The sequence below is a fragment of the Desulfatitalea alkaliphila genome, assembly GCF_022968795.1.
GTDB classification, from domain to species: domain Bacteria; phylum Desulfobacterota; class Desulfobacteria; order Desulfobacterales; family Desulfosarcinaceae; genus Desulfatitalea; species Desulfatitalea alkaliphila.
Genome location: NZ_JALJRB010000034.1, coordinates 1 through 47,831, shown reverse-complemented (window position 1 = coordinate 47,831; position 47,831 = coordinate 1). Strand labels below are relative to the sequence as shown.

The 47,831-nt window shown below is 63.0% G+C and carries 25 protein-coding genes; 20 read left to right on the top strand and 5 right to left on the bottom strand.

Annotated features, from left to right (window positions below; translation table 11 throughout):
• The first annotated feature begins 106 nt into the window (after positions 1-106).
• Positions 107-757, top strand: coding sequence for a TetR/AcrR family transcriptional regulator (locus MRX98_RS19785; protein ID WP_246914231.1), 651 nt, complete (start codon positions 107-109; stop codon positions 755-757).
• A gap of 18 nt (positions 758-775) precedes the next feature.
• Positions 776-2,590: an acyl-CoA dehydrogenase family protein gene (locus MRX98_RS19780; protein WP_246914229.1), complete on the top strand. Its 1,815-nt coding sequence runs from the start codon at positions 776-778 to the stop codon at positions 2,588-2,590.
• 130 nt (positions 2,591-2,720) lie between these two features.
• On the opposite strand, the gene MRX98_RS19775 is transcribed toward MRX98_RS19780, so the two are convergent.
• A complete protein-coding gene (locus MRX98_RS19775; RefSeq protein WP_246914227.1) occupies positions 2,721-4,424 on the bottom strand; it encodes a long-chain-fatty-acid--CoA ligase in 1,704 nt (567 codons plus the stop codon).
• A gap of 384 nt (positions 4,425-4,808) precedes the next feature.
• Here MRX98_RS19775 and MRX98_RS19770 point away from each other — a divergent pair, with 384 nt between their 5' ends.
• The 8 genes from MRX98_RS19770 (at position 4,809) to MRX98_RS19735 (ending at position 21,269) form a co-directional block, all read left to right on the top strand.
• A complete protein-coding gene (locus tag MRX98_RS19770; protein WP_246914225.1) occupies positions 4,809-6,857 on the top strand; it encodes a (Fe-S)-binding protein in 2,049 nt (682 codons plus the stop codon).
• 93 nt (positions 6,858-6,950) lie between these two features.
• Complete coding sequence (locus tag MRX98_RS19765; RefSeq protein WP_246914223.1) at positions 6,951-7,739, top strand: electron transfer flavoprotein subunit beta/FixA family protein; 789 nt, start codon at positions 6,951-6,953, stop codon at positions 7,737-7,739.
• Positions 7,739-8,704 (top strand): electron transfer flavoprotein subunit alpha/FixB family protein, encoded by a 966-nt coding sequence (locus tag MRX98_RS19760; protein WP_246914221.1) that lies wholly within the window; start codon positions 7,739-7,741, stop codon positions 8,702-8,704. Before MRX98_RS19765 ends, MRX98_RS19760 begins: the two co-directional genes overlap by 1 nt.
• Positions 8,705-8,878: 174 nt before the next feature.
• Positions 8,879-13,102, top strand: coding sequence for a translocation/assembly module TamB domain-containing protein (locus MRX98_RS19755; RefSeq protein ID WP_246914214.1), 4,224 nt, complete (start codon positions 8,879-8,881; stop codon positions 13,100-13,102).
• Complete coding sequence (locus MRX98_RS19750) at positions 13,102-15,945, top strand: BamA/OMP85 family outer membrane protein (protein ID WP_246914212.1); 2,844 nt, start codon at positions 13,102-13,104, stop codon at positions 15,943-15,945. Before MRX98_RS19755 ends, MRX98_RS19750 begins: the two co-directional genes overlap by 1 nt.
• A gap of 182 nt (positions 15,946-16,127) precedes the next feature.
• Positions 16,128-16,274 carry a hypothetical protein gene (locus tag MRX98_RS19745; protein WP_246914210.1) on the top strand — a complete coding sequence of 49 codons (147 nt, stop codon included), beginning with the start codon at positions 16,128-16,130 and terminating at the stop codon, positions 16,272-16,274.
• A gap of 197 nt (positions 16,275-16,471) precedes the next feature.
• Positions 16,472-18,481: a methyl-accepting chemotaxis protein gene (locus MRX98_RS19740; RefSeq protein WP_246914208.1), complete on the top strand. Its 2,010-nt coding sequence runs from the start codon at positions 16,472-16,474 to the stop codon at positions 18,479-18,481.
• A gap of 733 nt (positions 18,482-19,214) precedes the next feature.
• Entirely contained in the window at positions 19,215-21,269 is a 2,055-nt protein-coding gene (locus tag MRX98_RS19735) for a methyl-accepting chemotaxis protein (protein WP_246914206.1), read from the top strand.
• 251 nt (positions 21,270-21,520) lie between these two features.
• Here the strand turns inward: MRX98_RS19735 and MRX98_RS19730 are convergent, their stop codons facing one another.
• The 3 genes from MRX98_RS19730 to MRX98_RS19720 are packed head-to-tail and all read right to left on the bottom strand — an operon-like array spanning position 21,521 to position 25,616.
• Positions 21,521-22,996, bottom strand: a complete 1,476-nt coding sequence (locus tag MRX98_RS19730) for a leucyl aminopeptidase (protein WP_246914204.1) — start codon at positions 22,994-22,996, stop codon at positions 21,521-21,523.
• A 41-nt stretch (positions 22,997-23,037) separates the two neighbouring features.
• Positions 23,038-23,409: a diacylglycerol kinase gene (locus tag MRX98_RS19725; RefSeq protein ID WP_246914202.1), complete on the bottom strand. Its 372-nt coding sequence runs from the start codon at positions 23,407-23,409 to the stop codon at positions 23,038-23,040.
• Positions 23,406-25,616: a DEAD/DEAH box helicase gene (locus MRX98_RS19720; protein ID WP_246914200.1), complete on the bottom strand. Its 2,211-nt coding sequence runs from the start codon at positions 25,614-25,616 to the stop codon at positions 23,406-23,408. Before MRX98_RS19720 ends, MRX98_RS19725 begins: the two co-directional genes overlap by 4 nt.
• Positions 25,617-25,941: 325 nt before the next feature.
• Here MRX98_RS19720 and MRX98_RS19715 point away from each other — a divergent pair, with 325 nt between their 5' ends.
• Positions 25,942-27,069, top strand: coding sequence for an alpha/beta hydrolase family protein (locus MRX98_RS19715; RefSeq protein WP_246914233.1), 1,128 nt, complete (start codon positions 25,942-25,944; stop codon positions 27,067-27,069).
• 132 nt (positions 27,070-27,201) lie between these two features.
• Here the strand turns inward: MRX98_RS19715 and MRX98_RS19710 are convergent, their stop codons facing one another.
• The gene (locus MRX98_RS19710; RefSeq protein ID WP_246914198.1) at positions 27,202-27,957 is read right to left on the bottom strand and encodes an ATP-binding protein; all 756 of its coding nucleotides are present in this window, start codon (positions 27,955-27,957) and stop codon (positions 27,202-27,204) included.
• Positions 27,958-28,418: 461 nt separating this feature from the next.
• Here MRX98_RS19710 and MRX98_RS19705 point away from each other — a divergent pair, with 461 nt between their 5' ends.
• The 9 genes from MRX98_RS19705 to MRX98_RS22105 form a co-directional block, all read left to right on the top strand.
• Positions 28,419-30,422 carry a U32 family peptidase gene (locus MRX98_RS19705; RefSeq protein ID WP_246914196.1) on the top strand — a complete coding sequence of 668 codons (2,004 nt, stop codon included), beginning with the start codon at positions 28,419-28,421 and terminating at the stop codon, positions 30,420-30,422.
• 304 nt (positions 30,423-30,726) lie between these two features.
• Positions 30,727-31,356, top strand: a complete 630-nt coding sequence (locus MRX98_RS19700; RefSeq protein ID WP_246914194.1) for an MBL fold metallo-hydrolase — start codon at positions 30,727-30,729, stop codon at positions 31,354-31,356.
• 373 nt (positions 31,357-31,729) lie between these two features.
• A complete protein-coding gene (locus MRX98_RS19695; RefSeq protein ID WP_246914192.1) occupies positions 31,730-33,337 on the top strand; it encodes a fumarate hydratase in 1,608 nt (535 codons plus the stop codon).
• Positions 33,338-33,386: 49 nt separating this feature from the next.
• On the top strand, positions 33,387-35,540 hold the full coding sequence (locus MRX98_RS19690; RefSeq protein ID WP_246914190.1) for an acetate--CoA ligase family protein: 2,154 nt from the start codon (positions 33,387-33,389) through the stop codon (positions 35,538-35,540).
• Between the two features lie 540 nt (positions 35,541-36,080).
• Complete coding sequence (locus tag MRX98_RS19685; protein WP_246914188.1) at positions 36,081-37,970, top strand: GNAT family N-acetyltransferase; 1,890 nt, start codon at positions 36,081-36,083, stop codon at positions 37,968-37,970.
• Between the two features lie 196 nt (positions 37,971-38,166).
• Complete coding sequence (gene nifJ, locus MRX98_RS19680) at positions 38,167-41,817, top strand: pyruvate:ferredoxin (flavodoxin) oxidoreductase (protein WP_246914187.1); 3,651 nt, start codon at positions 38,167-38,169, stop codon at positions 41,815-41,817.
• Positions 41,818-41,896: 79 nt separating this feature from the next.
• Positions 41,897-42,583, top strand: coding sequence for a YkgJ family cysteine cluster protein (locus MRX98_RS19675; RefSeq protein ID WP_246914185.1), 687 nt, complete (start codon positions 41,897-41,899; stop codon positions 42,581-42,583).
• Positions 42,584-42,773: 190 nt separating this feature from the next.
• Positions 42,774-44,027, top strand: a complete 1,254-nt coding sequence (locus MRX98_RS19670) for a metallophosphoesterase family protein (RefSeq protein ID WP_281432447.1) — start codon at positions 42,774-42,776, stop codon at positions 44,025-44,027.
• Positions 44,024-47,831 (top strand): ATP-binding protein (locus tag MRX98_RS22105; RefSeq protein ID WP_343217778.1); only part of this gene is annotated, 3,808 nt, incomplete at its 3' end. The genes MRX98_RS19670 and MRX98_RS22105, both read left to right, overlap by 4 nt.

The following is a 47,831-nucleotide window of genomic DNA, read 5'->3' as shown; positions in this document are numbered from 1 at the left end:
CTCAACAAACCCAACAAACTCAATAAACCCAACAAACCCCTTGACGGCGCAAAACCGCTCTGATAAATGAGTGAGCATTCATTCATTATTGAAAAAGGTGACTTCCTTGTCCGTCAAGCGCAATACCGACAAATACGATCAAATTCTCGCCGCCGCTGTAAAGGTGTTTGCCGACAGGGGTTTCGCCCAATCCACCATCGCCCAGATCGCCCAGGAAGCCGGTGTGGCGGACGGCACCATCTATCTCTATTTCAAAAACAAAGACGACATCCTGGTCCAGTTTTACGAACGGATGACCGAACATGTCTCCGAGTGTTTCTACAAGGCGGTGGCCGAAGGGACCACCTCCATCGATAAGCTTTATAACCTGGTGCGGGCGCACCTGGAGGTGTTTCAGAGCCAGGCCAGCGGCGCCATCGTCTACCAGAGCGAGACCCATTTGCAGTGGCGCCTGGTGCAGGAGCCCACGCGCCAGATGTCCCGGATGTATCGCGAATTGATCTCCAAGCTGGTGGCCATGGGGCAACAGGAGGGGACCATCCGCTCCGATCTGTATGTGGGATTGGTCAAACGACTCATCAACGGTGCGGTGGAGGAGGTGATCAACACCTGGATCCACACCGGCATGGACCACGATCTGCCATCCATGGCCGAGCCGTTGGTGGATCTATTTATAAAAGGCATCGGTACGCAAGCGGGTGCCACGGCGGTCGACCATCTGGCGCCGCAGGACAATCAAAAAATCATGGTTCAATAAACAAAAGGAGAGCGTTCAATGGCCCAACAAATCGCGGATCGCAAAGATGTGGATTTTGTGCTTTTCGATCAACTCAATGTCGACAGCCTGAGCAAGTTCGATCAGTTCGGGGAGTTCAATCGCAAAACCATCGAAATGATTGTTTCCGAGGCCCGCACCTTGGCCATCAAAGAGATGCTGCCCACTATGAAGGACGGGGACGAAACCGGCTGCAAATTCGAAAACGGTACGGTCACCGCGCCCGAAAGCTTCAAGCGGGTTTGGAACCTGTTCAAAGAGGGGGAGTGGGTCAGCACCCACGTGTCCCCCGAATGGGGCGGTCAGGGCATGCCCCACTGCGTCAGCATCGCCGCCGGTGACTATTTCATGGGGGCCAACTTTTCTTTCATGATGTATCCAGGCTTGACCAACGGTGCCGCGTCCTTGATTGAGAACTTCGGCACCGACAAGCTAAAGAAGCTGTTTCTGCATAAGATGAACTCGGGCGAGTGGACCGGCACCATGCTGCTCACCGAGCCCGAGGCCGGTTCCGACGTCGGTCGGCTGACCTCCACGGCGGTCAAGAACGACGACGGCACTTACTCCATCAGCGGTAACAAAATATTCATCTCCTCCGGCGAGCACGACCTGTCCGACAACATCATCCATCCGGTACTGGCGCGCATCGAAGGTGCGCCGGCCGGCACCAAGGGCATCTCCCTGTTCCTGGTGCCCAAGATCTGGGTCAACGACGACGGCAGCATGGGCGAGCCCAACGATGTGGTGTGCACCGGCATCGAGGAGAAAATGGGGATTCACGGCAACGCCACCGCCTCGCTTACCCTGGGCGGCAAGGGCAAGTGCCGCGGCTACCTGCTGGGCGAAGAGAACAAGGGCATGCGCGCCATGTTCCTGATGATGAACGGCGCCCGTTTGCACACCGGCGCCCAGGGCTTCGCCTGCGCCAGCGCCTCCTACCTCAACGCCGTCAACTACGCCCGCGAGCGCATTCAAGGCCGTCACCTGAACGATTCGGCCAAGCACGACGCACCGGCCGTGCCAATCATCCAGCACCCCGACGTGCGCCGCATGCTGCTGACCATGAAATCCTACGTGGAAGGCATGCGCAGCCTGCTGTACTGGGTGTCCATGCTCATCGACAAGTCCCACCTGGGCAGCGACGAAGAAAAAGCCAAGGCCCAGGCGCTGGTGGACTATCTGACCCCCATCTGCAAGGGCTACGTCACCGATCGGGCCTCCGAGATGTGCAACCTGGGCATGCAGGTGTACGGCGGCTACGGTTACATCAAGGAGTATCCCCAGGAGCAGTATGTGCGCGACTGCCGCATCACCCAGATCTACGAAGGGACCAACGGCATTCAAGCCATGGATCTGCTGGCCCGCAAGACCGTCATGGACGGCGGCAAGGCCATGATGATTCTGGCCGGCGAAATGCAGGCCACCATCGAAAAAGCCAAAGCCATCGAGGCCCTCAAGCCGCTGGCCGAAAAACTGGAACCCATGCTCAAGAAGCTGGGCGACGTGGCCATGTTCCTGGGCAAAAACATGATGGAAGGCAAGGTGTTGAACGCCTTTGCCCATGCCTACGGCTTCATGGACATTGTGGGCGACACCGTCATGGCCTGGCTGCTGCTGTGGCGCGCCGAAACGGCCGCTCGCCTGCAGGCCGAGGGCAAACGTAAAAAAGATGAGAAATTCTTCGAAGGCCAGATCAAGTCGGCCGACTTTTTCATCAGCACCATTCTGCCGCTGACCAAGGGCAGAATTCAGGTGATCATGGACAACTGCTCCGCCGCGGTGGATATCGACGAAGAGTGCTTCGGCGGTAAATAGGACCGCAGCGGTTCAGCGCGACAAATAGAAACCGGGAACCCGCCGGCGGGTTCCCGGTTTTTGCGTCCTCGGATGCGGGGCGGTTTTACTCGGGGCGCACCGGACAGCCGGCGCACCCCGTTCGTGACATCTACTTTTTGTCGCCCCTTTGCTTCATCTCCTCCGCCCGCAGATCCTTCTTGAGCACCTTGCCCACGTTGGTCTTGGGCAGTTCCTTGCGGAACTCGATCTCCGTGGGCCATTTGTATTTGGCCAGCTTGTCGTGGCAGTAGGCGATCATCTCTTCCTCGGTGGCCGTTTCCCCTTCCCGCAGCACGATGAACACCTTGACCGTCTCGCCGCGGCTGGCATGGGGCACGCCGATGGCGCTGGCTTCCACCACCTTGGGGTGTTCGAAGTACACCTCTTCGATATCCCGCGGGTAAATGTTGTACCCGCCCGATATGACCAGATCCTTCTTGCGGTCGATGATGTAGAAGTAACCGTCCTCGTCCATGGTGGCGATGTCGCCGGTGTGCAGCCAGCCGTCGGTGATGGTTTCGGCCGTCGCCTCGGGACGGTTCAGATAGCCGCGCATCACCTGGGGGCCCTTGATCAACAGCTCGCCCGATTCGCCCACCGGCACCTCGGTTTGGCCGTCATTGACATCCACGATGCGGCAGAGGGTGTCGCAGATGGGCAGGCCGATGCTGCCCACTTTGCGCAGACTGCCTTCGCCGCAGGGGTTGATGTGGGTCATGGGCGAGGTCTCGGTCAGCCCGTAGCCCTCCACGATGATGCCGCCGGTGCGCTTCTCGAAATCCTTGATCACCTCCACCGGCAGCGGGGCACTTCCGGAGAACATGTTCTCGATGGAGCTCATGTCGATGCTTTCGATGCCCGGCTCCTGCAAAATGCCGATGTACATGGTGGGCACCAGGGCGGCGAAGGTGATCTTGTACTTTTTGAGGGTCTGCACCAACTGGGGCGGCTGCGGCTTGGGCACCAGCACCAGGGTCCAGCCGAAAAAGAGGCCGATGTTCATCACGCTGGTCAGCCCGAAAACATGGAAGAAGGGCAGGGCGCCGATGCCGACGTTGTTGCTGTCGATGTGGGGGAACCATGCCGCTCCCTGCTGCACCTGGCGGCTCAGGTTGCCGTGGGTCAGAACGGCCCCCTTGCTCACGCCGGTGGTGCCGCCGGTGTATTGATAGATGGCCACGTCATCGAAGGAGAGCTCGACCTTGGGCGGTTCGGGCGGGGTTTGGGCGATCAGGTCTTTCCAGCGGAACAGTTCGTCCGCCGGCTGCACATCGGCCTTCAACCCCTTTTTCTTGCCCACCAGGGGAAAGAGCAGGCTCTTGGGAAAGGGCAGGTAGTCGCCGATGCTGGTGTAGACGATCTGCTTGATCTTGGTTTTGGGGCGCAGGGCTACCATGCGGGCAGCCAGCAGATCGATGGTGATCAGTACCTTGGACCCGGAGTCGTTGAACTGGTGCTCCAACTCGCGGTCCGAGTAGAGGGGGTTGTTCATCACGGCGATGGCCCCGATGCGGTGAATGGCGTAAAAGGCGGCCACGCAGGGGATCATGTTGGGTAGCAGAATGGCCACGGCGTCCCCTTTGCGAACACCGAAGCGGTGCAGGCAGGTGGCGAAGCGATCGACCATGTCCTTGAGTTCTGTATAATTGATCTTGTAGCCCTCGAAGATCAAGGCGGTTTTGTCGGGAAACCGGCTGACGCTGCGGTCCAGAAAGTCGGGCAGGCATTTGTCCTCGAAGTCGACGAATTCGGGAACCCCTTTCTGGTAGTGCTTGAGCCAAGGTTTGTCTTCGTAGCGAACTGCCTGGGTCATACCGGCCTCCTTTGCATTGCTTGAAATAGTGTTTGCCGTCATTTTGGATCTGTGATATAGATCCTGCTTCTTAGGCCTGCAAGCAGTTAATTATGTTGGCTTTTTATATCCACCGACCCTGCTTGCGGGCATCGTGGGCAACTGTTTTCGCTTGACTCGGTTCGCTTCGTTTATTATGCACCATAGGTATGAATGAGCACTCATTCAGTTTTACGGTCAAGTTTCAGCGCCATTTTCGTCACGATTTCAGATCGTATCGTGGAAGTGCTGGATGTGGCGCCGGGCAATGTACCCTTTGGCTGAAAGAACGATAATCGAGTGATTGAGAATCAGCATTCTGAATTAAGTTCAATAATATAAACCAAGGGAGAAATAAAGAGAAAAATGGAAACAGCGTTGACACCACCATCCGGTTTAGGGATTCTGGCCATTTTGTTGTCGCTTGTTATCGTGGGTTTGGGAGTGGGTGCTTTCACCTACATCCTGGCCAAACGGATCCGGCCCCTGTTCAAGGCGGCCCCCGACTTTCGCAAGGACCGCATTTTCACCCGAATCAGCAACACCTTCAACCTGCCCCACCACCGCATGCCGCGCTATTTTCTGGCCGGCGCCATTCACATCACCATCCTGATCGGCTTTATCGTGCTGTCGCTGCGCTGGATCAGCATGGTGGTCATGGGGTTTTCCGCCGATCCCTATCTGCCCTGGCATTTCGCCATCGTGGGGGATGTGTATGATGTGATTCGCAATATCGTGGCGACGGCGGTGCTGGTGGCCTGCATCGTGGCCATCGTGCGGCGTGCCTATTTCCGGCCCGAGCGTTACGAGGTGCCCGAAAGATTCGGCAAGAGCCACACCCCCGAGGCGATTTTCGGGGTTGCCCTGATCGCCGCCCTGATGGTGCTGGACATGATGTTCGAGGGCAGCATGGTGGCGGCCGAGCGCCAGCAGGACATGGCCGCCAAGTTTCTGCTGCCCGGCACCGGCGTCTGGTTCGCCTCCCTGTTTTTCGGCGCGGCCTCCCAGGGCACCCTGCAAGTGGTCCACGGGGTCTCCTTTTACCTGCACATGGTGGTCTTTTTCGGTTTTCTGGTCTACCTGCCCTTCGGCCGTTTGTTCCATCTGGTGATGTCCCTGCCGACCCTCATGGCCATGAAGCTAGACAAGGGCACCGTCAAACCGGTGCGCTGGGGCGTGGACGACGACAAGCTGGACAGCCTGGAATCCTTCGGCGTGAAAAAGTTCGAGGATTTCACCTGGAAGCACATGCTCGACTTTTACGCCTGCGCCGATTGCGGGCGCTGCTCGGACAACTGCCCGGCCAATGCCGTGGGACGTCCCCTGTCGCCCCGCTTCATAACCATCAAATGCCGTGAATACGCCAAGGCCGCCTATCCGCTGCAAGGCGCCATCAAAGAGAGCGTGCCCTTGATCGGCAATGTGCTCGAAGAGGACGAGATCTGGTCCTGCACCACTTGCGGGGCCTGCGAGGAGGAGTGCCCGCTGCTGATCGAGTACATCGACAAGATGGTGGACCTGCGCCGCGGCATGGTGGACGAGGGCATGGTGCCCCAGTCCCTGCAGAAGCCGCTCAGCGCCATCGAAAAGCGCGGCAACCCCTGGGGCAAGATGGAAAAGAAGCGCGCCGAGTGGACCAAGGCCATCGCCGAGGAAGTGCCGGTCAAAGAGGTCAACGGCAAGGAAGAGGCCGAAACGCTCTTTTTCGTGGACAGCATCACCTCCTTCGACGACCGCATGCAGCTGATCGGCCAGGCCACCGCCAAGCTGCTGCACACCGCCGGCGAGGATTTCGGCATCCTGGGCAAGGACGAGAAGGACAGCGGTAACGAAGTGCGCCGCTTCGGCGAAGAGATGCTTTTCCAGGACCTCAAGGATCACAACACCGAAATGATCAAAGGCTCCGGGGCCCAGCGGATCGTCACCGCCGACCCCCATGCCTTCAACGCCTTGAAGCACGATTACAAAGATCTGCCGCCGGTGGAACACATCAGCCAGTACCTGGCCCGCCGGATCCGCGAGGGCAAATACAATTTCAAGGCGCTGCAGAACGGCCACAAGGTTTACACCTATCACGATCCGTGCTATCTCGGCCGTCACAACAACCTGTATGATGAACCGCGGGCCGTCATCGATGCCCTGCCGGGTGTCAAGCGGGTGGACATGGAGCGTTGTCGCGATCGCTCCTTCTGCTGCGGCGGCGGCGGGTTGATGCTGTTCTATGAACCGGAAGAAGAACAACGCATGGGCGTGCTGCGGGTCAAAATGGCCCAGGAAGCCGGTGCCAACGTCATCGTCACGGCGTGCCCCTTCTGCCTGGTCAACATGGAAGACGCCATCAAGGTGGCCGGCCTGGAAGGGCAGATGGAAGCCATCGATCTGGCCGAGCTGGTGGCCCAGCATCTGGATGAGTGACAAGGTCCGGCGGCCGCAGGGCAGCCGTCATGAACCGAACATATCGAGTGATTGGACGAAAAGTAACCACATTGCCATCAGGGAGGAGTAAACATGGAGATTCTGGTATGCGTGAAAAGGGTTCCGGATACCGCCGAGAACGAGATCGAGATCAAGAGCGACGGAACCGACATCAAGCGGGATGACCTGGTCTATTCGGTCAACGAATGGGACAACTACGCCGTTGAAGAGGCCATTCAGATCCGCGACAAGGTCGGCGGATCGGTCACCGTGATCACCGTCGGCGACGAAGAGGGCGAAGAGGTGCTGCGGCGCCAGATGGCCATGGGGGCCGATAACGGCATCCTGCTGTCCGACAGCGCCTTCGAAGGCTCCGACGGCCGCGGCATCGCCACCATTCTCAAGGCCGCCGTGGAAAAAGGCAAATACGATCTGATCATGACCGGCGCCCAGGCCGACGACGGCGCGGCCCAGGTGGGCGGTATGCTGGCGGCCATGCTGGACTTGCCCTATGCATCCCTGGTGAACAAGGTGGAAGTGGACAACGGCAAGCTGAAGGTCGGCCGCGAGATCGAAGGCGGCAACCAGGAGATGAACGAAATCGAGCTGCCCTGCGTGCTGTCCATCCAGACCGGTATCAACGAACCGCGCTACGTGGGTATTCGCGGTATCCGCAAAGTGGCCTCGGTGGAGATTCCCACCCTCGCGGCCGGCGATCTGGGCATCGATGCGGCCACGGTGGGCGCCGGTGCGGCCCGGGTGAAACGGGTGGATTACTTCACGCCGGAAATGGGTGAGGGCGCCGAGATTCTCGAAGGCAGCATGGAAGAAAAGATCGATAAACTGATTGAACTCTTGAAGGCCAAAGGAGGGTTGAAATAATGGCTCAGATGTTTGCCTATATCGCTCATAAGTGTGGCGAAATCGACGACACCGCCGCGGAACTGGCAGTGGCGGCCAAAAAAATCGACGCTTCCGCCGAAGTGACGGCCATCGTGGTCGGCGACGGCGCTGAGCTGGATACCGTGTGCCAGGCAGCGGCCAAGCTGTATCCCCAGGTGTGGAAATTCGCCCATGCCGATCTGGCCTATCCCAACGCCGAAATGGTGCGCAAGTTGCTGGTCAATGTGCTGGCCGCCGATGCCATCGTGCTCTTTCCCCATGACACCTTCGCCATGGACCTGGCCCCCGGCCTGGCGGTCAAGCTGGATTCGGCCTATGTGCCCGACATCGTCGGCGTGGACGGCATGGACGGCGGCGCCATCAAGTTGGTGCGCCAGGAGTATGCCGGCATGGCCCACGCCCATATCGCCTGCGATGCCGCCAATGGCGCCCTGCTGACCATGCGTCCGGGTTCTTTTCAGCCGGAAGCCGGCGCCGATGCGGGCGGCACCGTCACCGACAAATCCGGTGACATCGGCGACGTGAGCGCCAAACGCCGCTTCCTGGAAATCAAGGTGGCCGAGGTCGGCGATGTGGACATCACCAAGGCCGACGTCCTGGTCTCCGTCGGTCGCGGCATCGAAGAGCAAGACAACCTCGAAGTCGCCGAGGAACTGGCCAAGGCCATGGGCGCCGTGGTCAGCTGCTCCCGCCCCATCGTGGACGCCAAGTGGCTGGAAAAATCCCGCCAAGTGGGCACCTCCGGCGTCACCGTCAAACCCAAAGTGTACCTGGCCATGGGCATCAGCGGCTCCTTCCAGCACATGGGCGGCATCAAGGGCTCGCCCTTCATCGTGGCCGTCAACAAAAACCCCAAGGCCCCCATTTTCCAGATGGCCGACGTGGGCATCGTCGAGGACATCCTCGAGTTCATGCCCGCCCTGACGGAAAAACTGGAAGGCTAAGCACCACAACCATAGCCAATCCAAAGCAAGACACCAACGGCCGACCATGGCACCCGCCATGCTCGGCCGTTGTTTTCCCAATCCAACCCAACAAACCCAACAAACCCGATCCCATCGGCTCGCTTCGCGATCCTCTTGCGCAGCACCCTCGATTTGCCGTATGATCGCTCACTCATGAGCCCGCTGATCAAACGTATTGCGATTGTCTTTCTTTGTCTCGGCCTGCTGCTGGCGGTTGCCGCGGCGGCCAGCATCGCCTATCTCAACAGCGGCGCCTTTCGCAAAATGGCCATCGGGCGTATCGATACGGCCATCCCCGGACGCATCGAGTGGACCCATCACCGCTTCGCCCCCTTTGCCGGTGAATTTGTCATCGGCGGGTTGCGGCTGCTGGATGCCTCCGGCGAAACCCTGGCCGGGGTGGAGCGCATCGCCGTCTCGTTGCAGTGGCGCTCCCTGCTTGGCCGCACGGTGCACATTTCCCGGGTGCGGATCGATGCGCCCGTGGTCTTCGCTCGTCTGGATGGAAACGACCGGCTCAACCTGGTCGCAGCACTGACACCGCTCGGCGAACCGACCGCACCCGATGCGGCCGAGACGCCGGCCAAGGGTCTGCCCTTCGGGCTGCGTCTGGATGACTTTCAACTGCAGGACGGCCGGGTCACCTTCGAGCGGCCTGCCACGGCGTGGTCCGGTACCGCCGACGCCATTGCCGTCAACGCCGCCGGCAACCTGGCCCACCCTTCCGGCCGGCTGGAAGTGCACCTGGGCACGGCCCGTTTCATAACCGCCGAGGCCGATCATCAGATTCGGGAGATCACATTGGCCGCCGCCTACGATGGTCGATCGGCCGATCCCATTACCGTTTCCCTGCACACACCCGGCTCGCGCATCGGTGTCAGCGGGCGCGTGAGCGTCGACCAGGAGCCCCTGGACATGGATTTGGCGGCGCTGATCGATCTGGACCTGGCCGAGGTGCAGGCTTGGCTGCCCCCATCCCATGCCTTGTCGGGTCGCCTCGAAGGCACCTTGAGCGCGGTCGGCACGCTGGACGACCCGCTGGTGGACGGGGCGCTCACATGGCACCAGGGCGGCGTGCAGGGGCTGGATCTGGAGCGATTGGATCTGGTCATAGGGATGGCGCAGCGGCAGGTGACACTGTCCCGCCTGGCCCTGCGGGCCCCCTGGGTGACGGCGGACCTGACCGGCAGCGCCGATCTGCGATCCGTGTTTCCCCAAGGGTTGACCCAACCGGCCGCGGGTATGGCGGGTCTGGACTATGCCTTCACCTTGGCCGTGCAACATTTGGCGCCGGCCTTGATCGATGCCCTGGACTTGCCCCTGGAGGGCACCTGGCAGCTTCAGGCCCAACTGGCCGGCAGCGGCATTCCCGGGCCGGACGGCGGTAGCGGTGCCGGCGAAGTGGGACTGCAAGGCGCCGACCTGGTTCTGGCGGAGGGCGGTCGGCCCGCACCGGCGACCCTCTCCCTGGCGGCCGCATGGGATGCCCGGCAGTTGACCCTTTCCCGCCTGCAAGCGACCCTTGATCAGGTCACTCTGGAGACCGGCGGCGACGGCCGCCTTGAATGGGAAGGGCTGCAATTGGCACTGGACGGCCACCTGTACGCGCCGCGGTTGGCGGCCATCGGCGAACTGCTGGGCGGCGACCTGCCCGCCGCGGGCACCGCCGCCTTGGCGTTTCGTCTCCGGGGAGATGTCCGGCGGCCCAAGGTGCACGCCGTGCTGCTGGCGCGGGCGTTGGCCTGGCAGGAGTGGACCATCGGCCAACTGCTGCTGGAAGCCGATCTGGATGATGACGGTGTGGTGCATCTGCCCCGCCTGGCCCTGGAAAACCAGGGCAGTTTCCTGGAGGGCAGCGGCCGGGTGGCCTTGCTGACCCCCGACGGCGGCCTGCGATCCGACCCGTCCCTCTCCCTCACCCTGGCCTTCGATCCTCTGGATACGGCCCATTTTAACGCCGGACTGCCGGCCGACCTGCGCCTGTACGGCAAGTTGCAGGCGGACGGGCCCCTGGCCGATCCACGAGCGACATTGACCATCGCCCCAAGCGCGGTGCAATGGCAGGATTTGGCGGGTCAATTGGAGGGCACCCTGCGGTGGGCCGCGGGCGTCTTGTCCATCCCCGAGTTGGAGTTGTTGTCCGAACGCTCCCGGGTGCAGTTGACCGGCACTGCCCATCTACAGGAGACGGCCGACGGTCGATGGACCGACGATCCCCGGATAGAGGCCCGCTTGACCGCCGATCCGCTGGAACTGGCCGATTTCCTGGAGGGGATGCAGGGCGAGCTGCGCCTGCAGGCGGAACTGGACGGCGCTCTCTCCGGGCTGCAAGGCCGTTTCGAACTGACGGGCAACGATCTGGACACCGGATTCCAAAAGGTGCCGGCGCTGCATTTGACCGGGCGCCTGACACCGGGTCGGGTGGATGCGGATGCCTTGACCATCACCCTGGCCCCTGACCAGACGGTGCGGGCCGAAGGGTGGTACGGCTTCGACGGTCGGTTCGCGGCCCGGGTGGATGCGGCCGGCATTGAGTTGGCCCACATCGATGCATTGGGGCCGCAAGCTGCCTTGCAGGGTCGTCTCGAACTGGCCTTGACCACTGAAGGCAGTCTGTCCGATCCCCGTGCCCGGGGCAATCTGTGGCTGCGGGATCCCGTTATCGGCGAGCAGCGCCGGGATGATTTCGAGCTGCGACTGCAACTGGCCGATCGGCAATTGACACTGAACGGCGATCTGAACTTTCAATTGACCGCGGACGTCCGGCTGGACAGCGGCGATTTCAACCTGAGCGCCCGCTTCGAGCAAACCGATCTGGCGCCATATCTGGCCTTGCTTGGCGAGGATCTGCCCTGGTCCGGCAACCTTTCCGGCCACATCCAGGCCGCCGGCAACCAGCGCGCCCCCGCCGACGCGGAAATCGCGGTGGAATTGACCGATACCCGGCTGCGCTACCACGATGTCGATCTGATCGCCGTCGACCGGCTGTCGGCCCGACTGGTAGACGGGGTGCTGGACCTGCCCCCCACGCGCCTGGGCTTTTTGAATGAAGGGTATCTGACCGTGGCCGCGGGCGGCCCCCTAAAACGGGATGTGTCCATGACCGTCGAGGGCATGCTGCCCCTGGCCGTGGTCGAACCCTTTACCGACGCCATCGCCGAAGCCCGGGGCGAAATCCGCATCGATGCCCGTATGCGCGGCCCCGTCGATGATCTGCAGTGGGAGGCCGAACTGCTGCTGGCGCAGATCGGTTTTCTGCTGCCCGATCTGGGGCAGTCGATTCGAACCCTCAACGGGCGCCTGAGCGCCACCCCCAACCGGATCACTCTGCAGGAAATGTCGGGGCAGTTGGACGACGGCCGTTTCACCCTCAATGGGCAGGTGGCCCTGGCCGATTTCAAGCCCACCGGGGGGCGCCTGGCCATCGCGCTGCAGGCCCTGCCCTTGCAAGTGCCCGACACCATGGACCTGCGCGTGGCCGGGGATCTGCTGCTCACCGGCGATGACCAGCGGGCGCGGCTGAGCGGTGACCTGGTGCTGTTAGAGGGCGCTTATTACAAGGATCTGAAACTGAACCTGCTCGCTGCCGTCACCGAGACCCAGCGGGCCGCGCCGGTGCCCACCACCGAACCGCCTCCCGAATGGATGGAGGCCATCGACCTGGACGTGCGCGTCACCCACCGCTACCCCTTCCTGGTGGACAACAACGTGGCCCGGCTCGACATCCTGCCCGATCTGCGGCTGACCGGCACGGCGGCCCGTCCGCTGCTGGACGGGCGGGCGCAGGTGGGCGAGGGCGAAGTCTACTTCCGGCGCAAGGCCTTCACCGTGACCCGCGGAGTGGTGGATTTCATCCATCCCTACCGTATCGAGCCCACCCTGGACATCGTGGCCGAGACGCAAATCCGCCAATGGCGTATCGTGCTGGCGGCCACGGGGCCGCCGGACAATCTGGCCATCGCATTGCGCTCCGAGCCGCCCGAGTCCGACAGCGACATCCTCTCCCTGATATTGCTGGGCCGCACCACCCGCGAAACGGGCGGCACCGGCGGCGGCGCCTCCACGGAACAGATGTTGGCCTCCCTCGTCGGCTCGGCCCTGGGTGAAGATATCAAGCGCACCACGGGGGTGGACATCTTCGAGGTGGAGACCGGATCGCCGGAACCGGGCGAAAGCAGTGACCGCATCCAGGTGACCGTGGGCAAACGGATCAGCAGCCGCCTGCTGGTCAAATACGCCGTGGAGACTTCCGGCGGCGAAACCGTTCAGCGGGCCGTCTCCGAGTATCGCCTGCTGGAGCACATCCTGGCGAGCGGGTTTCAAGATTCGGCCGGCATATACGGCGGCGAGTTGCTGTTCAGAATGGAGTTTCGCTAATGATCCGGTCGTGTGCCCTCCCATACAAAGGCCGCCCTGTCGCTTGCGGCCGGTGCCGCTGCCTGGCGATTCTGGCGGCCGTGGTGCTGTTGGCAAGTATTCTTGCACCGGGCGCGTTTGCGGCTGCCGAGACAACCGAGTGGGACGGTCGTCCCCTGCCCCTTGCCGCCATCGAACTCCAAGTGTCCACGGAATTCGAGGACCACCTCGATTGGCAGGGACTGGCCCGGGCTGCCATGGGTCTGGCCGAAGGGGAGATGTTGACTCCCGACCGATTGGCCGATGCCTTGGCGCCCCTGGCCGCCTTCGGCCGGACCCGGCAAACCGTTGCCGTGCGGGACGGCCAAGCCCATCTACACGTGGTATTGACGCCTTTCGGCTTGATCCACACCATCGCCATCCGGGGCAACTACCCGCTGTTCGAGCGGGACGTGCGCAACGCCATGACCATTGCAAGCGGCGACTTCTTCGATCCGGCGGCCATGCCGGACCAGGAAAAATTGGTGGCCGAGCGTTTTCGCGCCGAAGGCTACGTGGACCCGCAAGTGACCATCACCTGGCGGCAGCGGCCGGCGGACGGCCACTTCGATATCGACGTGACCATTGAAAAAGGCCCCCATCAGACGCTGGAGCAGGTTGTGCTCGAGGGCAACCGGAACGTGGGCGACGGCGCCCTGCGCCGCCGCATGGCCAGTTGGCGCCGTTCATGGCTGGCCCTGGGCCTGGCCCGCTTCAAAACTACGCGCTTCACCCAGGATTTGCGCCGCCTGACCGATTACTACCGGCGCAAAGGATTCGCAGATGTGGTCATTGAAGGCGATACCGCCATCGATCCCGCCGACCACAGTGTGCAAGGGAAACTGATCATCGCGGAAGGGCCGCGCTACGAAGTGGAATTTTCCGGAAACGACTTTTTCAGTGATCGCCGTCTGCGCAAATCGCTGGTGCTGGCCGAAACCGGCAATCGGGGCAACATCGGGTTGCGCCGCAGCAGCCATGAAATTCGGCGTCGCTATCTCAAGGCCGGTTTTGCCGATGTGAAAGTGCGCTGGCAGTCGGAGGACGCGACCGTGGCGGGCAAAGCTCTGCGGCGCATCACCTTTACTATAGAAGAGGGGGTGCGCCACATCGTGACGGCAGTGGTCATCGAAGGCAACCAAACCCTGGATGAGCAGACCCTCCGGGGCCAGATGCTGACCCGCACCCCCGGCTGGATCCGTTCCGGTGCCTATGTGGCCGAGGTGCTGGAAGAGGACCGGGTGGCCATTCGCGCCCTCTACCACAGCGAAGGGTTTCTCGACGTTCAGGCCGACACATCCGCGGTCGTCGACCCCGACAGCGGGCAGGTGACCGTCACCATGACCATCGCGGAGGGGCCCCGCACCCTGGTGGGCGACATCGCCATCGCACCGCAAAATTTGCCCATCCCCACGGAGCAGTTGCGCGAGGAGCTGGTGCTCGGTCCCGGCGATCCCTATCTACCCGTGCGGTGCCGGGACGACGAGGAGCGGCTGGCCGCCCGTATCGCGCCCCTGGGGCACCCCCATGTAAATGCCCGCGGCGTGACCACCCTTAGCGAAGACCGTACCCGGGCCGATATCCGCTATCAGGTGGATCCCGGACCGTCGGTGAAAGTGGGCGATCTGTACTTTCTGGGCAACTTTCGCACGCGGGAGAAATTCCTGCGTCGCGAAATGGGGTCGCAACCCGATGCCCCCTTCGCATTGCAGCAGGTGTGGGAAGCCCAGCGGGATCTGCGCGATTTGAACATCTTCGATTCGGTCCAGGTGCGCACCATCGGCCTCAAAGAGCGCGAGGAGACCGTCCACCTGCTGGTGCAGGCCGCCGAGCAGAAACCCTATTACGTAGAGCTGGGCGGCGGCTATCAGAGCGACAAGGGATTGTACGGGCGCACCCGGCTGGGTGATCGCAACTTTCTGGGCACCGCCAAGGAACTGCGGGCAGGGGCCGAAATCAGCGAAGTGGGTTACCGCTGGGAAGCCGCCATCAGCGAGCCGCGCCTGCTGGGCAGCCGCATCCGGGCCGATGCCGGCGTGTTCGGCGAACGCAGCGAACCGTTCAACCAGCAGTTCGGCACCCAGAGCCTGGGCGCCGGCGTCAACTTCGCCCGCGGCTGGGGACGCCACTACACAACCGCCCTGGCCCTGCGCTACGAACGGCGCGAGCAGTTCCTGCGCGGCCGCAGCCAAACCACCGATCAGGTCGATCCCGACACCCTGGCGCCGCGCGGCATCCTGGTGGCCACCCCCTCGGTGCAGTACGACAGCCGGGACTCCTTCATCCGGCCCCGCTTCGGCCACCTGGCCGGCTTCGCCGTCGATATCTCCAAGGGCCTGGACACCACCCTGGACGACTTCATCAAATACCGCATCGACGCCCGCACCTTCTATACACCCCACCCGCGGCTCACCCTGGCAGGACGGGTCTGGTTCGGCCTACTGGAACCCTACGGCGGCGACGCCGTGCCCCTGGACCAACTCTTCTTCTTGGGCGGGACCAACAGCGTGCGCGGCTTCGGCGAAAACCTGCTGCGCTTCGACAACGAAGGCAAACCCGTGGGCGGCCGCATGGCCCTGGCCGCCGGCCTGGAGGCCCGCATCGACATCGGCCGCAACTTCGAACTGGTCCCCTTCTTGGACGCCGGCCGCCTCTGGCAAACCCCCGGCGATGCCGGCAGCGACGCCCTGCGCTGGACCACCGGCCTGGGCCTCCAATACATCACCCCCATCGGCCCCATCGGCCTCTTCTACGGCCACAAACTGGACCGCCGCCCCAACGAAAGCCCCGGCGCCCTCCACCTCTCCATCGGCTACACCTTCTAGAGGGGACGCCCTTTATATTTTTATATTTCTGCCCGAAAAGAGGCAGAAATATAAAAATATAAAGGGCGTCCCCTCAGCCTCTGCTTGCCGGTCAGGCGGAGGTGATTATCTTGACCGTTAAAGAGGTTGTTCCGGTACTTCAAACACGCCTGGTCTTGGTTGTATGAAAGGAGGTGTGTGATATGGAAACTCAATCCATCAGCACTGATGAGCAACGCTGCATCAGTCGGTGTGTTTTTGATCATTGGAGCGAGGACAGCGATACCCGTTCGGAGGATCGCGATACGGCCTACGAACAGTGCCTGACCGACTGTCGGATCTGCTCCTAATACTAGAGGGGACGCCCTTAACTTATTAACTTACTGCCTGTAGTTGGGCAGTAAGTTAATAAGTTAAGGGCGTCCCCTCTCTCGATTTTCTTAAGTTCCTACCATTGTGGTCGATACTATCTTCGACGGGCGGTGCGTGCGTCTGCCGCAATCGTATAATGATTTCGAACAATCATGACTCATCAGGAGCCATACCAATGAAAACCAGGATCAACCTCAAATCGATTTCCGCCAAACTTCTAATGATCGGTATTTGCGCTGTTTTGATTCCCGTCTTTGCGGTGGGCTATTTCTCCTATACCAAGTCAACCGCCGCATTGATGGACCTGTCCAGCAACCAAGCCCGGGACGTGGCCACGGATTTGGCGCGGCTGATCAAGACCATTCTGGATACTGAGATGAACAAGGCCGCAACCATGGCGAGTCAGCGGCGTATCATCGCTTTGGCCACCTCGGTGGCGGAGCAGGGCGTGGCGCAGTCCGGGGCGCAGATAGCTGATGTACACAGCGCTTTGAAGGTGCAGTTCGCCAACATGGGGGATGCCTACCAAGGGGTGTTCATCACCGATGCCAATGGCGAAATCTACACCGGCATTATGGAGAACGGTAAGGAGTACAAGGGTGTCAACATCGGACAAGGTGATCTGTTCAAGAAGGTCAAGAGTGCCAAACGGCCTGTGATTGACGAGATGGTGCGCTCCGCCGCCACTGGTCGGATCGTCACCAGCGCTTGTGCGCCCATTACATCCGAAAGGGGCCAATTCCTCGGCGCCTTGGGCACTGTCATCAAGGCCGAATATTTTGCCGATCTGGTTTCCGCGCGCAAGATCGGTGCAACCGGATACGGCTATATGATGAACAAACAGGGGATTATCTTGGCCCATCCGGTCAGGGATCACATCCTGAAACTGGATGTGAACACCATTGCTCAAATGGCCGGTATCAATCAGCGCATGATGGCCGGTGAGACGGGGGTTGAGGAGTACCACTTCCAGGGTATCGACAAGATAGCCGGTTTCGCCCCCGTCGGCATTAACGGCTGGTCCATCGCCGCCACCCAGGACGAGCCCGAATTTCTGGCCGCCACGGTGTCGATCCGCAACGTCATCGTCATCGTGGCCCTGCTGGCGGGCATCATCACGACGGTGATCGTGCTGTTGGCCGCGCGCACCATCACCGGCCCCATCAATGCCGCCGTGGCGGGTCTGAAGGACATCGCCCAGGGCGAAGGGGACCTGACCCTGCGGCTGCAGGTCAACAGTCAGGATGAGGTGGGCGAGTTGGCCAAGTGGTTCAACACCTTCATCGAGAAGCTGCAGGGCATCATCCGGCAGATCACCGGCGGAGTACAGACCCTGGCCTCTTCGTCTACGGAGCTGTCGGCCATCGCCGAGCAGATGGCCCAGGCGGCGCAGAACACCTCGGACAAGTCCAACGTGGTGGCCACGGCCTCGGAGGAGATGAGCAGCAACATGAGCACGGTGGCGGCGGCCATGGAACAGTCGGCGACCAACACCCAGGCGGTGGCCACGGCGGCCGAGGAAATGTCGGCCACGGTCAACGAGATCGCCAAAAACAGCGAGCGGGCGCGCTCGATCTCCGACAGCGCGGCGCACCAGGCCACCGAGACCTCGGGCAAGATGGCGCAGCTGGGCGATGCGGCCCGCGCCATCGGCAACGTGGTCGAGGCCATCACCGACATCTCCGAGCAGGTCAACCTGCTGGCGCTCAACGCCACCATCGAGGCGGCCCGCGCCGGCGAGGCGGGCAAGGGGTTTGCCGTGGTGGCCAACGAGATCAAGGAGCTGGCCAAGCAGACGGCCCAAGCCACCCAGGACATCAAGGAGAAGATCGGCACGATCCAGGGCACCACGGCGTTGACGGTCAAGGACATCGAGGAGATCACGCGCATCATCCAGGAAGTGCACGACGTGGTCTCGGGCATCGCCACGGCGGTGGAAGAGCAGTCCACGGCCACCACGGAGATCGCCAACAACGTCTCCCAGGCGGCCCAGGGCATTCAGGAAGTCAACACCAACGTCAGCCAGGGCGCATCGGTGGCCGGCGAGATTTCCCGCGACATCGCCGATGTGAACACCACGGCCAACGAGATGTCCTCGAGCAGTGCGCAAGTGAATATGAGCGCGGGGGATTTGTCGAAACTGGCCGAGGAGTTGAAGGGGATGGTGGGGCAGTTCAAAATTTAGATAGGGCGTCCCCCAAACCCACGAGCGGATGGGTTATGCCACGGGTTGCGCCTTGCATCCACCGTCGGGGGTGCCACCGGCAACGGGTTGCCGGTGGCCGAAGGCCAGGAGGGTTTTTACACAAGCGGCGTCAACCGTGCATCCATCGCGCTGTTCGATAGATTCCGGGCGGTAGGGCTGAACTGCCCGGGCGGTCTTGTGCCCTGGTAGCCGAACCGGCATCAGCCGGATCGTTTGTGCATGTGACGTAAGGACTATCCGCCTTACCTGTGGCGGTAGTGATGCGCATGACCTCTTTTTGCTGCGCAACACTGGCAACGAGTTGCCAGTGCCACCCGCGGGGGTGGTTTACCCAGCCAGGTTATAGGTGGCGGATTTTATGCGGTGGGGTGGGGTTGGGGAGCCCGGGTGTGGCTTCGGCACCCCCGAGAGGGCGGCGGCAACGCCGCCCTCTGCAATTCTGGGAAGCAAAGACAAACCAACCAACGCTATCCACCCTATCAACTCAGAAAACGCAACAAACCCAACAAACCCGACTAACTAACAAGTTCAACATCCCCTACCCACTCAACCGACCAAAAAGCACGACAACGTTACCAGGTCAGCAGTCCCTAAAGTTTCGCAACCGTTCGTCGATATATAGACTGTTGGCTGTAGGCCGGTGTGCGGTGGGGTGTTGGCCCCATGTGTGCCAGGGCAGGCGGCATAGTATGGATACGAATGAGGAGCGGATATGCTGAAGCGTCTTAAAATCAGAACGAAATTGTTGCTGGCTTTCGGTAGTGTTGCGGTGATCACGTTGGTTCTGGGTTTGGTGGGTTATTTTGGTCTGTCCCACAGTGAGAAGGCCATCAACGAAATCGGACAAAACCGTCTTCCCGGCGTGGAAAGCCTGTTGACCATCAAAGAGAGCGCGGAGACCATGCGGGGGGTTCTGCGCACCTTCATGGTGCCCGGTCTGCCACCGGACATCCTGCAGGACCAATATGATGCCTTGGCGCATGCGCGTGGTCGAATTCAAAAAGCATGGGACGTTTATGCCCCCCTGCCCAAGACTGAAGAAGGGGCCCGGGTGTGGGAACAGTTCATCGGGACATGGGATGCGTGGCTGGCTTCCGCCGACGCCATGGTGGACCTGCGACGCCAAATCGATGCCAACGGCATAGCCGATCCCGCCGATCTGGCCGGTCGCCTGGAACAGTTCAACAAGGACCACTATATCCTGATCAGCCGTGTGTTGTCGCGTCTCTCCGATCCCACTGAAATTTTTGACGGCGGCGACGATCCCACCGTATGCAATACCGGCCGATTCTTTGCCGAATTTGTGACCGAGAACGAGGAGTTGGCCGAACTGGCGGAACAACTGTCGGAACCCCATCGCCGTTTTCATCAGGCCATCGGCCGTATCAATGAGCGCTTGGACGATGGCTACCTTCCCGAGGCAGGAGGCGTATATCGTTATGAGATGCGCCCGGCCATGCAGGCGGTGTTCGCCGTTTTCGGGGAGATGCAAAAGGTTATCGACGATTCGCGCAACATCATGCTGGAAGCACTGTCACAGGGGCTTGGCGAGGTGACCGACAAGCAGAACGCGGCCCTTGCGCTGCTGGATCAACTGGTGCGCATCAATAGTGCCGCCGCGGCCGAGGAGGTGGTCTCCGCCCAGCGGGGATCCGAAATCCGGCAAAGGGTTGCCCTGGCGGCCATGCTGATCGGTGTTCTGCTGGCCTTGCTGCTCGGAATCACCATTGCCCGCGTCGTATCGCGTCCCATCATGTACGCGGCCGAAGTGGCCAATCGGCTCAAGGAAGGCGATCTGACCGTGGCGATCAAGGTGGACAGTCAGGATGAAGCGGGGCAGATGCTGGCCGCAATGAAAGCCATGATCGACAGGCTGCACGCTCTGATGAAGAACATTGCCGGTGGCGTGCAAACATTGTTCACTGCGTCCCAGGATCTTTCGGCCATCGCCGAGCAGATGGCGCGCGCGGCGCAGAACACCTCGGACAAGTCCAACGTGGTGGCCACGGCCTCGGAGGAGATGAGCAGCAACATGAGCACGGTGGCGGCGGCCATGGAACAGTCGGCGACCAACACCCAGGCGGTGGCCACGGCGGCCGAGGAAATGTCGGCCACGGTCAACGAGATCGCCAAAAACAGCGAGCGGGCGCGCTCGATCTCCGACAGCGCGGCGCACCAGGCCACCGAGACCTCGGGCAAGATGGCGCAGCTGGGCGATGCGGCCCGCGCCATCGGCAACGTGGTCGAGGCCATCACCGACATCTCCGAGCAGGTCAACCTGCTGGCGCTCAACGCCACCATCGAGGCGGCCCGCGCCGGCGAGGCGGGCAAGGGGTTTGCCGTGGTGGCCAACGAGATCAAGGAGCTGGCCAAGCAGACGGCCCAAGCCACCCAGGACATCAAGGAGAAGATCGGCACGATCCAGGGCACCACGGCGTTGACGGTCAAGGACATCGAGGAGATCACGCGCATCATCCAGGAAGTGCACGACGTGGTCTCGGGCATCGCCACGGCGGTGGAAGAGCAGTCCACGGCCACCACGGAGATCGCCAACAACGTCTCCCAGGCGGCCCAGGGCATTCAGGAAGTCAACACCAACGTCAGCCAGGGCGCATCGGTGGCCGGCGAGATTTCCCGCGACATCGCCGATGTGAACACCACGGCCAACGAGATGTCCTCGAGCAGTGCGCAAGTGAATATGAGTGCGGGGGATTTGTCAAAGCTGGCCGAGGAGCTCAAGGGGATGGTGGGGCAGTTCAAAATTTAGAAGAAAAGTTTTAAGTGTCAAGTGTTAAGTTTTAAGTTAAGGAATGCTACCGGTTAGATGGTTGGGTGGGTTGGCCGGGGGTTCCTTTTTGCGGCGGATTATACAGTGGGGTGGGGTTGGGGAGCCGGGGTGTGGCTTCGGCAGCCTGGGAGGGCGGCGGCAACGCCGCCCTCTGCAATTTTGAGAAGCAAACTCAAGTAGTAAGCGCTCCCAACCCAACAAATCCAATAAACCCAATAAACCCAACAAACTCAACAAACTTCTACCAGGTGGCACAGGAGGCGGACGCCGAAGCCTGTTCCGCCGGGACCGCAGTAGTCCGTGCTTTTCTTCTGGAAGGCCGGGCCGGCGATGTCGATGTGGGCCCAGGGGGTGTCTCCGGTGAATTCGGAGAGGAAGAGGGCGGCGGTGATGGCGCCGCCGTAGCGGGAGCTGGACATGTTGTTCAGGTCGGCCAGGTCGCTTTTCATCAGTTCCTTGTAGTCTTCCGGCAGGGGCAGGCGCCAGCAGCGTTCGTGGGTGGCGCGGCCGGCCGCCAGTATGGTTTCGGCCAGGGTGTCGTCCGGACTGAAGAGGCCGGCCAATTTCTCTCCCAGGGCGACGACGCAGGCGCCGGTGAGGGTGGCCAGGTCGATGAGCATGTCCGGTTTGTGCTTTTTGATGGCGTAGGCCAGGGTGTCGGCCAGGATCAGGCGGCCTTCGGCGTCGGTGTTGCCGATCTCCACCGTTTTGCCCGCGTAGGTGGTCACGATGTCGCCGGGGCGGGTGGCGCGGCCGGACACCATGTTCTCCACCAGGGGAGTGAGGCCGATGATGCGGTGCTTGGGTTTGAGGGTGGCCATGGCGGCCATGGCGCCGGTGACGGCGGCGGCGCCGGCCATGTCGCCCTTCATGGTGTCCAGTCCGGCCGATGGTTTGATGTTGACGCCGCCGGTGTCGAAGGTGATGCCCTTGCCCACCAGGACGATGGTCTTGTCCGCCTTGGGCGGCGCGTAGGTCATCTCCACTAGGCGCGGCGGGTTGTCGCTGCCGGCGGCCACGGCCAGCAGGGTATTGAACTTCTGCCGTTTGAGCTGCTGCTCATCCAGCACCCGCACCTTGAGTTGCGCTGCGCGGGCCGTGGCGGCAAAGATTTGCGCCAGGTCCGACGGCAGTTTGTCGTTGGCCGGTGTGCTGACCCACTCCCGCGCCAGGGTGGTGCCGTGGCAGACGGCCTCGGTGCGCTGCAGCAGGGGACGGTGTTTTTTGGCCGTTGCGGGGGGCACCAGCAGTTGGAGGGTTTCCAGGGGTTGGGTCTTGGGTTTTTCCTTGTACTTGTTGAATTGGTGGTTGCCCAGGTACGCCCCTTCGGCCAATGCCTGCACCTTCGCCGCCGGCACCACGGGCAGCGCTGCGGCCAGGGGCACGGCCAGCGCGGTGCCCTGTCGCTTTGCCGCCGCCGCCTCCCGGACGGCACGGCCGGCGAAGACGCGCAGCGTTTCGGCATCGATCTTTTCCACCGGTCCGAGCCCCATGAACCAACAGCGGCGCACCTTGCCCCCCAACAGGTCGAAGAGTACCACCTGTTGCTGTTTTTCTCCCTTGAAGCCGTCTATCGCCAGCGCCTTGGCGGCCAGTTCCCGGATGCCGGGATCGTCGTGGATTTCAGCATTTTCGCAGACCGGCACGGCAAGATCGGCCGTTTTGAATTTGGCGTGACCCGGGGAGGTGGTGAGGAAATCGAGCATCAGGGAAACTCCTTTCGGCATTCATCGTTAAGGCGCAAGGGTTAGAAAAAGCGCTCCCAGGCAATCAGGCCCCACACCACGGCGGCCAGCACCAGGACCATCAACACCGCGGCCGAACCCAGGTTCTTGGCCCGGCCCGACAGCGGGTGGTGTTCCAGGCCGATGCGGTCCACCACCGCTTCGATGGCGGAGTTGATCAGTTCGACCAGGGGGACCAGCAGCAGTACGGCTGCCAGCAGGGCGCGCTGCACCGCCGTTTCGCCCAGCCAGAAGGCCACCGGCAGCAGCAGCACAACAGCCACCACCTCCTGGCGAAAGGCAGCCTCGTTGCGCCAGGCCGCCGCCAGTCCTTGCAAGGACCAGCGGGTGGCATCGATCCAATGTTGCACCATGCCGCGATGGGGCCGGCTCATGACTGCCTCGCACGGTTCAGCGCTTCGGCCAGGGGGGAGGGCGCCGGTGCCGGGGGCGTACCCGCCGCCGGACCGACCGCCTCGGCGGCGATGTCGTGGTCGGGCATCACCGGATCGCGCAAAATGCGGCCGATGGCCTCCTTGGCCGTATCGGCCACCTGGGGGAACACAGCCTTCAAGGCCACCATGTGGCGCAGGTTGTCGGCGGTGCGCAGCGCCAGCATGGCCAGATCCCCTTCGGCCATCTGGCCGGCCTGCACGCTGCGCTCCCACGGGCGGCCGCCGGCCCAGTGGTGGATGGCCAGCGCCGGTTTCAGGTGGAGGGGGCGGGCCTCGAAGCCCCGGGAGAGCATGTGCTTGGCAAAGCCGCGCAATCCCTTGACCACCTTGTCCATGGCCTGGACCAGCGCTTCGGGCGCCCCCTTCTTGTCCAGGTGCTCATCGGTCTCCTTGTCGTTGACCAGGCTGGCCATGATGGCCGCCAGCAGCACCGGATCGCTGCGCGGGAACAGATCCAGGCGCAACCCTTCGGCCACCAGCAGCGGCTGATCGATGCGCAACTGGGCGGCCCACTGGCCGTCTTCGGTCAGGCGGTGTTGGTCATCCACGAAGCCGGTGGTTTGCAGGAAGGTTACGTGGCGTTGAAAATCGGTCCACAAATGGCTGTGGGCGGCGTGCTCACCGCCCATGGCCGCGCCATGGCGCTGAAAGGTGGCCAGGGAGCGGTGCAGCAGATGTTCCACTTCCGGCGGCGAGTGGGACAGCAGCAGGTTGAGGGTCATGGAGAAGTTGATGCGGATCCGGCTGTGCACATCGGCCGCCGGCGCCTTGAACTGTTTGGCCACTTGCCGCACGTCCATGTACTTGCCGGGCACCAGCAGGGCGAAACCGATGCGGTCCTTGCCCCGGCGCCCGGCCCTGCCGGTCATTTGCTGCAGCTCCGTGGCGTCCAGGGGCATGAACTCCCGGCCGTTGAAGCGGTCGGAGTTGAGAAAGGCCACCGTGCGGGCGGGAAAATCAACCCCGGCGGCCACGGTGGAGGTGGCGAAGATGGCGTCCAAATGGCCTTCGCTCATCAGTACTTCCAGTACTTGCTTCCAGGCCGGCAGTTGACCACTGTGGTGGGCGCCCACCGCCAGGTGTTCCACCGCCCAGCGTTGGCGGTGGCGCCGGATGTGGGGAAAACGTTCGGCCAGTTCGGCCATGCGTTGCCGTAATCGCTCGGCCCGCTCCGGATCCTCGATGTTGTTTTCCAGGCACAATTGCACCGCCTGGTCGCAATCGGCCCGCGACTTGAGAAAGAAGATGGCCGGCAGCAAATGGTATTTGCGCAGAATGGCCAGCAGGGCGCCGAAGGGCGGCAGCTTGCCCGGCGGGGCCAACAGCGGCGGGCGGCGGGCGCTCAGGAAATCGCCCACCTTCTTGTACAAACGGGTCTTGCCGCTGCGTTCGTCGCCGATCAACAGCGGCAGCAGCGTGCCCGACGGGTGCAGCAGCAACGGATAGAGGGGCACCGGCCGGCGGGTCTCCTGCACCACTTCGCACGGCTTGCGGCGAATGGCCGTCAACCAGCGCGCGATCTGCGCCGCATTGCCCACCGTGGCCGACAGCAGCAGCAGCGGCACCCGCTGGGGCAGGTAGATCATGGTCTCTTCCCACACCACGCCGCGATCCTCATCGCCCAGGTAGTGGGCTTCGTCCAGCACCACGAAATCGGTATCCAGGGTTTCACCGCGGTGCATGGCGTCGTAGAGCTGGTTGCGCAGAATCTCGGTGGTGCCCACGATGATGGGCGCGTCGGCGTTCTCCTTGCGGTCGCCGGTCAAAATGCCCACATGGGCGGCGCCGAAGTGTTGGCCGAATTCGGCCATCTTGGCATTGGTCAGGGCCTTGAGAGGAGAGGCGTACCACGCCCGTCCGCCCTGTTCGAACACCTTGGCGATGGCCTGCAAGGCGATCCAGGTCTTGCCGGCACCGGTGGGGGCGGTGACCAGGCAATCGGCCCGCGCCACCGTCTCCAGGGCCCGGAGCTGGAAATCGTCGGGCACGAAGGGGGCCGGATCGGGGGTGCCGATGCGCGCGAACACCTTTTTCAATTTGGCATCGGCCCCGGGTCGCGGCGCCGGAATCGGCGCGCGTTCGCCCCGGCCGAAAGAGCGCCGCGGTCGGCGGCCGCCCCGGTCCCCATGGTGGTGGTAGTTGCCCATGACCGGTTAGTACAACAAACCATGACATAAGGGCAAGGGGCGCGGGCGATGGGGCTCGGCGAGGGGCAAGTGCATGAGCCGGCTTGTGGGCATTGCCGCCGAAATACCGGAATATAGGAATATTGCCATGTTTTTTAGGGTGTTCCCTATTGTCATGCCCAGGGTATGGGTTCAGTATGCGAGTGTACACGACAGGCTGCGGACCAATGCACAGGCATTGCCTGCGGCTCGCCATATGCATTTGCCGCCCGTAGCGTTGATTGCGAGAGCGGGGCGGCAGAGGCTGAATCGCCACATTTTCGACAGGAGGGGACAAGTGAGAAATATGGTTTTGCTTCAAAAAGGAATCGTTTTACTGGCCGTCATGGCCGCCGCCTGCCTGCTGACCACGGCATGCGTGCCTGGCGGTGGGGATGACCCGGGAACGAATGAGCCGGCCAGCCGTTTGCGGGAGGTGCCGGACGATCCCGGTGAGAAAGGGCCATGGCCGGTCGGATCCCGCACAGTGACGATCAGCGGGCTGAAAACCGGGGTGTGGTATCCGGCACTGCCGGGCAGCGAGGCCGGCAAGCCCAAGGATTGGATTGACACCCGGGAATATATGCCCGGCACCCATCCCGATCCTGATTTGGCAAAATTTCAGATCGACGCCTACAAGGATCTGCCGCTGGACACCGCCTACGGTCCTTATCCGGTAATCGTCTTTGTCCATGGCACCGGTGCCTACCGCACGGCCTCCCATGCCCTTTTCACCCATTGGGCCAGCCGCGGTTTCGTGGTGTTGAGCGCCGACAACCCCGGCATCATGTTGGGGGATATCATGTCGGGCGGCTGCGGTGCGCTGTTGAGTGCCGATCAAGCCGGTGACACCCGCAAACTGCTGTCCGCGCTGCGCAATCCCTCCGGCGCTCTGGCCTTCCTGCGTGATCGTATCGCCGCCGATCGCATCGGGCTGGGCGGCCACAGCGCCGGCGGGGCGGCCATCTCCGGCCTGGGCAGCGAATCCGGTGTCAAGGTCATCGTTCCCATGGCAGCCGGTGGTGTGGACAACGGTACGGAAGTGGCATCAGTGCTGGTGATGGGCGGCATGGCGGACGCCGTCGCCCGGCCCGCGACGGTGCGCAGGGCCTACAACAGTGTGAATGTGAAAAAGCGGTTGGTGCTGATTCCCGAGTCGGGTCACATGGCTTTTTGCAGCATCTGCCCGATCATTACAGATACCGACGCGGATTTGGGACCGCTGGCGGGCATCGCCAACGACGGCTGCGGCCCGCAATACATGGATCCGGAGTTGAGCACCCGGATCGTCAATTTCGCGGTTACGGCGGTATATGAAGAGACACTGATGTCGTCCCGGACCGCCGCCGATCGGATCGACGCCATCGCGGCCAGATTCCCGGGTGTCGAATACGCCTATGAACCGGCACCGTCTTCCGGTAACGGCTGCGATTAAAGCGTTTGTATGTGGGTTTGCATCGAGGCGCGGCGGGTGCCTTGCAAACCCACCCCTATCATGGAAAATCACCAGGGGCGTGGGTCCACATCGTAAACCCCACGCCCCTTCCGTTGCAGCGCATGCTTCCCGCTACAGCTTGGCGATCATCTCCGCGATGCGCGTCTTGGCATCCGAGGCGACATCATAGGGGGATTGACCGTTCAGATCCGCCTCGATCAATGCGTCGCCGTAGGGCAGAAATCCCAAAATATCGAAATCGGACAGGTGTTCCCGCACGAACGCCTCGTCCTTGGGCGTGCGGATTTTGTTGCCCACCACGGCGATGCGCTCCAGGTGAATCTCCTTTGCCAGGCGCCGGATGTGCGCGGCCGTGTCGATGCTGCGCCGCCCCGGCTCCACCACCACGATCAGGCGGTCCACCGCCTTGGCCGTGGCGCGTCCCAAATGTTCAATGCCGGCCTCCATGTCCATGACCACCACTTCGTCGCGGGCCAGCACGATGTGCATCACCAGGCTCTTGAGCAGGGTGCTCTCCGGGCAGAGGCAACCGCCGCCGCCCTTCTTCACGCTGCCCAGGCGCATCATCTTGATATTGTCCATTTTCACCGAATATTTATCCGGCAGATCGTCCACCTGGGGGTTGAGCCGGAAAAAGCCGCCCACCGTTCCCGGCTGGGCGCCGGTGCGCTCGAAGATCATATCTTTCATCTCGGCGATGGGCACCACCCGGTCCGCATCCGGCATCCCCAGTGCCGCCGCCAGATTGGCATCCGGATCGGCATCGATGGCCAGCACCTTCTTGCCCATATCGCTCAACGTCCGAATCAACATGGCGGAGAAAGTGGTCTTGCCCACTCCGCCCTTACCGCTAACCGCAATCTTCATTTCCCAATCCTTCCATGTTCCCAATATGTTGGGGCAGTCCACGAAAAAACAGAGCACCACCCGAATTTACATCACCCGTCAATATAACAAACAATCCCCCAAGGGCAACAAAAGAGGTTCATCCGGCCTGGGCGCAGGTGATGGACATCGGATCATTTGTATCTCATTTTAATAATGATCACCGCTATCGTAGGGACACGGCATGCCGTGCCCCTACGGGAATGGCACAGACCTGCCAAACCGACAAACCCAACAAACACAACAAACTCAACAGACCCACCACCCCCCAACCATCTCTAACCGCCAGAATTCCTTCAACTTAAAACTTAAAACTTAAAACTTAAAACTTTCCCCCCTATCTCCCCCGCTTGACCACAGCACCGCCGCAGGTTAGAAGAGGGCTTCTTTATGAACACGAGCGTGCGCGCACCACTATCGCCGCCGAAAACGAGACGACCACCATGGAACAAATCGTACGACGCAAAGCGGGGGACTTCAGGGGACCCAAGCCGGAGATCCTGGCCCCGGCCGGGCAAAAGGACAGCTTCCTGGCGGCCCTGGCGGCCGGCGCCGATGCCGTCTATTGCGGCCTGAAGGACTTTTCCGCCCGCATGGCGGCCCAGAATTTCACCCCGGCCGAACTGGCCGCCCTGATCGATCTGGCCCACGACCAGGGGGCCAAGGTGTACCTGACGGTCAACACCCTGCTCAAATCCGACGAACTGTTGCCCCTGGGCCGGCAGCTCGCCTGGGTGAGCCGCCATGCCGCGCCCGACGCCCTGATCGTCCAGGACCTGGCCGTGCCCGCCCTGGCGCGCCAGGCCGGGTTCAGCGGCGAGATACACCTCTCCACCCTGGCCAATGTTTCCCATCCCGCCGTGCTCTCCCGTTTGGGCACCACATTGAACGTGCAGCGCGTGGTGCTGCCGCGGGAGCTGAACGTGGACGAGATCAAGCAGATGGCCGCCGCCTGCCCGCCCGACCTGGGCCTCGAACTGTTCGTGCACGGCGCCTTGTGTTACGGCGTATCCGGTCGTTGCTACTGGAGCAGCTTCATGGGCGGCAAGAGCGGCCTGCGGGGGCGTTGCGTGCAGCCCTGCCGCCGGCGCTACACCCAGGGGGAGGCCTCCCAGCGCTTTTTCTCCTGCCAGGACTACAGCCTGGACGTGCTGGCCAAAGTGCTGGCCGAGATTCCCCAAGTGCGGGCCTGGAAGATCGAGGGGCGTAAAAAAGGGCCCCACTATGTCTACTACACCACCACGGCCTACAAAATGCTGCGTGACGAAGGGCAGGATCCCCAGGCCAAAAAATCGGCCCTCGGATTGTTGGAGAACGCCTTGGGCCGGCCCGGCACCCATTACCATTTTTTGCCCCAGCGGCCCCAGAACCCAATCGACACCCAGACCGATTCGGGCTCCGGGCTGCTGGTGGGCACCGTGCGCGGCGGCCGGGACAAGCCGTGCCTCGAACCGCGCATGGCGCTGCTGGAGGGGGACAAGCTGCGCATCGGCTATGAAGACGATGAGTGGCACCAGACCTTCGATCTGCCCAAGAGCGTGCCCAAGGGCGGCAAGTTCTACTTCAAGACTCCCAAGGGGCGCGTGCCCGCCAAGGGTACCCCGATTTTTCTGATCGACCGGCGCGAACCCTATCTGTTGGAACAGATCGCCAAGTTGCAGCGGCGCCTGGATGCCTTTGCCCGGACAGTGCCCGAAGCCGGCGTGCCGTTCAACCTGCGCTTGGCGCCGGCCAGCCCCAAACAGCCTCGGGTGCGCTTGATGCACGTGTTGCGCAGCCCCGGACAACGCATGCGCAAAACCACCCTGGCGGTCTGGCTTTCGGCGGAGGCGGTCAATGCCATGCACACCTCCCAGATTACCCACGCCTGGTGGTGGCTGCCGCCGGTCATCTGGCCCGACGAAGAGGAGCAGTGGCGCCTGCTGATCCGCAAGGTGATGGGCCACGGCGCCGACCGCTTCGTGCTCAACGCCCCCTGGCAGGTGGCCCTTTTTCAGCGCTCGGGCAAGCTGAACCTCTGGGCCGGGCCGTTCTGCAACATCGCCAACCCCCTGGCCATCCGCACCTTCAAACTGCTTGGCGGCCAAGGGGTGATCGTCTCGCCCGAGCTGGGCCAAGAAGATTACGAGGCCCTGTCGTCCAAGAGCGTGCTGCCCCTGGGGGCGGTGATCTACGGCCACTGGCCCTTCTGCGTTTCCCGCACGGCGGCCGCCGACCTGCAACCGGAACAGCCCTTCGAAAGCCCCCGCCAGGAGCAGGGCTGGCTCGCCCGCTACGGCAGCCTCAACTGGGTGTTCCCCAACTGGCCTATCGACCTGCGCGGCGCCCAAGACACCCTGGCCAAGGCCGGTTACCGCCTCTTCGTTCAGTTGGAGGAACCGGTGCCGAGATCGGTGCAGATCAAGAAACGGCCGGGGAAGTGGAATTGGGAGTTGGGACTGAGGTAGATGGCTGGGTTTAGTGGCGGGGGAGGGTTTTGGGGTTATTGGAAGGGTAGAGGGCAGTTTAAAGTTTAAAGTTTTAAGTTTAATGCAAGGAATTCTGCCGGTTAGAGATGGTTGGGGGAATTGGGTTTGTTGAGTTTGTTGAGTTTGTTGGGTTTTTCGGGTTGGCAGGTTTGCGCCATCCCCGTAGGGGCACGGCATGCCGTCGGTTGGATTTGGATCGGGTGGGATTGATCTCGAGATCGATTTGAAGGTTGTCGGAGGGCGTCCATGTCGGTATGGGTTGTCGCCTTGATTGGGGGTTGATTTGAAGGTTTTGCAGATCAAGTTGAGCCGGATGGAGGTGTTTTGTTATTTGGTGTGGGATGAGGTGAGCGGGGACGGGGCGCTTATCGATCCGGCTTGCGATGTGCCCCGTTTGCTGGAAAAGGCCCGCAAGGCGAGGGTTGCCATCACCCACGTGATCAACACCCACCACCATGCCGACCACACCGCCGGCAATGCCGAGGTGATCCGGGCCACCGGCGCCCGGCTCTGCATCCACGCCAAGGACGCCCCCTCCCTGGGCCGGATGACCCACCGCGCCTTCGCCCGCATGCTCGGCGGCAAAGGGTCGCCCAAACCCCATCGCCTGCTCAAGGACGGCGACGTGGTGCGCTTCGGCGCCACCAGCCTGACCGTGTTGCACACCCCCGGTCACACCCCCGGCGGCATCTGCCTTTACAGCCCCGGCCACCTCTTCACCGGCGACACCCTCTTCGTGGGCGCCGTGGGCCGCACCGACCTCAGCGGCGGCGACACCCGCCAACTGATCGAGGCGATCCACACCAAGATCTACACCCTGCCGGGTGAAACCATCGTCTGGCCCGGCCACGACTACGGCGACACGCCCACCACCACCATAAAAGAGCAAAAAAAATCCAACCCCTTTACCTGAAAAAAAGGTTCCGCCGGACCGGATTGCCCGTTCCCCTATCCGGCGGTGTCATTTGGATAGCAAAGATGCGCTTCCTTCGTCAGCGCATCCTATAATCTGATCATTATTTCCATGATCGCCGGTGGCGTAGGGCACGGCATGCCGTGTCCGAATGGGCCATTCGGGGATTCCCGGGCACGGCATGCCGTGCCCCTACGAGGGGGACAACCGACCCAACAAACTCAACCAACCCAATTCTATCTAATCGATAGAATTCCTTGCTTTAAACTTAAAACTTTAAACTTTAAACTTCCCTCCCAATCCTCTATACAGTTAAGTAAGTCAGCATTTATCGTAACGAGTAAGTAAATTAATTTCCACGGAGTTAACACCCATGACCGCATTCGCCTACCAGCCCATGTTTCCCACAGGCCCCGACGACACCCCTTACCGACTGCTCAGCGATGGCCACGTTTCCGTGGCGCAGTGCAACGGCCGCACTTTGCTCGAGGTGGATCCCGCGGGGTTGACCCTTCTGGCCAAGGAGGCCTTCCGCGACGTGGCCCACCTTTACCGTCCCGGTCACCTGGCGCAGTTGGCCGCCATTCTGGACGATCCGGACAGCTCGGCCAACGACCGCTACGTCGCCCTGGAGATGCTGCGCAACGCGGCCATCGCCGCCGAGATGGAATTTCCCATGTGCCAGGACACCGGCACGGCCATCATCATGGGCAAGAAGGGGCAGCAGGTGTGGACCGGCGGCGGCGACGAGGAGGCGCTTTCCAAAGGGGTCTTTCTGGCCTACACGGAAAACAACCTGCGCTACTCCCAGAACGCGCCCCTGGATATGTACACGGAGAAGAACACCGGCTGCAACCTGCCGGCCCAGATCGAGCTGTACGCCGTGGACGGCGATGCCTACCGCTTCCTGATGATCGCCAAGGGCGGCGGTTCGGCCAACAAGACCTATCTCTACCAGGAGACCAAGGCGGTGCTGACCCCCGGCAACCTGGTGCCCTTCCTGGTGAACAAGATGAAGAGCTTGGGCACGGCCGCCTGTCCGCCCTATCATTTAGCCGTGGTGGTGGGCGGCACTTCGGCGGAGCTGAACCTCAAGACCGTCAAGCTGGCCTCGGCCAAGTACCTGGATCCGCTGCCCACCCAGGGCGGCCCCGGCGGCCACGCCTTTCGCGACCCGGCCCTGGAGGCCGAACTGCTGGACCAGGCGCGCCGCTTGGGCCTGGGCGCCCAGTTCGGCGGGCGGGCTTTCTGCCACGATGTGCGCGTGATCCGGCTGCCGCGCCACGGCGCCTCGTGCCCCATCGGCATCGGCGTGAGCTGCAGCGCCGACCGCAACATCAAAGCCAAAATCACCACCGAGGGCATCTTCCTGGAGCAGTTGGAGACCGATCCGGCCCGCTATCTGCCCGAACCCGCCGGCAGCGAAGGCGAGGCCGTGTCCGTCGACCTGAACCAGCCCATGGAGCAGATTCGCGCCACCTTGAGCCGCTACCCGGTGGCCACCCGCCTGCTGCTCAACGGCACCCTGATCGTGGCGCGGGACATCGCCCACGCCAAGCTCAAAGAACGCCTCGACAGCGGCCAGGCACTGCCCGACTACTTCAAGAAGCACATCATTTACTACGCCGGGCCGGCAAAAACCCCGGCGGGGTATGCCTCGGGCGCCTTCGGCCCCACCACCGCCGGCCGCATGGACGCTTACGTGCCCCTGTTCCAGGCCCGGGGCGCCTCCCTGGTGATGCTGGCCAAGGGCAACCGCACGGCCGTGGTCACTGAATCGTGCAAACAGCACGGCGGCTTCTACCTGGGCTCCATCGGCGGTCCCGCCGCCCGTCTGGGCAAGGAGTGCATCACCCACATGGAGCTGATCGAGTTTCCCGAACTGGGCATGGAGGCGATCTACAAAATCACCGTCAAGGATTTCCCGGCCTTCATCCTGGTGGACGACAAAGGCAACGACTTTTTCCAGGGGCTGCTCTGAGCAACGGGCCCCGCAAGGATATTCAACGTTTTCCACAGAAAGGTGACCCATGAAAGATCTGGATGCCATTTTTTCACCGCGCTCCGTGGCGGTGGTGGGCGCTTCCACCACCCCCGGCAAGGTCGGCCATGACATTTTCGTCAATATCCTCAAGGGCGGCTACCGGGGCGTGCTCTATCCGGTCAACCCCAACGCCGAGTCCATCGCCTGCGTGCGGGCCTATCCGTCCATCGCCGACATCCCCTATCCGTTGGATTTGGCCATGCTCATCGTGCCGCCCAAGATCGCCCTGCAATCGGTGCAGCAGGCCATCGACAAAGGGGTCAAGGGGGTGGTGATCGTCTCGGCCGGGTTCAAGGAGGTGGGCGGCGAGGGTCTGGCCATCGAAAATCAGATCACCCAGTTGTGCCGCGATAACGACGTGCGCCTGGTGGGTCCCAACTGCCTGGGCGTGATCAACCCCCTGGCCGACGTGCGCCTCAACGCCAGCTTTTCGGCCCGCATGCCCAAGCCGGGTAACGTTTCCTTCATCTCCCAGAGCGGCGCCTTGTGCACCGCCGTGCTGGACTTTGCCGGCGAGCGCGATTTCGGTTTCTCCAAGTTCATCTCCATCGGCAACAAGGCCGACGTGGACGAGGTGGACCTGCTGCGCTACTTCCAGGACGACCCGGATACCGAAGTGATCATGATCTACGTGGAAGAGTTGCAGCGTGGCCAGGCGTTCATCGAAATCGCCAAGCAGATCACCGGCGGCAACCGGCCCAAGCCCATCCTGGTGATCAAGTCGGGCCGAACCAGCGCCGGGGCCCAGGCCGCCGCCTCCCACACCGGCTCCCTGGCCGGATCGGAAGCGGTCTACGACGCCATATTCGCCCAGTCGGGCATCATCCGCGTGGAGCGCATCGACGAACTGTTCGACTATGCCATCGCCTTCGCCTACAAGAATGAGAACGCCCTGGGCAAGATGCGCCGCAAGGTGCCCCACGGCAACCGCGTGGCCATCGTCACCAACGCCGGCGGGCCGGGCATCGTGGCCACCGACATGACGGTGGTCTCCGGATTGGAGCTGGCCACCTTCAGCGAAGAAACGGTGGAGGTGCTGCAGAGCCACCTGCCGGCCACGGCCAACGTGCACAACCCGGTGGACATCATCGGCGACGCCGCCCAGGACCGCTACGAGCGGGCCCTCAACGCCGTGATCCGGGACGAAGGGGTGGACGGCGCCCTGGTGATCCTCACCCCCCAATCCATGACCAACGCCATCGGCACCGCCAAGGTGATCGTCTCCATCGCCCAGCGGTCCCACAAGCCCATCCTCTGCTGCTTCATGGGTATCGTGGACGTCTCGGCGGGCGTCAAATATCTGCAGGAGAACGGCGTGCCGGTCTACCCCTTCCCCGAGCAGGCCGCCCGTTCCTTCGGCGCCATCTACCGCTACGCCAAGTGGCTCAACCGCCAGGAGCTGGCGCCCTACCACTTCAAGCACGACAAGGCGGGCGCGCGCAAAATCGTCGAAGCGTGCGTCAACGACGGCCAGTGCTACATGGGCGAGCTCACCGGGGTCCACCTGCTCAAGTGCTACGGCTTCGACGTGCTGCCCACAGAGCTGGCCCTCACCGGCGACGAAGCGGTCGCCAAGGCCGAGGAGATGGGCTACCCCGTGGCCATGAAGATCGTCTCCGCCCAGATCATCCACAAGTCCGATGCCGGCGGTGTGCGCATCAACGTGGCCGACGCCGAGGCCGTCAAAGCCGCCTTCGAGGAGATCGTGGCCAACGCCAAGGCGTTCAAGGCCGATGCCATCATCGACGGCGTGCTGGTGCAGAAAATGGCCCCCAAGGGACAGGAAGTGATCCTGGGCGCCACCCGCTACCCCAAGTTCGGCCACCTGCTCATGTTCGGCAGCGGCGGCGTCTCGGTGGAAGTGTTCAAGGACGTCACCTTCCGCCTGGCCCCCATCAACCGCAACAGCGCCCGGCAAATGGTACGCGGCATCAAGGCCTTCACCATGCTCAGCGGTTTCCGCAACATGCCCAAGGCCGACCTGACCATCCTGGAAAAGTTGATCGTCTCCTTGTCCGACCTGGTCACCGACAACCCCGAGATCAAGGAGCTGGACATCAACCCCCTCCTGGTCCACCCCGAAGGCCAAGGCGCTACGGTAGCCGACTGTCGCTTTATTCTCGAGCCGGAGGAGAACTGATCGAGCTTATTGGGTTGGGAAGGGAAAAAGAGTTTAAAGTTTAAAGCAAGGAATTCTGTCGGTTATATGATGTGTGGTTGGTCGGGTTGGCAGTGTTTGATGGGTGTTTTGAGTTGGATTGTTTGTTGATTGAGATGGTTTTTTGGCCTATCTGCAAAAATAGGGGCGTTGCGCGGGGGTGGGCTGACAGAGTTTGTTGGGTTGGTTGGGTTTGTTGAGTTGTTGGGGGGGTAGGGGATGGGACGGTTTCCGTCCGCCTGCCCCCTTCCTTTTTCACACCCCACCCCCCATCTAACCGACAGAATTCCTTGCTTTAAACTTTAAACTTTAAACTCTCTTTTTTCCCAACCCAACAAACGCTATTCAACTCAACAAACTCAACAAACCCAACAAACGCTGCCAACCCATATTGCCCTTACGAGCGAATTGTTCCATAATACATCCATCTTATCGGCGTGTCGCGCGGCGATGGATCCCTCTCCAAGGACGTGGTACTGGAACTGGCCCGGCGTGTGATGAAACGGTCAGGGGATGGGCGCCATGGGAAAAAAATCGACCTATTGGGCGGACAACTACATTCAAAAGCAGCGTTCGGCCGAGGATGCGCTCAAGCTGGTGCGGTCGGGGCAGCGGGTGTTCATCGGGTCGGCCTGCGGTGAGCCGCAGGCGCTGGTGCGGGCTTTGGCTGCCAACGCCCGCTCTTACAGCGATGTGGAAATCGTGCGCATGATGAGCCACGAGTCGGCGCCCCTGACCGAGATCGCCACCGAAACCTATGAGGCCAACCTGAGCATCCGCCAGATCTACCTTGGCGCGGCCCGCTCGGAGAGCTTCGCCCGCAACCTGCGCTTTGTCACCCCCATGAACATCTCCGAGGTGCCGGGCCTGTTCCAGAGCCGGCGGCTGCCCATCCACGTGGCCCTGGTTCAGGTGAGCCCCCCGGACGATTTCGGCTGGATGAGTTTGGGCATTTCCGTGGATGTCACCCGGGCGGCCGCCTATGCCGCCGAGACGGTCATCGCCCAGGTCAACCCGCGCATGCCGCGGGTCATGGGGCAGAGCTTCATTCATGTCAACGACGTGGATGTGATCGTTGTGCACGAGGAGGAGCTGCTGACCCTGACACCGGCGCCCCCTTCGGCCATCGCCACCTGGATCGGCCGGCACATCGCCCGCCTGATCGAAGACGGCGCCACCTTGCAGGTGGGCCTGGACGCCAAGAGCCAGGCCACGGTGCAGGCCCTTTCGCAGAAAAACGACCTGGGGTTTCACTCCCAGTACCTGACCAACGACATCATGCACCTCTATTCCATGGGGGTGATCAACAATCGCCGCAAAGGCTACAACGAAGGCAAAATGGTGGCCTCGGCGGCCCTCGGCGGCACGGAGCTGTACGAGTTTCTCAACGACAACCCGGCCATCGAGTTCCATCCCTCCGACTATGTGAACGACCCCTTTGTCATTTCGCGCCACAACCACATGGTCTCCCTCAACGTGGCCCAGAGTATCGATCTGACCGGCCAGGTGTCGGCCGAAGCCGTGGCCCACACCCTCTTTGCGGGGGTCAGCGGCATTCCCGATTTCGTGCGCGGCGCCCGGCGCGCCCCCGGCGGCAAATCGATCCTCATGCTGCGTTCCACTTCGGTGGACGGCAAGCAGAGCCGGGTCATCCCCGTGATGAGCAACGAGGCGGTGGTCGTGCCCCGCGGTGACGTGCACTTCGTGGCCACCGAATACGGCGTGGTCAACCTGTTCGGCAAGAGCCTGCAGGAGCGGGCCATCGCCCTGATCAGCATTGCCCACCCCGATTTTCGCGACGAACTGTTCGAATCCGCTAAAGAGGCCGGCATCATCGGTCCGGAGCGCAATCTCGGCGAGGCGGCCAAGGCGGTTTATCCGGTCAACCTGGAGGACGACCTGACCATAAACGGCGAAACCATCACCATTCGCCCGGCCAAACCGGTGGACGAGCGGCGCATCCAGGAGCACTATTACAGCCTTGCACAGGAGGACATCTTCCGGCGCTTTTTTCACGAAAAGACCAGTTTCGAGCGCTGGGAGGTGGAAAACAAGTCCCAAATCGACTATATCAAGGACCTGACCCTGATCGCCGTGGTGGGCGAAGCCGGCTTCGACCGGGTGGTGGGCGTGGCCGAGTACCTGCTGCTGGTCAACAGCAACCTGGCCGAGGTGGCTTTCACCATCGATCGGGATTACCAGGGCAAGGGTCTGGGCAAACGCTTTCTCAAAAAAATGGCCGATGTGGCCCGGGAAAACGGTATCGGCGGCCTGGTGGCCTACACCGCGCCGCACAACCAGGCCATGATCCGGCTGTTCAAGACGTTGCCCTACAAGGTGAGCACCGCCTTCGACGGCGAAGCCCTCACCCTGAGCTGCCGCTTCGACGAACTCAAGGACGACCTGAAATAGCCCCCGCCGTCATGTGGCGGCAGGGCGTGCGGGATGCCGTGGCGCAGCACTTTCGCCGGCGGGACCTTGCCGAAGGCCACTGGGATGGCTCGGTGCGCGCGCGTCCCATAAAACCTTGCCAACATAACCTGAATATGGTTTATTCTCCTCTTTTGGAACGTGTTCAAAAATTGCATCAACACAAAGGAGTATCCGCATGGCCCGAACAATGAAAACCCTGGACGGAAACACCGCGGCCGCCCATGTGGCCTATGCCATGAGCGACGCTGCCGCCATCTATCCCATCACCCCGTCATCCCCCATCGGCGAAATCTGCGATGAGTGGTCCGCCGAAGGCCGCAAGAACATCTTCGGCCAGCGGGTGCTGATCCGGCAGCTGCAAAGCGAAGCCGGCGCCGCCGCGGCGGTGCACGGGTCCCTGGCCGCCGGCGCCTTGACCAGCACCTTCACCGCCTCCCAGGGCCTGCTGCTGATGATCCCCAACATGTACAAGATGAGCGGCGAGCTGCTGCCCGGCGTGCTGCACGTTACCGCCCGCGCCGTGGCCGCCCACGCCCTGAGCATCTTCGGCGATCATCAGGACGTGATGGCCGTGCGGCAGACCGGCTTCTCCTTGCTCGCTTCTGCCTCGGTGCAGGAAGTGATGGACCTGGGGCTGGTGGCCCACCTGGCGGCCATCGAAGCCAGTGTGCCTTTCCTGCACTTTTTCGACGGCTTCCGCACCAGCCACGAAATCCAGAAAGTCGAGCTGATCGACTACGCCGACATGGCCAAGCTGGTCAACCAGGAAGCCCTGGCCCGCTTCCGCGCCCGCGGCGTCAATCCCGAGCGCCCCGAGCTGCGCGGCACCGCCCAGAACCCGGACATCTACTTCCAGGGCCGCGAAGCCGCCAATCCCTACTACCTCAAGGTGCCCGAGATCGTGGCGCAGTACATGCAGAAAGTGGGGGATCTGACCGGTCGGCCCTATCGCCTGTTCGACTACATCGGCGCCCGCGACGCCGAACACGTGATCATCGCCATGGGATCGGCCTGCGAAACCATCGAAGAGGTGGTCAACCACCTGGTGGCCAAGGGCCGCAAGGTGGGCCTGATCAAGGTGCGCTTGTTCCGCCCCTTCTCCGCCGAGCACCTGATCGCCGTCCTGCCGGACACGGCCAAGACCGCGACCGTGCTGGACCGCACCAAGGAGCCCGGCGCTTTGGGCGATCCTCTATACCTGGATGTGTGCACCGGCCTGATGGAACAGGGCCGCGCCCTGAAAGTGGTCAACGGCCGCTACGGGCTGGGCTCCAAGGAGTTCACCCCCGACATGGTGCTGGCCGTCTATGACAACATGGCCGCCGCCACGCCCCGCAACCACTTCACCGTCGGCATCGTGGACGACGTCACCCACACCTCTCTGGAAGTAAAGCCGGGTCTGGACGTGGCACCGCCGGGCACCGTGCAGTGCAAGTTCTGGGGGCTGGGGGCCGACGGTACGGTGGGCGCCAACAAGAGCGCCATCAAGATCATCGGCGACAACACCGACATGTACGCCCAGGCCTACTTCGCCTACGACTCCAAAAAGTCGGGCGGCGTTACCATCAGCCACCTGCGCTTCGGCAAAAGCCCCATCCAGTCCACCTATCTGATCAACGCGGCCGACTACATCGCCTGCCACAACCCGGCCTACGTGCACATCTACGACGTGCTGGAAGGGATCAAAAACGGCGGCACCTTCATGCTCAACAGCCCCTGGTCCCTGGAGGAGATGGAAGAAAAACTGCCCGCCGCCATGCGCCGCTCCATCGCCCGCAAGCAGCTCAAGTTCTACAACATCGACGCGGTCAAAATCGCCGGTGACGTGGGCCTGGGCGGGCGCATCAACATGATCATGCAGACCGCCTTCTTCAAAGCCTCCGGCGTGCTGCCCGTGGCCCAGGCCGTCGATTTCCTCAAGGGCGAAATCAAGAAGATGTTCGGTCTTAAGGGGGATCGCATCGTCAAAATGAACGTGGATGCCGTGGACCGCACCCTGGACAACCTGGTGGAAATCAAATACCCCGCAAGCTGGGCCGATGCCGCCGACACAGACCTGCCGGCCAAGGCGGAACCCGCCTGGGTCACCGAAGTGATGCGGCCCATGCTGGCCCAGCAGGGCGACAAGCTGCCGGTCAGCGCCTTTACCGTGGACGGCCTCTTCCCCGTGGGCACTACGCAGTACGAGAAGCGCGGCGTGGCCATCAACGTGCCCGAGTGGATCAAGGAGAACTGCATCCAGTGCAACCAGTGCGTCATGGTGTGTCCCCACGCCGCCATCCGGCCCTTCCTGGCCACCGAAGAAGAACTCAAGGCGGCGCCGGCCGATTATGAAGCCATCAAGGCCGTGGGCAAGGAACTCAAGGAGTACAAGTTCCGCATCCAGGTCTACACCGAAGACTGCATGGGCTGCGGCAACTGCGCCGACATCTGCCCGGCCAAGACCAAGGCCCTCGAGATGAAGCCCCTGGAAACCCAGCTGGCCGCCCAGGTGCCCAACCAGCGCTTCGCCGCCACGCTGCCCTCTCGCGAAACCCTATTCAAGCGCGACACCGTCAAGGGCAGCCAGTTCTACCCGCCCCTGCTGGAGTTCTCCGGTGCCTGCGCCGGCTGCGGCGAAACCCCCTACGCCAAGCTGCTCACCCAGCTCTTCGGCGAGCGCATGATCATCGGCAACGCCACCGGCTGCACCTCCATCTGGGGCGGCTCGGCGCCCTCCATTCCCTACTGCACCAACCAGGACGGCCACGGCCCCACCTGGGGCAACTCCCTGTTCGAGGACCCGGCCGAATTCACCTACGGCATGCTGCTGGGCCAACTCCAGCGGCGCAGCCAACTGGCCCAACTCGTCGCCGAAGCCGTGGCCGGCGACATCGACGCCACCGTCAAAGAAGTCCTCTCCAGCTGGCTGACCCACATGAAAGACCCGGCGCGCTCTCGCCAGTACGGCGACCAGCTCAAGCAGCTGCTGCCCCAACACACGGACAACCCCCTGCTGAAACAGATCCTGGGCATGGCCGATCTGTTCACCAAAAAGTCCTACTGGGTCTTCTGCGGTGACGGCGCCGCCTACGACATCGCCTACGGCGGCATCGACCACGTCCTGGCCTCGGGAGAAGACATCAACATCATGGTCTACGACACCGAAGTCTACTCCAACACCGGCGGCCAAAGCTCCAAGGCGACCCCCACCGGCTCCATCGCCAAGTTCGCCTTCTCCGGCAAAAAGACCGCCAAGAAGGACCTGGGCGCCATGGCTATGACCTACGGCTACGTCTACGTTGCCAGCATCGGCATGGGGGCCAACAAACAGCACACCCTCAAAGCCATGGCGGAAGCCGAATCCTACGACGGCCCCTCTCTGATCCTGGCCTACTCGCCCTGCATCAACCACGGCATCGCCAAAGGCATGGGCAAGACCCAGGAAGAGACCAAACTGGCCGTCGCCAGTGGCTACTGGCCTCTCTACCGCTACAACCCGAGTCTGGCCGAGGAAGGCAAAAACCCCTTCCAGCTCGATTCCAAGGCCCCCGACGGCACGCTAAAAGAGTTCCTGGCCGGTGAAGTGCGCTACGCTTCCCTCAAAAAAGTGTTCCCCGAAGAAGCCGAACGCCTGCACACCCAGCTCGCCAAGGAACTCACGGCCCGCTACCAACGCTACAAACGTCTGGCCGCCGAAGCCCCACCCGAACCCGAAGTGGAAACAGTCCAGGCCGACGCCGCGGCGGACGACCCGGCCGTCTGCACCCTCTCCACCACCGCCGAACACGGCCGCGCCGACGCCGCCGACGAACCCTGCGACGACGGCCGCGCCGGCAAAATCTAAACCAGAAAACCAATCCACATAACCAAGAGGCCGCCCCACCCGGGGCGGCCTCTCCCTTCAAAAAAACACCCAAAAACCCATGAACCAAAACCCCCAACAACCCCAACCCAACCCAAAAAACCCAATAAACTCAACAAACCCAACAAACACGTCCCCCCCCTGCCGTCGCTGCGGCACCTGCTGCCGCAAAGGCGGACCGGCCCTGCACCTCGCCGACGAACAACTGGTCACCAGCGGCCGCATCCCCCTCAAACACCTCTTCACCATCCGCCAAGGCCAACCGGCCTCCGACAACGTCCGCAACATCGTCGCCCCCGCCCCCACCGACATCATCAAAATAAAAAGCAGCGGCCCACACAACACCACCTGCCGCTACTACACCCCCGACCCCGTCGGCTGCACCATCTACGCCCACCGCCCCCTGGAATGCCGCCTCCTCAACTGCCGCGACACCCGCGCCATCGAACAAACCTACAACCAAAACCGCCTCACCCGCGCCCACCTGCTCCAGCGCATCCCCCACCTCGCCGACCTCGTCGCCGAACACCAAAATAAATGCGATCCCCACCACATCACCACCCTCATCCAAACCCTCAAAACCACCCCCACAGACACCCAAGCCCGCCACACCCTCAACCAAATCACCCGCTTCGATCACCACCTCCGCCAACTCACCATAGAAAAAACCAACCTCGACCCCGAACTCCTCGATTTTTTCTTCGGTACTCCCTTAAGCGCCATTATCAATAGGGGAACAGGCTATTAATCGGATGCAGACGGCGCCGAAAGGTTCATCTTTGTAGTTTCGGACTTGAACCTTGATGTATTCCATTCGGCTCACAAAGTGGAATTGCTTCATCATCCTAAAATACACTATTCTTTGCAAATCTTTGGATGGTGGATTTGGGGCATTTACATCTCTTGCCCGGTGTATTTGAGGGTGGTAGATATAGACTATGAAATTTATTCATGCGGCAGATATTCATTTGGATAGTCCTTTGCACCGGTTGGAGGTGTATGAGGGGGCGCCGGTGGAGGTGATTCGGGGGGCTTCGCGGCGGGCTTTCGAGAATTTGATTGGGTTGGCTTTGGCCGAGGCGGTGGATTTTGTGTTGATCGCCGGGGATTTGTTCGATGGGGAGTGGCGCGATTACAATACGGGGTTGTTTTTCGTGCGGCAGATGCGGCGGTTGGATGCGGCGGGGATTCCTGTGTTTGTGGTGGCGGGCAATCATGATGCGGCGGGGCAGGTGACGGGGGGGTTGCCCTATCCGGGCAATGTGGTGTTGTTCGGGCACCAGTCGGCGCAGACGCGGGTGTTGGAGGGGTTGCGGGTGGCGGTGCATGGGCGCAGTTTCGGGCGGCCGGCGGAGACGGAGAATCTGGCGGCGGGGTATCCGGAGCCGGTGCCGGGGTTTTTCAATGTGGGGTTGCTGCACACCAGCGTGACCGGGCGCGAGGGGCATGCGCCTTATGCGCCGTGTTCGGTGGGGGATTTGACGGGCAAGGGGTATGATTATTGGGCGCTGGGGCATGTGCATCAGTTCGAGCAGGTGACGTTGGATCCGCCGGTGGTGTTTCCGGGGTGCATTCAGGGGCGCCATATCCGGGAGGCGGGGGTCAAGGGGTGTGTGCTGGTGCGGGTGGACGAGGGGGGTGCGCTGGATGTGGCGTTGCGTCCCCTGGATGTGGTGCGTTGGGTGGTTTTGACGGTGGATGTGGCGGGGTGCGGGTCGCGGGAGGCCTGTCTGGATCGTTTGCAGGCGGTGTTGCCGGGGGTTTTGGCGGAACATGCGCCTTTGCCGGTGGTGGTGCGGGTGACGTTTGTGGGGGCGTGTGTTGCCCATGGGGTGCTGGCGGCCGATCCGGAGGCGTGGACCCAGGCGGTGCGGGCGGCGGCGCTGGCGGTGGGCGGCGAGGGGGTGTGGGTGGAGAAGGTACGGTTGGCCACGCGGCCCGAGGGTGCAGGGTCGGCGGCGGATGGGGGCGGTCCGATGGGGGAGCTGGCGGATTATTTGGCGGCTTTGCGGGCCGACGAGGGGGCGTTGGCCGATTTGGGAGAGCGGTTGGCGGATGTGTGGCGCAAGCTGCCGCCGGAGTTGCGGCGCGAGGGGGAGGTGGTGCGGCCCGATGATCCGGAGGGGCTGCGGGTGTTGCTGGACGAGGCCGAGGCGCTGCTGCTGCGGCGGTTGCGGGAGGAGCGATCGTGAGGATCGAGGCGCTGCGGCTGATCGCCTTCGGGCCGTTTACCGATCGGGTGCTGGATCTGTCCGGCGGCGAGGGGCGGTTGCAGGTGGTGTACGGCCCCAACGAGGCGGGCAAGAGTTCGGCGCTGCGGGCGTTGCGGCAGTTGCTGTTCGGCATTCCCCTGCGCAGTCCGGACAATTTTGTGCATCCCCATCCGCGCATGCGCATCGGCGCGCGGCTGGTGTGCGATGGCGGGGAGGTGCTGTCGGTGGTGCGGCGCAAGGGCCACTCCAAGACGCTGCGGGCGGAAGATGACGAGACGGTGCTGGACGATGGGGCGCTGGCGGCCTGTTTGGGGAACGTGGACGAGGGGTTTTTCAACCGCATGTTCGCCATCGGCCACCAGGAGCTGGTGGAAGGGGGCCTGGAGCTGGTTTCGGGGGGCGGCGATGTGGGCCAGGCGCTCTTCGCCGCCGGTTCGGGGCTGATCCGGTTGCGGGAGGTGCAGCAGGAATTGCTGCAGGCGGGCGAGGCGCTGTTCAAGGCGGGGGGCGCCAATCCGCGGATCAACCAGGCCTTGGTCGAGTTGAAGGAGATCCGCAAGGCGGAGAAGGTGGCGGTTTTGTCCCGCAGCGCGTGGCAGACCCATGACCGGGCGTTGCGCGCGGCGCGGCAGCGGATCGGCGAGGTGCAGGCGGCGTGGGATCGTTGCAACCGGGAGCGGGCGCGGCTGGAGCGCATCCGGAGTGCTTTGCCGTTGATGGCGGGCCGGTCCGAGATCATGGGCGCTTTGGCGGATTATGCCGATCTGCCGGATCTGCCGGAGGACTTCGGCGATCAGCGCAGGGCGGTGGAGACGGCACTGGCGTTGGCCGAGGCGCGGTGGCAACAGGCGCAGGAGACCATTGCGCGTGCTGTGGCACAGATGGCGGAACTGGTGTTGCCCGAGGCGCTGTTGGCCCGGGCGGATGCCATCGAGGGGTTGCAGCAGGCGTTGGGCAGCGTGAACAAAGCGCGCCGGGACCGGCCGGGTTTGGAGACCCGGCGGCGGATTCTGGAGAAGGAGGCGGCCGCCCGGCTGGCCGAGATCGGCGGAGCGGTGGATGTGCAGTGGGCGCGGGCGACGGCGCCGACCCATGCGGCGGTGGGGGCGATCCAGAAGCTGGGCGAGCGCTATGCGCGCTTGACCACCCAGCGGGAGACGGCCCTGGAGCGGCGCCGGCAGTTGGCGGCCCGGGTCCGCGGATTGCACCGGCAAGGGCGCACCCTTGCGGCGCCGCGGGATCTGGCGGGGCTCAAGGCGGTGCTGGAAGAGGCACTGCAGGCCGGTCCGCTGGCGGCCCAGGCGGCCAAGGAGCGGGCGGCGCTGGACCGGCTGGGGGAAACGCTGGCGGCGGAGCTGCGGCGCCAGACGTTGTGGGATGGTGATCTGGCGGCTTTGGAGACGTTGGCGCTGCCGGCCGCGGCGGCCATCGACGATTTTGAGACGCGGTTGGCGGCCGTCGAGCGGCGCGGGGAGCAGCTGGCGGCCGAGAAGGCCGCGACGGCCAAGGAGCTGGCGCGCGTCACGGCCGATTTGCAAGGGTTGGATCAGTCCGGGGCGGTGCCCAGCGAGGCCGATCTGACGGCGGCGCGGGCGTTGCGGGACCGGGGTTGGGTGGCGATTCGGCGGTTGTTGGTGGGTGTGGCGTTGGATGACGGGGCGCCGGATGACGCGACGGCGGATGATGCGTCGGTGGTTGATGGGGCGGTGGATGATGGGTCTGCGGCGGTGGCGTTGATGAAACAGTTCGCGGCGGCCGGGGATCTGCCCGAGGCCTACGCCCAGAGCGTGGCGGCGGCCGACGGGATTGCCGACCGGCTGCGGCGGGAGGCGGAGCGGGTCAATCGCAAGGGGTTGTGGCTGGCCCAGCAGGCGCAGCACCAGGTCGCCTTGGAGGGGGTGACGGCCGATTTGGCGGCGGCCGAGGCGCAGGTGGCGGAGGTGCGGGCGGCGTGGCATGAACTGTGGGCGCCGGCGGGCATTGTGCCGCGGGGCCCCAAGGAGATGCGCGCCTGGGCGGCGGCCATGGCGGCCTTGCGCGAGAAGGCGGCCGACTGGCGCACGCGGGGCGAACAGGCCCGGCGGCAGGCGGCGGACCTGGAAGCGGTGCGGCGGCGGCTGGCCGGCGCGCTGGCCGATGCGGGACGCGCGGCGGCGGGCGATGCGCCCTTGGCCACCCTGCTGCCCATGGCCAAAGCGTTGCTGGCCGAGCAGGAGAAGCTGCACAACGAGCGGGCCAATCTGGAGCGGGAACTGGCGGCGCGGCAGGGCGAGCTGGAGGAGGCGGTGTCCCAGTGCAAGGCCCTGGATGACGCCCTGGCGGATTGGAAGACCCAGTGGGGCCGGGCCGTGGCCGCCATCGGGTTGGATGTCGAGGACGATCCGGCGGTGGCGCTGGCGGTGATCGAGGCCATTCGCCAGGCGCGGGCCAAGATCGAGGAGGCCGACACCCTGGGCAAGCGGTTGGACGGCATGGACCGGGATGCGGCGGCCTTTGCCGAGCAGGTGGGGACCTTGACGGCGCAGTTGGCGCCGGAGTTGGCAACAGAAGCGCCGGAAACGGCCGCCGCCGGATTGACTGCCCGGCTGGCCGCCGCCCGCGAGGAGCGCTCCAAGCGGCAAACCCTGCTGGAAATGAAAAAGCAGGCCGAGGCCGCCCGCGATCAAGCGCGGGAGACCATTGCCCGTAACCAGGCCCAGCGCGAGGCGCTCTGCCGCCAGGCGGACTGCGACGATCCGGCCCGGCTGCCGGCGGTGGAGCAGCGGGTTCAGGCGCGGGACCGTCTGCGCGCCGAACTGGACGCCATCGACGGCCAACTGCGCGCCCTGAGCGCCGGCGCTACGGTCACGGCCTTCGTGGCCGATGCCGCCACCGAGGATCCCGACACCCTGGAGGCCCGGCTGATAGACCTCAACGAGCAGGTCGCAGCCCTGGATGAGGAGCGCTCGCGTCTGGACCAGACCATCGGCACCGAGAAGAGCGAGCTGGCCCGCATGGACGGCAACGCCCAGGCGGCCCGCCACGCCGAGGCGGCGGAGCATGTGCTGGCGCGCCTGGAGGCCGACGTGCGGCAATATGCGCGCCTGCGCATCGCCACCGCCGTGCTGGCCGGGGCCATCGAGCAGTACCGCGAAAAGCACCAGGGGCCCCTGGTGCAACGCGCCGGCGAGCTGTTCGCCCGCCTGACCCTGGGCAACTTCGCCACCATCCGCGCCGAGTATGACGACAAGGGAAAGCCAGTGCTGGTGGGGGTGCGTGCGGCGGTTGGTGGGGAGGGCGCGGGTGTTGGGAATGCGGCCGGGGGGGATGCGGCTGCGGGGAATTCCGAGGTGGAAAACGGTGCCGGCAGCGGTGATGCGGGCGGTAGCGGGAGCGACAGCGGTTGTGGCAGCAGGAGCGTCTGCGGTAGCGTGAGTGTCAGCGGCAGAGGGAACGGCAGCGGGGACAGCAGCCGGAGCGGTAGCGACAAGGGTAGCGGCAACGGCGGCGGCAAGGGTTGCGGCGAACTGGTGCGCGTGGAAGGCATGAGCGACGGCACCGCCGATCAGCTCTACCTCGCCCTGCGCCTGGCCGGCCTGGAGCAATACCTGCAACACAACACCCCCCTGCCGTTCGTGGTGGACGACATTCTGCTGCGCTTCGATGACCAGCGGGCGACGGCGACTTTAGAGATTCTGAAGGAGTTGGCGCAAAGGACGCAGGTTGTTTTTTTTACGCATCATGGGCATTTGGTTGATTTGTCCGAGGCGGTGGGAGGGGCGAGGGTTAAGGCCCTATCGGGCC

Excerpts from the sequence above, each read along its gene's own strand:
- MRX98_RS19755 (WP_246914214.1), top strand. The coding sequence starts at position 8,879 with ATGAGCCCGCTGATCAAACGTATTGCGATTGTCTTTCTTTGTCTCGGC.
- MRX98_RS19780 (WP_246914229.1), top strand. The coding sequence starts at position 776 with ATGGCCCAACAAATCGCGGATCGCAAAGATGTGGATTTTGTGCTTTTC.
- MRX98_RS19675 (WP_246914185.1), top strand. The coding sequence starts at position 41,897 with ATGAACCAAAACCCCCAACAACCCCAACCCAACCCAAAAAACCCAATA.
- MRX98_RS19720 (WP_246914200.1), bottom strand. The coding sequence starts at position 25,616 with ATGGGCAACTACCACCACCATGGGGACCGGGGCGGCCGCCGACCGCGG.
- MRX98_RS19765 (WP_246914223.1), top strand. The coding sequence starts at position 6,951 with ATGGAGATTCTGGTATGCGTGAAAAGGGTTCCGGATACCGCCGAGAAC.
- MRX98_RS19775 (WP_246914227.1), bottom strand. The coding sequence starts at position 4,424 with ATGACCCAGGCAGTTCGCTACGAAGACAAACCTTGGCTCAAGCACTAC.
- nifJ (WP_246914187.1), top strand. The coding sequence starts at position 38,167 with ATGGCCCGAACAATGAAAACCCTGGACGGAAACACCGCGGCCGCCCAT.
- MRX98_RS19705 (WP_246914196.1), top strand. The coding sequence starts at position 28,419 with ATGGAACAAATCGTACGACGCAAAGCGGGGGACTTCAGGGGACCCAAG.
- MRX98_RS19695 (WP_246914192.1), top strand. The coding sequence starts at position 31,730 with ATGACCGCATTCGCCTACCAGCCCATGTTTCCCACAGGCCCCGACGAC.
- MRX98_RS19685 (WP_246914188.1), top strand. The coding sequence starts at position 36,081 with ATGGGAAAAAAATCGACCTATTGGGCGGACAACTACATTCAAAAGCAG.
- MRX98_RS19690 (WP_246914190.1), top strand. The coding sequence starts at position 33,387 with ATGAAAGATCTGGATGCCATTTTTTCACCGCGCTCCGTGGCGGTGGTG.
- MRX98_RS19710 (WP_246914198.1), bottom strand. The coding sequence starts at position 27,957 with ATGAAGATTGCGGTTAGCGGTAAGGGCGGAGTGGGCAAGACCACTTTC.
- MRX98_RS19730 (WP_246914204.1), bottom strand. The coding sequence starts at position 22,996 with ATGCTCGATTTCCTCACCACCTCCCCGGGTCACGCCAAATTCAAAACG.
- MRX98_RS19760 (WP_246914221.1), top strand. The coding sequence starts at position 7,739 with ATGGCTCAGATGTTTGCCTATATCGCTCATAAGTGTGGCGAAATCGAC.
- MRX98_RS19740 (WP_246914208.1), top strand. The coding sequence starts at position 16,472 with ATGAAAACCAGGATCAACCTCAAATCGATTTCCGCCAAACTTCTAATG.
- MRX98_RS19670 (WP_281432447.1), top strand. The coding sequence starts at position 42,774 with ATGAAATTTATTCATGCGGCAGATATTCATTTGGATAGTCCTTTGCAC.
- MRX98_RS19750 (WP_246914212.1), top strand. The coding sequence starts at position 13,102 with ATGATCCGGTCGTGTGCCCTCCCATACAAAGGCCGCCCTGTCGCTTGC.
- MRX98_RS19770 (WP_246914225.1), top strand. The coding sequence starts at position 4,809 with ATGGAAACAGCGTTGACACCACCATCCGGTTTAGGGATTCTGGCCATT.
- MRX98_RS19745 (WP_246914210.1), top strand. The coding sequence starts at position 16,128 with ATGGAAACTCAATCCATCAGCACTGATGAGCAACGCTGCATCAGTCGG.
- MRX98_RS19735 (WP_246914206.1), top strand. The coding sequence starts at position 19,215 with ATGCTGAAGCGTCTTAAAATCAGAACGAAATTGTTGCTGGCTTTCGGT.
- MRX98_RS19725 (WP_246914202.1), bottom strand. The coding sequence starts at position 23,409 with ATGAGCCGGCCCCATCGCGGCATGGTGCAACATTGGATCGATGCCACC.
- MRX98_RS19715 (WP_246914233.1), top strand. The coding sequence starts at position 25,942 with ATGGTTTTGCTTCAAAAAGGAATCGTTTTACTGGCCGTCATGGCCGCC.